Here is a 56,913-nt window from a genome sequence, read left to right as displayed (position 1 = left end):
CGCAGGGGTCAATGCGGCCGAGGTGCGCGAGACCGCGGTGGAATCCAGCCTGCGCCAGCTGCAGCAGCAATCGCGCGAACAGGCTGCACCTGCGCCCGCGCCGGCACAGCAGCAGGACGCGCCGGCGATGGGAGGGCGTTGATCGATGATCCGATCGCAGTTGACGCCGAGCGTTCCATTGATGCTGCTGCTGGCCTGCAGTGCCTGCGCGCCCGCTGGAGAGCGCGTCGCGCCGGTGGCGCCCACTGCCAGCTCGGCCGCGAAACCGGAGGCCCTGCCTGCGCAGACCCTTCCCACGGATCGCGGACTGCCCGCATTGCCGAAGGCTTCCGGCAGCGGCCATCCCGGCGGCCGCTACGCTACGCTGCCCGAACCTGCCAGGCAGGTGCTGGCGCAGTTGAAGTGCAACGTGGAGAGCGCCAGCAAGGTGCAGGTGCTCTCCATTCCCGCGCAGGATGGCCAGCAGGATTTGATGGTTACTGATCGCAGCGGGCCGCGTTTCCGCTATTGGATGCGGTCGTTCTCCGGCAGTGGCGGTACCACCGGCTATCTGGTGCAGCTGCAGGGCTGCCCGGCAACCACCACGGGCATGCGCGCCTACATCGCACAGGGAGCCGCACCGCTGCAGGATGTCACCGCATCCATCCTGGCGCAGGCCGGATTGCCCGATGCGGCGACCATGACGGCCTACCAGGACAAGGGCGCGGGCGATCTGTTCGCCTTCATCGGCGTGCTGGACAAAGTGCCAGTACTGCGCTGGGTGGCCGAAGCCGACCCCGAACAGCCACTGGCCGCCGATGCACGCAGCTTCGACCATGGCAATGCCATCCACGGCGGTTTCCTGCACTGGAACCAGGATCACTTCGAAGTGGCCAGGGCCGTTCCCGCCGCGCTATGGCCCTGCGATGACAGCCCCTTGCGGCCGTGCAAGGCCGACCCGTTCGTGACGGGGCGTTGAGGCATCGCGCACATAGAAGTCGGCAATGCGCGGAATGAACTGCTGCGGATTGGCACCGACAAGATTGGTCAGCACCACGACCGCCACGCCGCGCTCGGGATAGACCACGAAGGCCGAGCGTGCCCCGCCGATGCCGGCCACCTGCAGGTCGGGTGAGGCGTTCAGCACCGGCCAGCCGCCGGCCCAGGCACCGGCGCGACCGTCGGCCAGGCGCTCGACGGTCCACATGCGCTGCCGGGCCGGGTCCTGCAGCAGGCGGCCTTCGGTCAGCGCGACCAGCCAGCGCGCGGTGTCGTCGGCGGTGGTGAGGATGCCGCCACCGGCCCACAGCGAAGGCGGTATGTCATAGAACCAGTGCGACAGGCGCGACGGCGCATCCGCCGCGTCGGTGGCACGCGGGGCCAGGCTGTACATCGTCGCCACATCCGGAATCAGGTCATAGCTGTCGCCGAAGGTGGTGCGCGCCATGCGTGCACTGCTGAACTGGCCGGTGGCCAGGAAGCGCTCGTAGGGCATGCCGGATAGCTGCGCGATGATCCTGGCCAGCAGCACGTAGTTGGTCTGGTTGTAGGCAAAACGCTGCCCGGGGGCCGCTTCGACAGGGCGCGCGGTGACTGCCGCCCATGCCTGTGCCTCGGAACCACCGCCAAGCAGTCCGTTCGCATCGAGGATGTCCGGAAGGCCTGAGGTATGCGCCAGCAACTGGCGCACGCGTACGTCTTTCCACGCAGGTGGAAGATCATCCAGGTAGCGCGACGCCGGCGCGTCCAGATCCAGCTGCCCCCGCTGTGCCAACTGTGCGGCGGCCACGCCGGTGAACGCCTTGGTGGCCGAATTGAGCGGGAAGCGGGTGTCGCGCGTGGCAGGCACGCCATTCTCGACGTTGGCCAGGCCATAGGCCTCTGACAGCACGATCTGTCCCTGCTTGACCACGGCGATCTGCAAGCCGGGGATGCGCTGTTCCAGCATGACCTGGCGGATCAGGCGGCGGGTCTGGTCGTTGGCCGGGTCGTGGCTGGCAGAGATGGCAGCGAAGGGCAGTGCACTGATGAGCATGAGCAGCACTCGGAGCGTGGGACGGAACATGCGGCATTCCACTGGGACGTTGCGGATCGGATGCAGACGGCGCGTCAAAGGTTTAAGGGCGCGGTGGTGCCTACCGTTCGTCGGCCCATGACTTCCGGGGGGTTGACTACAGTTGTCGTCACGCAGACAGTGGCGACACGTGTAGTCAAGGGAGTGGTGTCATGCGTGGCAAGACGATCGGGGACCAGGAGCTGGCCCTGCTGCAGTACATCGATGAACATGCGCCGGCCACGGTCGGCGAGGTCGCCAGTGGCTATGGGGAGGCCCGTGGGCTGGCCCGCTCCACCGTGCTGACGATGATGGAGCGACTGCGGGCGAAGGGGTATCTTCAGCGCCAGCAGCAGGACGGTGTCTACCGCTACCAGGCCACGCGTGGCCCGCAGAGCGTGCTGCAGGGCGCGGTGGCGCAGTTCGTCGACAACACCCTGCAGGGCTCGGTGTCGCCGTTCGTGGCCTACCTGTCGCAGCGCCAGCAGGTCAGCGACAACGAGCTGGCCGAACTGGAAGCGCTGGTTGCCCAACTCCAATCGCGCCGCCACGAGGGCTGAGCCATGGACACCACGATGCTGATCCCGATGTTGGAACGGCTGGGCTGGACCAGCCTGCAGACCGTGCTGCTGGTGGCCCTGGTGTATGGCGTATGCCGCGCGCTGCCGTCGCTGTCGGCGGCGACCCGCTGCCGCCTGTGGTGGCTGGTCTCGCTGCAGGCTGTGCTCGGCCTGTTCTGGAGCCAGCCGTTGCAGCTGGCCTGGCTGCCGGCGCCGCAGGCGGTGGCGATGAGCGCGACCGATGTGGCCGCCGACATGGTCTACCCGCTGGCCCCGGAGGCCTCGGCACAGCTGTTGGCCGCAATGCCGATGCCCGCCGCGGATGTGCCGGCGGTGGCATGGTGGGCCGTCGCACTGGCCACGCTGTGGATGTCCGGCGTGCTGCTGATGGCCCTGCGTACCTTCGGTGAGTGGCGTCGCTGCCGCGCGCTGCTGGCAGCGGCCTATCCCTGCGAGGACGAGGCGCTGGTGCAGGCCCTGCAGCTGGCCTCCGATGCGCACGGCGTGCGTCCTGCGCCGCGGTTGTGGATGAGCACGCAGGTGGACGCACCGCAGCTGGTCGGGCCGTTCCGCCCGGTGCTGCTGCTGCCGGCGGGCGACAACGCCCTGCAGGGCGACGCGCTGGACCTGGCCCTGACCCACGAACTGCAGCACCTGCAGCGGCGTGACCTGCAATGGGGCCTGCTGCCTGCACTGGCCCAGCACCTGTTCTTCTTCCACCCGCTGCTGCGCCTGTCGGTGCGTGAATATGCACAGGCGCGCGAGGAAGCGGTGGATGCAGCGGTGGTTGGCCAGCACGGTGCCAGCCGCCAGGCCTATGGCCGTCTGCTGCTGCAGCTGGGCGTGGCACCGCAGCCGCATCTGGGCGTGGCCAGTGCCGCACCGGATACCACCAGCCTCAAGCGCCGCCTGCTCTCGCTGCAGTCGCGCCGGTCCTGCCCGCGCATCCTGGCGATGGCGTTGACTGCGGTGGTGCTGGTGGTGGGCGTGGCGCCGATGCGGCTGGTCGCAGCGCCGGTGCCGCCGGCACCGCCCGCGCCTCCTGCGGCGCCGAAGGTCGTGCCGCCGCCGCCGCCGAAGGCTCCGAAAGCGCCGCCCGCACCGCCTTCGTCCGCGCGCGTTCCGGCCGTGCCGGTGGCGCCCGCGCCGCCCGCCGAGCCGGCTGATGTCGAGGCGTTGTCAGGTCCGGACGATGCGGATGTGGCGGTCGACGTGGATGCGGATGTCGATGTCGATACCGGCATGCACAGTGAACACACGACCTCCCGCACCACTTCCATCACCACCTACGGCCGCCTGGACCTGGGCAAATCGCCGCCGGAGGCCTTCGTGCTGGTAGATGGCGATTCGACCTTCGCCAACGGCGGCATGGACGACGTGACGGTGGCCCGCAGACAGCTCGGCAAGGGCCCGGCGCTGTGGTTCCGCAAGGGCGACAAGCGCTACGTGGTGCGAGACCCGATGATGATCCAGAGCCTGCAGCGTGCCTACAGCGGCGCGGCGGATCTGGGCCGCCAGCAGAGCGAACTGGGCCGCCAACAGAGTGCGCTGGGTCGCCAGCAGGGCGAACTCGGCAGGCAGATGGGCGAGATGGGCCGCCTGCAGGGCGAGGAGGCGCGCCGCATGGCACTGGCCGCTGCCGAGGCTGCGCGCAGCGCGGTGGCCGCGCATGACATCAACCGCGAAGCGGCGGCAGAAGCGGCGAAGGCGGCGCGGAGCGCGACCAACGATGCGGCCATTGCACGTGAGGCTGCACGTGAGGCTGCTGCAGAGGCACGTCGTGCGATGCAGAAAGTGGACAACGAAACCGCGCGGGCCACCCACACCCGCGGCATGCAGCGCCTGGCCAGCCAGCAGTCTGAACTGGACAGCCGCCAGGCGGCGCTGGGCAGCCGGCAGGCTGCGTTGGGTGAGCGTCAGGCACGCGTGCATGAGCAGGCGTCGCGGCAGGCGCAGCAGGTGATCGCGCGCGCACTGGCCAGCGGTAAGGCCGAGCGACTCTGACTGGTAGTGCCGGCCGCTGGCCGGCAATGTGGGGTGCCGGCCAGTGGCCGGCACCCACTGGGTTGATCAACCGCAGCTGGCGCGCTCGATCCGGTTCTGACCGTCCACCTGCACCGTCACGCGGTCCTGGCGGAAGTCCATGGTTACCGCCATGCCCGGCTTGACCACGCGCGCGTTGCGGGCACCGCTGTCGGCGACCAGTTTCTTGATGGTGGCCTCGTCGGCGGTCTTGCCGGTGAAGGCTTCCAGCGCTTCCGGCCTGCATTCGTGGGCGGCATCGGCCACCGGTGCCGGTGCGGCATCGTGGGTGGTGCTGCTGCCGGCGTGGTTGCAGGCGGCCAGCGGCAGGATGGCGAGCAGGGCAAGCGGATTGAGGCGCATCGTCGGGCTCCAGGCGTGGATGGTGGCGGCAGTGTCACCGCTGCCACCGTCAGGGCATGTCAACGCGGCCCTTGGCCATTACTGCCCGACCAGCGCCAGTGTTTCGCGCTCGCGCTGCTCCTCGCGCACCAGTCGCTGCAGCAGCAGGGCCAGGGTGACCACGTCCTGATGGTTGTGGTCGGCCACCCGACGCAGGTTCACCGCATCGCCGCCGCGCAGGAAACGCAGCCATGCGCCCGGGGCTTCGGAGCCAGGCAGGTCATCCTCGCGCACCACGCGCAGCAGCTGGCGCTCAATGGTGGACAGCTTGCAGTTCTCCCACGTGCCGCGATAGCGGCGGCGGGTCGGGTAGAGCAGGTCGACGTGATCCAGCGCGCTGATCGGGCAACGCTGGCGGGCCAGCCGGTAGCGCGTCTTCAGCAGCGGCGCATCGTAGCTGCGCCCGTTGTAGCTGCAGAACACGGTGGACGGCTGCAGCCAGCGGGCGAAGGTGGCCAGCATCGCGTCCTCGGCGGCCATCGTCGACATCAGCAACTGGCGGATGCGCAGGCCTTCGCCACGCTGCGGGCACACATGCCAGTCGGCGGCGCCGATCATGAAGGCGCGGGTGCCAGTGCCGCCGGCCAGGCCGGTGGTCTCGGTATCGAAGAACAGCAGGTCGCGCGCGGCGACGTGCTCGTGCTCGCGCCTGGCGAAAGCCAGGGAAAGCGGTTCCGCGGGAATCGATTGCGGCTGCAGCGACTCGATCAGGAACAGTCCCGGCGCGATTTCCTCGCCGGGGAGCTGGCGATCCTGGGCACTGGCGCGTGCCGGTGCGGCTCCACCACGCGAGCGCAGGCCGAGCAGGCGGTGCAGGCTGCCCACTTCCGGTCGACGCAACGGTGCGGCGGCCGTCACAGGCGCGGCAGCGCCGGTCGGCTTGTGGCGGATTTCCTGTTCGACCCAGGCGAACACCGAGCGCTCCGCCGGTGGCTGCCGTGCATCGTTGGCGGCTACCGGGGCCGGCGCCGGGGGGGGCGGCTCGGGTGCCACCGGCGTGACTGCTTTCGGGTCGCCGGCCTGCTTCCGCAGCAGGCGCAGCTTGTCCAGGCTCAGGCTCACGGTGCCAGCAGCTCCATCGGCTCGCGCGTGGTCACCACCACGTCGCGCACGTGCTGGCAGGCTTCTGCGTCGAACAGGTCGAGCACGCGCAGCGCCAGCGCGCGCGGCGAGGTTTCATCTTCCTCCTGTGCAGCCAGCACCGGGCCGACACAGGCCGGGCAACCGGCCTTGCAGTCGCAACGCTGCACCAGTTCGCGCGCGCGCTGCACCAGCTCGGCCTGGCGCTGCCACAGCGGCTCGCTCAGGCCAACGCCGCCAGGAAAGTTGTCGTACAGATAAACGGTCGGCACGAACTCCTGCAGCAGCTCCACCGCGCCAGGGTCGCCTTCGCTGCCGCGCAGCTGGCCACGGCCGCTCTGGTCGGCGATCGCGAACCAGGCACCATCGCCGTTGCCGACTGACTTCTGCAGATCGCGCGCATCGGCCATCACCGCCACGGTGGCGACGATGTGCAGGGCATACGCGGCGCCAAGGAAGCCATCCAGCGCATCCTGCTTGCTGGCGAACGCGCGCAGCAGCAGCGCCTGCGGCAGCTGCCACCACACCGCAGTGGTGTGCAGTTCCTGGTCGGGCAGGTTAACCGGCCCATAGCCGATGTTCTCGTGGGTGTAATAGCGGATCTTCTTGTAGCCGGCCACGCGACGCACCACGTGCACTTCGCCATGGTGCGAATCGCCACGGCCGGCCACGCCACCGTCGAAACGGTCCAGCACCTTGAGCTTGGTGAAGTCGATGCTGTCGGTGTAGTAATCCACATGGGTGCGGGTGACATAGGCCTTGCGGCCGTCCCAGTCCAGCGTCTCCACCTGGTAGGGCGTGGACTGCACCATGTGGATGGCGCCTTCGTACAGGGTGAGTGCGGCGGCGGAATAATCGACCTCGGCGATGATCTGCTGGCGGCCGTCGCTGCGGTCGACCACCACGAAGTTGCCGTCGGCCACCGCGCGCAGGCTCACCGCGTTGGCCGGATAGCTGTCGGCGATCCATTCCCAGCGCTCGCCTTCGCGGTGGATGACTTCGGTTTCGGCCAGCGCTTCCAGGAACACTTCCGGATCGATCGGGCCGAAGCCATCGCCAACCCGGAACGGCAGTTCGAAGGCTGCGCAGCGGATGTGGTCGAACAGGATCAGCGGCTGGTCAGGTGCAATGCGTGCATGTTCGGGCGAGGCCTCGGCGAAGAAGTCCGGATGCCGCACCACGTACTGGTCCAGCGGCTGCGAGCTGGCCACCATCACCCCCAGCGCGGGCTGCTGGCGGCGACCGGCGCGGCCGAAGCGCTGCCAGGTGGCGGCCACGCTGCCGGGATAGCCATTGAGAATGACCACGTCCAGGCTGCCGATATCCACGCCCAGTTCCAGCGCCGACGTGCTGACGATGCCGTCGATGTTGCCGGCGCGCATCGCACGCTCGGTCTCGCGGCGCTCGGTGGGCAGGTAGCCGCCACGGTAGGCGCGGATGCGCGGCGGCTTGCGCGGGTCGTGGTCGAAGATGTCCTTCAGGTACTTGGTCAGCACTTCGACCATCAACCGGGTCTGCGCGAACACCAGGGTCTTCAGCCCGGACTTGATCGCGATGCGCGCGATGCGGTTGCTCTGCGAGCGTGCCGAGGCGCGCAGGCCCAGGTCCGGATTGATCACCGGCGGGTTCCACAGCAGTACCTGTTTCGGTCCGCTGGGCGCACCGGATTCGGTGATCGCGGTGACCGGTGCCTCGATCAACGCCTCGGCATGCGCCTGCGGATTGCCGATGGTGGCCGAGCACAGGATGAACTGCGGTTGCACGCCGTAGAACGCGCAGATGCGCTTGAGCCGGCGCAGCACGTTGGTGACGTGGCTGCCGAACACGCCGCGGTAGGTGTGTACTTCGTCGATGACGATGTAGCGCAGGTTCTCGAAGAACTGCGCCCACTTGGTGTGATGCGGCAGGATCGCCTGGTGCAGCATGTCCGGGTTGGACACCACGATGTCGCCATGCAGGCGGATCGCCTGGCGCGCATCACCCGGGGTATCGCCATCGAAGGTGAAGGCCTTGACGCCCAGATCGCCGGCACGGTTGAGTTCCAGCAGCTCGGCCACCTGGTCCTGTGCCAGCGCCTTGGTCGGGAACAGGTACAGCGCCTTGGCCTTGTCCTGCATCGCCGCGCTGACCACGGGCAGGGTGTAGCACAGCGACTTGCCGCTGGCGGTGGGGGTGACGATGGCCACGTGCTCACCAAGCTGGCTGGCCTCCCAGGCCTCGGCCTGGTGGCTGTAGAGCTGCTCGATGCCGCGTGCCTTCAGGGCCGCGGCCAGGGCCGGCGGTACCGCATCGGGAATGGGGGCGTAGCGGCCCTCGCGGCCGGGAATGGCAAAGCTGCCGGTGATGCGGTCCTGGTAGCGGCGCTGCAGGCGCGCGCTGAGCAGGGCGCCGTCACGGGCGGGCAGGCCATCGCGGGTGGCGAGCTTCTGCTCGGCATCGGCGGTGCGCTTGGCGAGTTCGTAAGCCATGGAAAGTGGAGCCGGGACGGATTGCGAGGGGTCACATGGCACCACATCCACGTCTCAGGATGTGAGACATCGCACACGGAGGGCGTGAACCGTTCAGTGCTCGCGTCCCGTGGCGCCGCCGCATCTCCCCTGGCTGAACAGCTGCCAGTGCAGCAACGAAATCTGAAGCCGGCATCCGTATCCTTGGGCGCTGGACGCAACCAACAGGGCGGATGGCTGTGGCACGACGTGTAACGCAGGGAGCACTCCTGGCCGGCATGCTGCTGGCCGGCATCGCGCAGGCGCAGCAGGCCGCGCCGGTGTCGGTGCCCGATCCTGCACCCGTTCCCCCTGCTGATGCCCCGGCGGCAACCACCGCGCCGATTTCCACCACCCTGCCGCAGGACAATGTCACCACCCTCGGCGAAGTGCGTGCGCTCAAGCCCGACGACGAGCCGCTGGACCTGTACCGCTTCAAGAATCCGGTGAAGTTCGGTGACAACCGCTTCAGCCGCGACTGGAGCGAACCGCCATCGCCGGAGCAGGTCAGCATGGGCGGCGGCTACATCATGATGGGCGTGGTCAAGGGCGTGCTGGCGGCGGGTCGGGGCCTGAACAAGCTCACCGGTGGCCCCGACCAGATCCAGTCCGCCATTGCCCGGCCACCGCCTGAGCTCAGTGCCGAACAGCGGCAGCGTGCGCTGCGGTTCTCCCAGCAGCAGGATGCCGGTGATGCACCGCCGGTGAAGTAGGCCGGTATATCCTGCCGGTTCCTCAACCGATAGCGCTGCCATGTTCCTGCGTTCGTTCTGCCTGCTGGCTGCATTGCTGCCCGCGTCCGCCTTTGCTGCCGGCATCGCCGGTGATGGCGCGTGCCGCAATGGCGCGTTCCCCTCCGAACAGAGCCGGTTCGCGCTGGCGCGGGTGGTCGACGCACCGCGCCTGTATCTGCTCGGCGACATGGACGGGTGCCCCGCCAAGGGCGAACCGGCCTGCCGCCAGCGCAGCTATGTGGTCAACGGCGATACGGTGGTGACCGGTCGCGACCTTGGCCGCTACCGCTGTGCGTTCTTCCCGAACAAGGTGGGTGGCAGCGCCGGCTGGGTGGACCGCAGCAAGCTGCAGCCGTTGCCGGTGGCCGTGCCAACGCTGCAGGACTGGGTGGGCCACTGGAAAGACGGCGACAACGGCCTGCGCATCACCGTGCAGGCTGGACAACTGCATGTGGATGGCGACGCCTACTGGCCTTCTGCCAACCCCACGCCGGAACAGCGCCCGTATGGCCCGAACATGGGCCAGGTGGAAGCGCGCGCGACGCCGCGTGGTGCTGATGTCGAGTTCGTCGAGGACACGTGCCGGGTGCGCGTGCACTCGCTGGGCGAGGTGCTGATCGTGGCCGACAACAGCGAATGCGGTGGCATGAACGTGCGCTTCAACGGCGTTTACCGGCGCGCGGGGAAACGCTGAAGGACGCATGACGGAGGGGGTCAGAGCCCTTTCGTGGGCGAAAGGGATCCGACCCCGGGTCAGCGCCGCCGCTCCAGCCACCACAGCAGCGAAGCGCACACCGTGAACGCCAGCCACCAGGGCCAGCGCGAGCCCGGCACGGGCTGCATCATCGCCGTGTTCGTCGGCCCGCTGACGGCCAGCGCCCGCGTGGTTGCATCGATCATCGCCTGCTGGTGCAGTGCAGGTGCGGCCTTCGGGTCGAACACATAGCGCCAGACCATGGTGTCGCCGTGCTGCAGGCGCTGCCAACCCGCCTCGCGCGGCCACCAGCCGGCGCAGCGCAGGGTCGACGTTGCGCCGTCGACGATCAGGGGCACGCTGTCTCCGCGCGCGTTGAAGACCTGCAGTGGCGCCTGCACGCCGCACAGCGCCTGCCGTTCGCCCGCCCAGCCGAGCGTCTGCGGCGACCACAGCGCATCACCGCTGCCCTGCGCACGCGCCAGCGTGGCGACTACGCTGCTCCAGAGTTCACCGTGGCGATCATCGCGCCCGGCCAGCACCCAGCGCCAGCTGTCGGTGATCGGCAGCAGGCCGATGCGACCCTTGCCGGCAGCGCGCCAGCCGCCGACGGCCTTGCCCGTCCCATCCCGCAGCAGGGCGTTGCTGCCTGGCGCCTGCAGCGCCAGTGCTTCCAGCGCGGGCAGGGGCGCACTGTGCGAGCTGCGGTCAGCCTCCTCGCCGTAGCCGGTTGGCAGCGTTCCGGCGGCGAGCGGGCCGCGTCGTGCGGCGAGGACCGCGCTGTCGCCATCGCCGGGAAGTTCGAGGGCGTGGCTGCTGCCATCGCCCTGCACCGGCAGGCCCAGATCCTGCAGGCGCTGGCGCGCGCCGGCTGCAGGTGCGCCTGCACTACGCAACAGAACGCCAAGGCCGTCGCGCAACGCCTGCCGCACGGCAGCCAGCTGGCCGGCACTCAATGCGGTCAGGCTGCGCTCGTCCAGCAGCAACAGATCGCTGCGCGCGAGTGACGCTGCATCCAGCGCGACCGCGCCATCCCCCACGCTGACACCTGCCCCGGTATCGGCCTGTACCTGCACGCGGATGCCGGTATCGGCGGCCCAGCGGCGCAGGTACTTCAGCTCCGGGCCCGGCGCACTGGCACGCACCAGCATGCGCAGCGGTGCCGCCGGCAGGGTCTGCTGCGGTACCGGCGCGCTGTCCACCACATGACCGTCGGCATCGAGCAGGCGCAGCTGGAACACGCTGCGGCCCTCGGCGCGGGCGATGCCGCTGAGCTGCACGTGACCGTCCTCGGCAACGTCCACGCGATCGACCACGCTGTCGGCGGGGTCAAGCAGTTCCGCCTTGGCCTTGGCGACGCCGCGCGCCTGTGCATGCACGTCGAAGCGTGCGCCGGGCGCGGTGTCGACGGGTGGCTGCAGCGCGATCCACCCGCGCGTCGGAGCTACCGGCTGCCAGCGCACGTCGCGTGGCAGTACCGCGTCGCGGTCACGCGCGACCAGGCCGGCACCGACCAGCGTCAGCGTGGAAGCCGGATGCTGGCGCAGCGCCGTGGCCAGGTCCGGCACGCGCTGGCCCCCAGGCACATCGGCAGCCTCCGGCAACAGCAGCCGTGGGCCTGCGCTGGCCGGCAGCGCGCCGGCCTTGTCGGCATCGATTCCCAGCACGACCAGGCCGACCGCGGGTTGCTGGCCGGTGGGCGGGACCAGGCAGAAGTACAGCAGCGTGGCAGCGATCAGCTGCAGCGCAATCACGATCCACTGGCGGCCACGACGCGCGGCATTGCCACGCAGCTGGCGCACGCTGGCGATGACCACGATCAGGGCGAGTGCCAGCGCAATCCACAGGTTCACAGCGGAGGCGTTCATGGCTGTGCCTCCAGCGCATCAAGGTACCGCTGCCCCATCGCATCGGCGGCACTGCGCCGCATCGCCTGCGGCAATGGACGCTGCAGCGCCCGCCACAGCTGCGCGCGCAGGCGCTGGCGGCAGTCGCGGCAACCGGGTTCGATGCGCAGCTGCTCGATGGCGGCAGCCAGATCGAGTGCGTCGGGCAGGTAGGCGGCATTGCGCTGCTGCCAGCTGGCGAGTGCGTCGAGGTCGGGCACGCTGGTGTCATCGCCGAGGCGCTGCCACGCTTCGACGATGGCCGGGTCGGGCGGCGTGCGTGCGGCCAGCGGCAGTTCACGGCTGGCCAGCCCAGCGCGATCGCCACCCAGACGGCGCCCTTCATCGATCGGCGGCAGCTCCGGCCCCACCCGCGCCAGATAGATGCGTTCGGCCTGCTGCACCTGCTTGATGAACCCCAGTGCCTTGTAGGCGAACGGCAGTGCCTGCTCCGGACGGCCCTGGCGCAGCTCGCCTTCGGCCGACCACATCTGGTCCAGCGCGGCCTTCAGCGTGGCGCGGGTCTGTGGGTCGAGCAGGGTCGCGGCCTCGGCATGGTCGTGGGTGTGGCCGTACTCCGACAGCACATCGGTGGCGCTGCCGAACACCGGTGGCGCATCGGCATTGGACGCCTTGCCGCCGTGGTCGTGGCCATGCGCGTCGTGCGCACCGGCCTCGGCGCCATGGTCGTGATCGTGTTCGTCGTCGTGGCTGTCTGCGGTCGGCGCATCGCTGGTGGGCAGGTCGCTGGTCGGCGGTGGCTTCGGTGCACCTTCGCTTTCTTCGCCCAGGAACTGGCCATAGCGCAGGCGCAGGATGCGCTGGTCGACACCGATCGCATCGCTGCGTTTCACGAAGTCCTCGGCGGCGAGGCTGCGTCGCTGCCGGATCAGCGCTTCGGCATCGATGATGATCTGCCGCTGGCTGCGGAAATAGGCCGGCAGGGTCTTCTTGATGCGGCCTTCCAGTTCGGCACCGAGTGCAACCTCGGCGCTGGGCAGGCGCAGGATCACGCTGCTGCTGCGCCCGGTCTGCGGTGTTGGCGCGTGGTTGTCGCGCACTTCCAGCTGGGCGATGACATCGTTGCCCGGTTGCGCGCCCAGCGCAGCCAGATCAAGCGTGTGGGCGAAACGCCGCGCGGTGGCTTCGCCGCTGCCGGCAAGCGTCACGCTGCGTTTCACGAAGGTGATGTTCTCACCGCTGCCCTGGGTGGTGGTGATCGACAGCGTTGCCTGCGCGGCTACGCCATAGTCGTCGGTGGCCTCGAAGCGCAACGACCACTGGCGTTGCCCGGGCGTGCCCAGCACCAGGCTGGCGGCCGGCTCCAGCACGCGTACGCCGGGCGCGCGGTCGGCGACCACGTCCAGACGATGCAGGTCGGTTCCGGCCAACGCCGGCTCGCTCACCACGCGGTACAGCACCGGCGTGCGCGCCACATCCTGTGCCTGCCACTGGCCATCGTGTTCGTTCAGCGGCAACCGGCGACCATCGTGGAACTGCAGCCATGCCTTGTCCGGTGCGCGATCGAAGCGCAACGACCACGACAGCCGGCTGTCGGCGGCGACCTTGGCATCCAGTGCGTTCTGGGTGAGCGTGGCTTGGCCGGTATAGGCCGGCGCGTCGATGCGCATGCGGGTGGACTGCAGGTGCAGTGGGCCCGCGGCAGCCGTGCTGCCAGGCGCCGCCGCACGGACCGGCGCGGAGCCGGGGCTGGAACGTGGCCAGCCGAATGCCAGCGCAACGATGGCCAGGCCTGCGATCCAGCACAGCGCCAATGCTCCACGCGGCCAGCGCGGACGCAGTTCCGGCATCGCGCGTTCCAGCGTGGCCAGCACATGCGCGCGCTGGCGCTGCTGCAGCGGATTGAGGGTAAGCGCATCGGCAAACAGCAGGTCGGCACTGTCCTCACTGGCGCCGCTGCCATCGAGCTGGCGCTGCAACCACTGCGGGTCTAGCTGGCGGGAGCGTGCCGTGGCGAGCGCTGCGCAGGCAAGCAGGCCGATGGTGCCGATCACGCAGGCGATATCGAAGCCCGCCAGGCGCAGCGCCAGCACCGTTGCGGCCAGCGCCCACGGCAGGCCCAGCAGCAGGGTGACGAGCGCACGGCGGCGGCGCGCGTGCTGCCAGGCGAGCTGCAGGGTGTTCATGCGGGCCCCCTGCGTCGATGACTGCTGGCCATCCAGCGTTCCAGCGCGAACAGCAGCACGATGGCCAGCAGCAACCACGGGGTGAGCTTGCGCAGCGGCGGCGTTGCCGCAGGCAGTGCTGCCTGGCGGGGGGCCTGGTCCCGGGCATCGCCGAGGCGTGGCAGCGGAGGCGGCTGCAGAGCCAGCAGCAGCGCGCGTGGCAACTGTGGATCGCGCAGCGCAGCGTTGCCTGAGGCATCCCAGTCGCCGGGCAGAGACAGCAGGACACCGTGGCCGATGCGTTGCTGCCACAGCAGCGGGGAGCCCTCGGTGTTGCGCAGCAGGATGCTGGCCTCGGCGGCAGGCTTGCCGGCAGTCACTACACGTCCACCGTCCTGCAGCCACGCCTGCCAGTTCGCCGGCAGTGCGCCAGTGCGGCTCCACACGCCGATCTCGCCGCGTTCGGGCAGCGCATCCGCCACCAGAGGCGCGAGCGGCGCCTGCCTGCCCCACGCGCGCTGCAGTGCATTCAACCAGTGCTGGACGGCGGCCGAAGCATCGCTGTGCACGCGCAGGCGCGGCAACGTTGCGGCACTCGGTTGCTCACTCACCGGTATCGGCTGCGGACGCCACTGCACCTCGCGCGACAGCTGCAGGCGTGCGCCGTCCAGGCCGGGCAGGGGATCGGGAACGTGCACGGTCAATGCGGTGCCCGCAGGCAGCTGTGCGTCCAGTTCGCGCAGCAGGCTGGGCAGGGAAGCCGTGGACGCGGGTGGCACTTGATCAATGGCCGGGAAGCCGGGCGCCAGCCAATGCCAGTTGCCCGCTTCGGCGGTGCCGCGTAGTGCGGTCGCGTCCAGCCCTGGGGCTACGACCGTCCACGCAGTGGGGGCTGGCGCAGGCCCGGTCAATGCAGGTCGTGCCAGCAGCAAGGCCAACGCGGCAAGCAACAGCAGGCGCACCAGCAGCAACGGCCAGTCATCGAAGCGGATGCGCTGGCGCGGCCGGATCTGTGCACGCAGCCAGCGCAGCGCGGCGAAATCCAGCGGTGTGTACGGATGGCGGCGGGCGAGGTGGATCAGCAGCGGCAGCAACCCTGCAGCGAGCGCGGCCAGGCCCAACGGGAACAGCAGGGTCATGCGCCGCCCCTGCGGCCAAACAGTGCCTGCAGTGGTTGGTCCAGCGGTTGGTCGAGCCAGCCAGTGGCACTGGCGATGCCGCTGGCCTGCAGGCGCGACTGCAATGCGTTGCGTGCGTCAGCGAAGCGTTGCAGGTAGTCGGTGCGGATCGCCGCGCCATCGCCCAGCAGTTCCTCGCCGGTCTCCGGATCGCGGAAGCGATGGCCTGCGTCGAAGGGAAAGTCACGCTCGTCGGCGGTTAGGATCTGCAGCAGTGCCACTTCGCGGCGTGCGCTGGCCAGTTGTTCCAGCAGCACAATGCCGGCCTCGTCAAAACCGTCGCCGATCGCCAGCAGCAGGTCGCCCGGGCGCACGCGCTCCCACAGCGGGCGCAGGCGATCGGCCACAGGCCAGCCGCCACGCGCCTGCAGCGCATGCAGTTGCAGGTGCACGCGATCACGCTGGCGTGCGCCGTTCGCTGCGGGCACCAACTGCAGTCCATCGCCATTGATCGCCAGCAGGCCGAAACGGTCGCCCTGCTGCAGGGCCAGTTCCACCACGCAGGCGGCCACACCGCGCATGTGGTCCAGGCGGGTGCGCTGCGGTGCCGCGCGATCGGCCTGGCCGGCCGAGGCGGTGGCATCAAGCAGCAGCCAGACCGTGATCGGGCTTTCGCGTTCGGATTCGCGCACGAAGAAGCGGTCCGAGCGTGCATACAGCTTCCAGTCGATCTGGCGCAGCTCATCGCCTGGTTCGTAGGCACGGTACTGGGCGAATTCGAGGCCGGCACCGCGGCTGCGGCTGGCGTGCTGGCCGATGCCACTGGCGCCACTGGCCAGGCGTGGCCGCACGCGGAGCGTGCGCAGGCGCGCACGCAGTTCCGGTGGCAAGGTCAGCGGGGTACCGGCGTTCACGCGTGGCTCAACCCGGGAACGGCACAGCCTGCAGCAGGGCGGCGACCACGTCGTCGGCACGCTTCTGCTCGGCCTCGGCGGCGAACGACAGCAGCAGGCGATGGCGCATCACCGGCGCGGCCAGCGCCTGCACATCCTCGCGGGTGGCGGCAAAGCGGCCCTGCAGCAATGCGCGCGCTTTTGCCGCCAGCACCAGCGACTGCCCGGCGCGCGGACCCGCGCCCCACTTCACCCACTGGTTGATCGCGGCGGGTGCGCCTTCGCCTGGGCGGCTGGCGCGCACCAGGCGGGTGATCCAGGCCAGCACATCCGGGCTGACATGCACTAGGCGTACGGCGGCCTGCAGCGCGATCACCGCCTCTGCATCCATCACCTTCGGCACCGCGTCGTTGGCGCCGCCGGTGGTCTGTTCCAGGATCTGCCGCTCCTCGTCCTCGCTGGGGTAATCCACCAGCACGTGCAGCAGGAAGCGGTCCAGCTGCGCTTCCGGCAGCGGGTAAGTACCCGCCTGCTCGATCGGGTTCTGTGTGGCCAGCACGAAGAACGGCGCCGGCAGTGCGTAGGTGGTGCCGGCGTAGCTGACCGTGCGTTCCTGCATCGCTTCCAGCAGTGCGGCCTGGGTCTTGGGCGGGGTGCGGTTGAGTTCGTCTGCCAACAGCAGGTGGGTGAAGATCGGGCCCTGCTGGAAACGGAAATGGCGATGGCCGGTGCCGTGGTCTTCCTCCAGCAGTTCGGTGCCGAGGATGTCGCTGGGCATCAGGTCGGGGGTGAACTGCACGCGCCGGAACTGCAGTTCCAGCGCCTGCCCGAGCGAGCGCACCAGCAGGGTTTTGCCGAGCCCGGGCGCGCCTTCCAGCAGGCAGTGGCCGCCGGCCAGCAGGCCGATCAGCAGCTGCTCGACCACGGTGTGCTGGCCCACCACGGCGCGTGCAAGCGCGGCGCGCAGCGCATCCAGGCGTGGCAACAGGGAATCGAGGTCGGGGGAAGTCATGGGCGTGCCGGTCCTATCAATTGTTCAACGCGTACATCACGATGTTGACGCCGAAGCGGGTGTTGTCTTCGGCCAGGAAACGCTTGTTGCGCCAGTCGTAGTCCCACTCGCAGCCGTAGTCCTTGTTGCTGTAGAGCAGCCCCAGGCGGCCATCGATCTCGATGCCCTTCAGGTAGTCGTGCACCAGGTCGTCGCCCCAGCCGTTGAGTTCGAAGCTGGTGGCCGGCGGGCCATCGGGGAAACGGAAGAAGCTGCGGTACAGCGGGTGGCTGTTGGGCAGCTTCTGCAGTGCCCTGGGACCAAACAGGCGGCCCATCTGTGCCTCGAACGAGGTGGCGAACAGCCCATCGATATCGTGGTTGCAGTCGTCGACGAAGACGAAGCCACCATTGCGCACATAGCGCACGAAGTTCTGCCGCTCGGCGGCATTGAACTCCACCAGCGTGTGGCCGGCCAGGTAGCAGAACGGCGCTTCCAGCATGCGCGGGTCGGCCAGTGCCACCACGTGCTCCTGCGGGTCCACGCGCAGCGAGGTGTAGTCGATCAGCGAGGTGATCAGGTTGGACGGCATGCGCGCGTCCACGTCCCAGTCACCGGAGTCGTACTGCAGGCGGGTGAACCAGAAGTCGTAGCGCGAACTGCGCGGGCCTGCCTCTGCCCAGGCCGGCAGCGCCGCCGCCGAAGCGGCAGCGGCCAACCAGCGCAGGCAGGCCCGGCGATCCATCAGACGGCGTCGGACAGCGAGGTGAAGGTGAAATCGCGCAGCTTCATCGGCGGGATCATCATCACGTAGCTGGACTCATCACCGGCCACACGCACCGGCTTGCCCAGCTCTTCGATGTTGTTGAGCATGATCACCGGCGACTCGTTGAAGCGGAAGTTCTTCACCGGGTGCTTGATCTGGCCGTTCTCGATGTAGAAGGTGCCGTCGCGGGTGAGGCCGGTCAGCAGCACCGTCTGCGGATCGACCATGCGGATGTACCAGGTACGCGTGACCAGGATGCCCTTCTGGGTGCCACGCACCAGCTCGGCGGTGCTTTTGTCGCCACCGCTCATCAGCAGGTTGCCCGGCGAGGCCTTGGCGGTCTTGCCCTGCTTCTGCGCCCAGAAGCGCGAGTAGTCCAGGTTGGCGATCTTGCCGTTCTCGATGATGGCCATGCGCTCGCGCGGCAGGCCTTCGTTGTCCCACGGCAGCACCGGTGCGTCCGGATGCCACGGATCGGCGATCATGGTCACGCGCGGGTCGTAGACCTGCTCGCCCAGCTTGTTGCCACCACCCTTCTTCGACAGGAAGCTGCGGCCTTCATCGGCCGAGCGCGCACTGAAGAAGTTCATCATGAAGCTGATCAGGCCTGCCGCTGCGGCCGGCTCCAGGATCACCGTGTACTTGCCCGGTTCCAGCGCCTTGGCTTCGGCCGACTCGGTGGCCTTGCGCATGGCGATGCGGATGTCCTGGTCGGCCTTGAAGTCGGCCGCATCCTTCAGGTTGCGGCCGACCCAGCCAGAGCCGCGGCCATCTTCAGTGCGCACAGTGCAGGTGTAATCGAAGTTGGTGGTGCGCTGGTAGGCGAAGTTGCCGTTGCTGTTGGCGGTGGCCTGGAAGCCCTGGCCATCCTCGAGGAAGCCGGCGGCGATCAGGCCGTGACCACGGCACGGGGCGATCGAATCGGCGGCGACCTTGGCACGGAACGCCGGATCGATGGCAGCAGTGGATTCGCTGAAGGTGGGGCTGGCGCGGTAGCTCTGCTTGCCGATGGCCGGCATGAACTCCGGGTTCTCCGGGGCCAGGCGGGCCAGGTCTTCGGCACGGCGCACCACGCGTTCCAGCGCGGCATCGTCGAACTCGTTGATCGAGGCGGTGCCGACGCGCTTGCCGAAGGCGACGGTGACTGCCAGTTCGGTGTTGTCGACGATGCCACTGGTGGAGACATTGTTCAGCGCGAAGCGGATGTTGCCGCTGATCGCGCCGGCCAGCACGGCGGTGCACTCGTCGGCCTTGGACAGGGCGATGACCTTGTCGAGGATGGCCTTGGCCTGGGCTTCGGTGAAGATACTCATGGTGTAAGGGCTCCTGACCGGTCAGCCGAGGCTGCGTGCGGTGTTGATGACGTTGATGCCGTTGAAGCGCGCGGTGGACGAGCCGTGCGAGACCGCCGAGACCTGTCCCGGCTGGCCCTTGCCGTCGAAGAACGAACCGCCCAGGCGGTAGTCGCGTTCGTCGGCCACGGCGGTGCAGGCGTTCCAGAACTCCGGCGTGCGGATCTGGTAAGCCACGTCTTCCAGCATGCGGGTGATCTGGCCGTTCTTGATCTCGTAGAACAGCTGGCCGCCGAACTGCGCGTTGTAGCGCTGCTGGTCGATCGAGAACGAGCCATCACCGATGATGTAGATGCCGTTCTCCACGTCCTTGATCAGGTCCGGCACGCTCAGCGGCGTCTTGCCCGGTGCCATCGACACGTTGGCCATGCGCTGGAACTGCACGCTGGACCACGAGTCGGCATAGCAGCAGCCGTCGGACTCGGTCTTGCCGAGGATGTGGGCCTGGTCGCGGATGGTCTGGTAGTCCACCAGCTTGCCGTTGCTGATCAGGTCCCAGCGCTTGCACTTCACGCCTTCATCGTCGTATGCCACCGCGCCGAGGCTGCCGGGCTGGGTCTTGTCGGCGAAGATGTTGACCAGCTCGCTGCCGTACTGGAAATGCTGTTCGCGCTTGTCCAGGGTGGCGAAGCTGGTGCCGGCGTAGTTGGCTTCGTAGCCGAGCACGCGGTCCAGTTCCAGCGGGTGGCCGATCGACTCGTGGATGGTCAGCCAGGTATGCGACGGATCGAGCACCAGATCGTACTTGCCCGGCTTCACCGACGGGGCCTTCAGCTTTTCCTGCGCCTGCCGGGCGGCGGCGATGGCGTCTTCCTTCATGTCGTAGGAAGAACTGTAGTTGACCACGCCATTCGGGCTGACCACCTTGCCGGCGGCGGCGCCGTCCAGGTACTCGTAGCCCAGGCCCATCGGCGAGGACAGGCCCGAACGGGTGCGGAACTTGCCGCTGCTCTTGTCGATGGCGGTGACCGTCATCGGCGCCCAGATGCGGTGCACGTCCTGGTCGATATAGGAACCATCGGTGGAAGCAAAGTACTTCTGCTCGTTGACCAGGAACAGCATCGAGTTGACGAAGCTGGCACCAGCGCCCATTGCGGCAGCGTTGACGTCCAGCAGCAGGCCGACCTTGTCCTTGATCGGCACCTCCATCGCATTCTTGCGGATCGGCGTGCGCCAGCTCACTTCACCCACGCCCGGCGCCTTGGCCAGCTGCACCGGTGCGGTCTGCACGCCGGCATTGGCCTTGGCGATGGCCGCCGCCTGCTGCGCGGCCCTGGCCACGTCGGCGGTACCCAGTGCGTTGGTGGCGGCGAAGCCCCAGGCGCCGTTGACGATCACGCGGATGCCCACGCCGGTGGACTCGGTGTTCACCACGTTCTGTACCTTGTCCTCGCGGGTGATCACGAACTGCCGCAGGTAGCGGCCGATGCGCACGTCGCAGTAGGTGGCACCGGCGCTGCGCGCCGCCTGCAGCGCCGCGTCGGCCAGGCGCTTCTTCAATGCCGGGTCGAGGCTGGACTGCAGCTGCTCGGCGGCGATCACCTTGCCGAAGAAGGAGGGCACGATCAGCCCGCCCGCGGTAAGCCCGGTCAGGGCCAGGAAGTCACGTCTTTGCAAGGCTGCTCTCCATGTCGAAGGATGGGTGGCTCAAGCGCCGAGACTGCGCGCGGTGTTGATGATGTTGATGCCGTTGAAGCGGGTGGTGGACGAACCGTGCGAGACCGCCGAGACCTGGCCGGGCTGGCCCTTGCCGTCGAAGAACGAACCGCCCAGGCGGAAATCGCGTTCATCGCAGATGGCCGTGCAGGCATTCCAGAATTCCGGCGTGCGGATCTGGTAGGCCGCATCCTCGACCATGCCGGCGATCTTTCCGTCCTTGATCTGGTAGTACAGCTGGCCACCGAACTGCGCGTTGTAGCGCTGCTGGTCGATCGAGTACGACCCCCGGCCGTGGATGTAGATACCGTTCTCCACGTCCTTGATCATGTCCTCGACGCTGAGCGGCTGCTTGCCCGGCGCCAGCGAGACATTGGCCATGCGCTGGAACTGCACGCTGGACCAGGAATCGGCGTAGCTGCAGCCATGCGATGCATCGCGGCCGAGGATATGGGCTTCATCGCGGGTGGCCTGGTAATCGACCAGGATGCCGTCGCGCACCAGGTCCCAGCGCTGGGTCTTGACGCCCTCGTCGTCGTAGCCGACCGCACCGAGGCTGCCCGGCTGGGTCTTGTCGGCGAAGAAGGTGACGATGTCGCTGCCCCAGCGGAAACCCGCATCGCGCTTGTCCAGCGTGGCGAAGCTGGTGCCGGCGTAGTTGGCTTCGTAGCCGAGCACGCGGTCCAGCTCCAGCGGGTGGCCGACGTTCTCGTGGATGGTCAGGAACAGGTTGGACGGGTCCAGCACCAGGTCGTACTTGCCGGGCTTCACCGACGGCGCCTTCAGTTTCTCGCGCGCGTGGCGGGCGGCCGCAATGGCGTCCTCGACCGGGTCGTAGGAATCGCGGTAGGCGGTGATGCCACCGGGCAGGTGCACCTTGCCGCGCGCATCGCCATCGAGGAACTCATAGCCCATGCCCATCGGCGAGGACAGGCCGGCGCGGGTGCGGAACCTGCCGCTGGCCTTGTCGATGGCGGTGGCGGTGAACGGCAGCCAGATGCGATGGATGTCCTGGTCGATGAACGAGCCATCGCTGGAGGCGAAGTACTTCTGTTCGTTGACCAGGAACAGGGTGGAATTGATGTAGTCGGCGCCCGCATCCAGCGCGGCGGCATTGAGGGCCAGCAGCAGTTCGACCTTGTCCTGGATCGGCACCGCCATCGCGTTCCTGCGGACCGGGGTCTGCCAGCGCACCTCCCCGACCGGCGGCGTCGGCGCCAGCTGCACCGGCCGGGTCTGGATGCTGGCGTTGGCGCGGGCGATCGCGGCGGCCTGCTCCACCGCCGCGCGGACCGCGGCCTCGGTCTGCTGGTGGGTGGCGGCGAAGCCCCAGGCCCCGTTGACGATCACCCGCACGCCCACGCCGGACGATTCGCGGTTGGTCACATTGCCGACCTGATGCTCGCGGGTGATGACCGACTGGTTGAGGTAGCGGCCGATGCGCACATCGCAGTAGCTGGCCTTGGCCGTGCGTGCGGTGGCCAGCGCCACGTCCGCCAGGCGCCTGCGCTGGAGGGTGTCGACCGGGGCGAGCAGTTGCTCGGCGGCGATGGCACGGTAATGCGGCAGCAGCAGGCCCGCCAGGCCCAGACCGGAAAAAGCCAGGAACTCACGTCGTTGCACAGCGTTTCTCTCTCTCGCTTGCGTGCGGCCGGCAACGGGCCGAGCCGATCACGTCAACCACTCGACTTTCGCCAGCGCGGGGCATCCGGGCAAGTGACTGCAGTCATGGTTGGGGGTGTTTCGGCAGGGCTTGCAGCCCTGCACCTGCTCAGAGCCGGAGCAACAGCCACAGCAACAGCGGGCTTGCTGAGGGATGGCGGGGCGGTGTGGGTGGGCAGGACACGCCGTTAACCCCCCTCCGGGGTCCGGCCCAGCCGCTGGCGGCTGTGCGTTCGGGCGCTTGCGAAGCAGTGCTTCGCAAGCAAAGCGCCCTCACCCATGGGGGCTCGATGGCGCCATCCATGGCGCCAACGGTCCTGCCCACCCACACCGCCCCGCCTCTGACAGATTCCGTGCGCTGCTGGTAGGTGTCGACCTTGGTCGACACATCTGTCAGATATCGAATGAAATTCGGGGTCAGATCCGTTTTCCTGCGGAAAACGGATCTGACCCCAAGAGCCGTTCCAACAGACCGCAGGAAACTGTCGAAGGCGGGGTGGGTCCGGTGGCAGGGGCGTGAGCGCCATGGATGGCGCGACCGAGCCTCCATGGACGGATTTACGGCGTCCCCTGCCACCGGATCCACCCCGCCATCCCTCAGGAAGCCCGCTGTTGCTGTTGCTTTGGCTGTTGCCGTTGCTGTGGCTTGAAGCAGGTGCAGGGCGCAGCCCTGCTCGGAACACCCCCCTCGTGCACAATGGGCCGACCCCGCCTGGACACCGTCCTGATGTCGAGCAAGCCGCATTCAGAAGCCTGCGAGCGCAACCGCGAACCGATCGCCGCCGCACTCGACCCGTGGATGGGCGACCGCCATCGGGTGCTGGAAATCGGCAGCGGCACCGGCCAGCACGCGGCCTTCTTCGCCGAGCGTTGGCCCTGGCTGCGCTGGCAGCCCAGCGACCATCCGGACCATCTGCCCGGCATCGAGGCCTGGCGCGCGGAAGCGGCGCTTCTGAACCTGCTGCCGCCGGTGGCGCTGCAGGTGGAACTGCCACCGGCGCCTGGGCTCAGCCTGCCACAGGGCAGCACGTTCGACGCCGCGTTCAGCGCAAACACGCTGCACATCATGAGTTGGGCGCACGTGCAGGCGTTGTTCGCCGCGCTGCCATCGGTGCTGCGTCGCGGCGCGCTGCTGGCGGCGTACGGCCCGTTCAACTACGGCGGCCGCTACAGCAGCGACAGCAACGCGCAGTTCGATGCCTGGCTGAAGGCGCGCGACCCGCGCAGCGGCATCCGCGATAGCGAAGCGGTGCAGGCGCTGGCCGCCGACCACGGATTCACCCGCCTGGGGGATGTGGCGATGCCGGCCAACAACCGCCTGCTGCTGTGGCGGTTGGGGTAAACCATCGGTAGTGCCGGCCGCTGGCCGGCAACCGATTGCCGGGATGAATGCCGGCCAGCGGCCGGCACTCCCTTCAGGCCACCTGCACGATATGCAGCGCCTTCGGATTGCGCCACTGCGCCAGCAGGGCCGCTTCGCGCGCCTTGGCCTGCTCGAAATGCGCTTCCTTGACGTGGCCGAAGCCGCGGATGTGCTCGGGGATGCTGGCAATCTCCACCGCCAGGGCCAGGCGGTCGTCATCCAGGCCGTCCAGCAGTACCTGCACGGTGGCCTCGTAATCGCCGATCAGCTTGCGCTCCATGCGGCGTTCCGCGGTGCGCCCGAATACGTCGAAGCGGCCGCCACGCAGGAACTTCAGCCTGGCCAGCAGGCCGAAGGCCTTGAACATCCACGGGCCGTATTCCTTCTTCAGCAACCGGCCCTGCTCATCCTTCTTGGCGAACAGCGGCGGCGCCAGGTGGAAGCGCAGCTGGTAATCGCCCTCGAACTGCTGCTGCAGGCGGCGCTGGAAGTCGCCGCTGGTGTACAGGCGGGCCACTTCGTACTCGTCCTTGTAGGCCATCAGCTTGAACAGGTAGCGGGCCACGGTCTCGGTCAGCGCAGTGGAGCCGCCGATGCGCTCGGCTTCGGCGGTGCGCACGCGCTCGACCAGGCGGCGGTAACGGTTGGCGTAGGCAGTGTCCTGGTACTCGACCAGGAACGCGGCGCGGCGCTCGATCATTTCATCCAGCGAGCGCGACAGGCGGGCGTCATCCAGCGGCAGGAACGCCACGTCGCCACCGTGCGAGGGCAGGCCGCGCAGTTCGCGTTCGTCGCCGGTGTTGCGCGGTGCCGCAGTGGCACCCCATTCATTGCCCTCCCACTCGCCTGGCGGCAGCGGATGCAGCGGGCCCGGGGTGGATTCGGCATCGGTGTGGCGGTTGCGCACCAGGCCGGCGGCCTGCTGCACGGCCTGCGGATCGACCACGGCCAGGCGGCCCCACGCAAAGGCCTGCTGGTTCATCGCCACGGCGGCGCCATTGAGCTCGATGGCGCGCATCAGTGAGTCGAACGACAGCGGCACCAGGCCCTGCTGCCAGGCGTAGCCGAGGATGAACAGGTTGGCGGCGATGGCATCGCCCAGCAGCGCGGTGGCCAGCTGGGTGGCATCGAGCAGCAGTGGTTCCTGGCCGCCCAGTGCCACGCGCACGCCGGCGATGATGTCGGCGGCGGGGAACTGCATGTCCGGGCGCGTGGTGAAGGTGCCCGGCATCGCTTCGTAGGTGTTCAGCACCACCTGCGAACGGCCGGCACGCACCTTCGAAAGCGCCCAGTAATCGTTGACCACCACCATGTCGCAGCCCAGCACCAGGTCGGCCTCACCGGCGGCGATACGCACGGCGTGGATGTCTTCAGGGCGACGGGCAATGCGGATATGCGTGGTCACCGCGCCGCCCTTCTGCGCCAGGCCGGTCTGGTCGAGCACGGTCGCGCCCTTGCCTTCCAGGTGGCCGGCCATGCCCAGCAGCGCGCCGATGGTCACCACGCCGGTACCGCCGACGCCGGTGATCAGGATGTTCCAGGGCTGTTCCAAGCTGTCGCGAAGGGTCGGTGCCGGCAGGTTGTCCAGCAGCGTGGACGCATCGCGCTTGCTGCCCTTGCGCGGCTGGCCACCGTGCACGGTGACGAAGCTCGGGCAGAAGCCGTTCACGCAGGAATAGTCCTTGTTGCAGTTGGACTGGTCGATCTCGCGCTTGCGCCCGAACTCGGTTTCCTTCGGCAGCACCGACACGCAGAAGCTCTTCTTGCCACAGTCGCCGCAGCCTTCGCAGACCAGCGAATTGATCAGCACCCGCTTCTGCGGGTCTTCCAGCTTGCCGCGCTTGCGGCGGCGGCGCTTCTCGGTGGCGCAGGTCTGTTCGTAGATCAGGATCGAAACACCCTTCACTTCGCGCAGGCGCTTCTGCACTTCGTCCAGCTCGCTGCGGTCATGGAACTCGACGTCGCTGGGGAAGTGCTCGCGCTGGCCGGTCCACTTGCCGATGTTGTCCGACAGCACCACGATGGTGTGGATGCCTTCGGCGCGCATCTGCTTTGCGATGTCCGGCACGCTCAGCGGACCGTCCACCGGCTGGCCGCCGGTCATCGCCACCGCATCGTTGTAGAGGATCTTGTAGGTGATGTTGACGCCGGCAGCGACCGCCTGGCGGATCGCCAGCGAACCGCTGTGGAAGTAGGTGCCGTCGCCGAGGTTCTGGAACACGTGCGGGGTATCGGTAAACGGCGCCTGCCCGGCCCAGGTCACGCCTTCGCCGCCCATGTGGGTGAAGGTATCGGTGCTGCGGTCCATCCAGGTCACCATGTAATGGCAACCGATGCCGGCCAGCGCACGCGAGCCTTCCGGCACGTTGGTGGACGTGTTGTGCGGGCAGCCGGAGCAGTAGTGCGGCACGCGCGGAAAACTGGCGCGCGGCAACGCAAGTTCGGCTTCCTTCTCCTGCATCCACTGCAGGCGCTGCTCGATCGATGCGTTGTTGAAGAACTTCTGGATGCGGCGACCGATCACGCCGGCGATGGTGGCCGGGGTAAGTTCACCGGTGGACGGCAGGATCCACTCACCGCTCTCGTCGTACTTGCCGACGATGGACGGGCGCTGGCCCCAGCTGGCCGGCCAGTTGAAGAACTGTTCCTTCATCTGGCGCTCGATGAAGGCACGCTTCTCCTCCACCACGATGATGTCTTCCAGGCCCTGCGCGAAGCGCGCGATGCCCTGCGGCTCCAGCGGCCAGGTCATGCCGACCTTGTACACGCGGATGCCGATGTCGGCGCAGGCGGCTTCGTCCAGGCCCAGGTATTCCAGCGCCTGCAGCACGTCCAGGTAGCTCTTGCCGGTGGTGACGATGCCCAGCCGCGCGCGCGGCGCATCCATCACCACCTTGTCGATGCCATTGGCGCGGGCGAACGCCTGTGCGGCCTTCACCGCATAGCGGTGCAGGCGCATTTCCTGGTCCAGCGGCGGGTCCGGCCAGCGGATGTTGAGGCCGCCCGTAGGCATTTCGAAGTCTTCCGGCAGCACGATGCGGCGCGCCATCGGGTCGACCTCGACCGAGGCCGACGATTCCACCGTCTCGGCGATCGTCTTGAAGCCGACCCAGCGGCCGGTATAGCGGCTCATCGCCCAGCCCAGCAGGCCCATGTCCAGGATGTCCTGCACGCCGGCCGGATTCAGCACCGGCATCATCGCGCTGACGAACTCGTCCTCGCTGCCATGCGGCAGGGTTGAACTGCGGCAGGCGTGATCATCGGCGGCCAGCGCCAGCACGCCGCCATGGCGCGAGGTGCCGGCGGCATTGGCGTGCTTGAACACGTCGCCGCAGCGGTCCACGCCTGGGCCCTTGCCGTACCACATGCCGAACACGCCCTGCACGTTGGCGCCGGGGAACAGGTTGGTCTGCTGGGTGCCCCACACCATGGTGGCGCCCAGGTCCTCGTTCAGGCCGGGGGTGAACTTCACCTTGGCCGCGTCCAGGTGCTTGCGCGCGCGCCACAGCTCCAGGTCAAAGCCGCCCAGCGGGCTGCCACGGTAGCCACTGACGAAACCGGCGCTGTCGATGCCTTCGTGCGCGTCGCGCAGCCGCTGCATCAACGGCAGTTTCACCAGCGCCTGCACGCCACTCAGGTAGATCCGCCCCTCGTTGCGGGTGTACTTGTGGTCGAGCGTGTAGTCACGGTCGATCAGGTCGGCGGAAGAGGGCGAAGTGAGTTGCGCGGTACTGGTCATGGCTGGCCCGGTCAGGATCGGCTGGCACCGGCCGCGTGCAGGCACGCGGCGGGAAAGGCGCGAATTGTAGCAGCGAGGCCCGACCGGCCCGGCACTCGCGCCGGCGGCCATGCTGGGGTTAGGATCGGGGAGAGAGAGGGAGGCTGCGGTTGCGGCCTGGGGAGAAGGGATGTCAGTTGCAGGAAAGATCCTGGGCAGCATGTTGCTGGTCTCGGGAACGGCCCCCGTGTGGGCCGCGCCGGCGGTGCCGGCACCACAGGAGTTCTACTTCGACAGCGATGCGGCCGCCGTGCCCATGATCGTGGTCCAGTCCGACGGGGATGAGCTGGTGGCGCAGCTGCTCAAACAGCGCGAGCGCGGCCGGCGTACCGTGGAGGCCACCGTGCAGCTGGCGTCGGTGGCCATTGCGCAGGGCCGCACCGAGCTGGGTGAACAGCTGTATCGCGAAGCACTGAAGGATGCGCCGGTGCAGGGCAGCCTGGGCCGTAGCGTGCGCTGGAATTACGGCTGGGACCTGCTGCGTCAGGGCCAGCCCGAAGCCGCCCTGGAGCAATGGCAGGCCGCTGCCGGTGGTTCGCTGAGCAAGCCGGGCTGGCTGCCACCCACCTATGCGCTGGCGCTGTGGCGGGCCGGGCAGAAGCAGGAGGCGGTGCAGTGGTATGCCGCAGCGGTGCGTACCGAGCCGACGCAATGGAGCGACAGCAGCCGTTTTGCGCAGTTGTTGCCGTTGTGGCGTGACGACGAGCGCGCCTCGCTGGCGGAAGTGCAGCAGGCCTGGGCGGCCGCGCCGCCGGCCTGGCCCTGAGGGAGGGGGGGGCCGGGTTGCACCCGGCACCCGCAGAGGCAACGGCTGGAGCAACTGCAGCAGCCGAAGCAACAGCGGGCTTCCTGCGGGATGGCGGGGCACTGTGGGTTTGCGGGGCCGCCGTAAACCCATCCATGGGGGCTTGGTCGCCGCATCCATGCGGCTCACACCCCGCAAACCCACAGTGCCCCGCCTTCGACAGGTTCCGGCGGCTGTTGGTAGGTGTCGACCTTGGTCGACACGGTAGGTCCACGCCATGCGTGGATGAAATCTGCCAGGGATAGAAATCGAACTGGGGTCAGATCCGTTTTCCTCTGGAAAACGGATCTGACCCCAGGGCCTCAAGAGCAGCCAGCCAACCGCTTTTGCTTTTGCTTCTGCTCTTTTTCTTTCTTCCACGTGGCTGATCGCCAACCGCAGCTGTTGCTTTCAGCAACCAGCCACGAGGGGCTGCGCCGTTCGCCGGAACCCCTCAATCGTCCGCGGAAACCGTCCGCCCCGACGCCCATGCCCGCAGTGCCTCTACCTGCTCGGCCATCAGCACCGACAGCGGCCGCGTCGCACGGATCTCGTTCATCAGCAGCTCGGTATCCAACGGCCGGCCTTCGGCGTGCGCCGCATACAGCCCGGCCACGATCGCCTGCTCGATCTCGGCGCCGGAGAAACCATTGGCCGCGGCCGCCAGCGCCGGCAGCGCGAAGTCGTCGCCGTTGAGCTGGCGTCGCCCCAGGTGCAGCCGCAGCAGCTCCACACGCACCTCAGGCGTGGGCAGGTCGACGAAGAAGATCTCGTCAAAGCGGCCCTTGCGCAGCAGTTCGGCCGGCAACTCGTGTACCTGGTTGGCGGTGGCGACGATGAAGACCGGCGCCTTGCGTTCGGCCATCCAGGTCAGCAGGTAGCCGAGCACGCGGCGCGATACGCCACCGTCCTCGCCACCGCTGGCCAGGCCCTTCTCGATCTCGTCCATCCACAACACGCAGGGCGCCAGCTGCTCGGCCGAGGCCAGCGCCTGGCGCAGGTTGGCCTCGGTCTCGCCGTGGTACTTGTTGTACAGCGCGCCCACGTCCAGGCGCAGCAGCGGTACGCCGAAGCCGGCGGCGGTGGCCTTGGCCAGCATCGATTTGCCGCAGCCCTGCACGCCCAGCAGCAACATGCCGCGCGGCGGGTCCAGGCCGGCCGGTGCCGAGCCGGCGATGAAGGCCACCCGGCGCTGGCTGATCCAGCGCTTGAGCCGGTTGGCACCGGCCACGTCGCCGAAGCGCGCGCTGTCATGCTCGAAGAACAGGTGGCCGCTGCGGTTGAGCAGCTCGAACTTCAGCCGTGCCAGCTGCGGCAGGTCGTCGTCGCGCAGCGCGCCATCGGCGTAGATCAGCTGGCGGGCGATGCGGCGGGCATCGACCAGGCTCAGGCCCTGCAGGTTCTTCAGGATCTTCTTCACCGCCTCGCTGTCGACCTCGACACGGCGGCCGCCGTGTTCGCGCGCATAGGCGTCGGCCTCCTCGCGCAGCATCTTCAGCAGGGCGTTGGCATCGGGCAGGCGCGGGTTGAAGCGCACCGCCAGGGCCTCCAGCTCGGCCGGCAGCTCGACCTTGGCGCCGATCAGCACCAGCACATGCGGCTCGCTATGGCGGCGCTGGATCAGGTCGCGCAGCGCGCGCTGGTGGCTGGCATACCCCAGGTAGGGGTGGAAATCGAGCAGCAGGTAGACACCCCGCTGATCGGCCTGGCGGATCATCTGCAGGGCGGCGCTGGCATCGGGCGGGCCGACCGGCGGGTCCTCGCGGTCCAGGTCGATGCGACGCAGGCCCTCGGTGATGGACCAGCGGTGCAGGGCCCGCCACACGTGCATCAGCGTCTGCCGGAACAGCTCGACGATGCGGGCCTCATCCTGGGTCTCGATCACGATCAGGGGGGTATTGGCGCGGATCAGTGCGCTCAGGTCCTGCAGTTCGCTCATGCCGGTTCGATCCTTCGGGGGCGCCACGATAGCAAAGGCGATGGCCACTGGTTCAGCACGGTGCTACCTCCCGTCACCACCGCCGGTGTACGCTCGGGGCACGTACCCGGAAGCGAGGCTGGCATGAAGACGATCCTGGTGGCCGGTTCCAAGGGCGGGGTGGGCAAGACCACCGTCGCCACCCACCTGGCCGCGTACGCGGCATTGCAGGGCAAGGCCACGGTGATCGCCGATGCCGACCCGCAGGGCTCCAGCACCCGCTGGGCACAACGGCGTGCAGGGCTGGAAAGCGCGGTGCTCCCCATCGATGTGTATCGGAAGAAGCAGTGGGCGCAGAAGCTGCCTGACGGTACCGATACCGTCATCATCGATGCACCGGCCGGTGCGCTGGCCGACGATATCCCCCATTTCCTGGACGCGGCCGACGCCGTGGTGGTGCCGGTGCTGCCCTCGGCGCTGGATATCGAAGCCATCGTCGGCTTCCTCAACAGCCTGGCCCAGAACCCGCGCGTGCACAGCCGCAAGCTGCCGGTGGGGCTGGTCCTCAACCGCACCAAACCCTGGACCCAGACTTCGCAGCAGGCGCTGCAGATGCTGGCCGAATGGCCATACCCGGTGGTCGCGCAGCTGCGTGACAGCCAGAGCTACGTGGTCATGACCGGCCTGGGCCGCAGCCTGTTCGACTATCGCTCCGCCCAGGTGCGCGAACACCAGGCCGACTGGGAGCCGCTGCTGTCCTGGCTCAAGCTTTGATGCCTGCCTCACTTCTCCTGCTGCATCCTCTTCTCCATGGAAACCCGCGATGCGTGAACTGATCCTGCTGCGCCATGCCCATGCCGAACCCGCCGTTTCCGGCCAGGCCGACCTCGACCGGCCGCTGTCGCCGGTGGGGCTCGCCGAGGCCGAAGCCGCCGGCAAGTGGTTGAAGGAAAACAACCTGCTGCCCGACTGCGTGCTGTGCTCGCCGTCGCGACGTACCCGCGAGACCCTGGAAGCGGTGATGACGGCCATCGGCTATGTCGAAAAGCGCCTGGAAGACCGGATCTACGAAGCCACCCCGGGCACCCTGGCGGCGCTGGTGGACGAGCGTCGTGACCTGGACCGGGTGCTGATCGTCGGCCACAACCCGGGCCTGGAGCAGCTGGTGGCCCTGATGACCGACGGCACCAGCAGTGACTATCGCGGCATGCCGCCGGGCGGCGTGGCCGTGCTTGGCTTCCCGCGCGAGGCCTCGATCGAACCCGGCGTGGCCAGCCTGAACGCGTTCTGGTGGCCGTGATCCGATGAGCCTGGCGCGGCGCAGCCGCTTCCTGCTGCCCGCGTTGCTGGCGCTCGGCCCGGCCTGGGCCGCGGCGCCCCCACCGACCCCGTTGCCGCCCGTGTCCGCCGAGGCGCCACGGGTATTGCGCCTGGATACCCAGCGCTCGCGGATCGGCTTCGAGGTGCGCACCCGATTCGGCCAGCGCATCGAAGGCGTGTTCCCGCACTTCGAGGGGCGTATCGAGATCCTGTCCGACGGCCGTCACCAGGTGCACCTGAAGATGTTCACCCGCTCGGTGGAGATCCCCGGCAAGGCGCGCTATACCGGCTGGATGCGCGGCGAGGAGTTCTTCGATGCCGGGCGCCATCCGGTGGTCGAGTTCGACTCGCTGCCCTACTGGCCGGAGACCGTGGAGCAGGGCGGCGCCATCAACGGCCGGCTGACCCTGCGCGGCATCAGCCACCCCGAGTCATTGCAGGTCGAGAAGGCGGAGTGCGCCCGACCCGGCTATGATTGCGACGTCGTCAGCCGCGGTACCGTGCAGCGAGGCCGGTACGGAATGGACAGCTGGCAGCTAGCCTTGAGTGACCGAGTGACCTTCGTATTGCGTGCGCGCCTGAGCGAGGCGCCGAAACCGTGAACCTCCTGCTGCGCGTCCTGGCGCTGGCAACCGTGTTGCTGGGCAGCGGTTGTGCATCGCTCTCGCATGCCGAGCGTGACCGTGCCGAAGCGATTGCCGTGCAGGCGCGCTCGACCGACGTCGACTGCCAGCGCGCCGACCGCTGCGCGCAGGACTCGCCGTTGCGTGCGCTGGCGGGCCGGGCGTTCACCGAATCCACCCCGGAACAGCCACGCCACTACGCCACCCTGCTCGACGAGGGCGAGGGTGCCCTGGTCGCGCGCCTGAACCTGCTGCGCAGCGCCACCCGCAGCATCGACCTGCAGACCTACATCTTCGACAAGGACGACAGTGCCCGGCTGGTCATCGACGAGCTGCTGGCCGCGTCGCGGCGCGGGGTGAAGGTGCGGGTGCTGATCGACCAGCTCTCGGCGATCTCCGACCTGCAGATCCTCGGCGCCCTGTCCGGCGCGCACCAGAACTTCCAGCTGCGGGTCTACAACCCGACCTTCGGCAAGGCCCGGCTGAACTACTTCGACTATGCCGGCAGCGTGCTGTGCTGCTTCCGCCGCTTCAACCAGCGCATGCACAACAAGCTGCTGGTGATCGACGATGCGATCGGCGTGGTCGGCGGCCGCAACTACCAGGACGACTATTACGACTGGGACCGCGAGTACAACTTCCGCGACCGCGACGTGCTGATCGCCGGCCCGGAGGCGCGGGCGATGGCGGCCAACTTCGATGCCTTCTGGCGCGCCAGGCGCAGCGTGCCGGCCGAGCGCCTGAACGATGTCGGCCGCACCCTGCTGCGCGAGGGCGTGCCGACCCTGCCGCCGGCCAGCTTCCGCCGCCCCGAGCGGGTGGAGCGGGTCAGTGCCGAAGCCAATGACATGGACTTCGTCAGCCGTTCCTTCGTCGATACCGCGTTGCCGGTGGCCTCGGTGAGCTATGTCGCCGACCTGCCGCGCAAGCACCGGCGCGAGAAGGCCGATGCGCCACTGGCCGGACAGCACGTGACCGAGCCGCAGCTGGATGCGCTGATCGCCGGCGCGCAGAAGGAAGTGATCCTGCAGACGCCGTACCTGGTGCTGTCCAAACCGGCGCAGAAGCTGTTCCGCGAGCTGCGCAAGCGACCGCAGCCGCCGCGCGTGGTGGTGTCCAGCAACAGCCTGGCGGCGACCGACAACCCGATCGTCTATGCGCTGTCGTACAAGTACAAGCGGCGCAACATGCGCGAACTGGGCTTCAACATCTTCGAATACAAGCCGTTCCCGCTGGATGCACCGGTCGATTACCGCAACCTGCTGCCCGACCCGATCGCCGCGCCGGAAGGCGACGACGACGGCGGGCGCAACCCGCTGATCGGCGGCAGTGCTGCCGGCAGCAATGCCGGCGACCGTCGCGATCGCGATGAGCATCCGGCACCCACCGGCAAGCAGGGGCCGGTGAACCATCCGCGCACCGGCAGTGCCTACCAGAACGCGCGCGAGCGCCGCCGTGCGGCCGGCAGCGAGGTCGAGACCCGCCTGCTGCGCACCGAGACCCGGCCCTCGTTCCTGGGCAGCAAGGCGGTCAACAAGCCGTTGCCGGTCACCCGCAAGGGCGCGCGCATGGGCCTGCATGCCAAGTCGCTGGTGGTCGATCGCCGCATCGGCGTGGTCGGCACCCACAACTTCGACCCGCGCAGCGAGAACTACAACACCGAAGGCGCGGTGATCATCGATGACCCGGCCTTCGCCGAGCAGCTGGCCGAGAGCATCCTGCGCGACACCCACCCGCAGAACTCGTGGACGGTGGCGCCGCGGGCCAAGCCGCCGGTGCTGTCCGGGCTCAACTACAGCGTCGGCAAGGCCTCCGAAGCACTGCCGATCCTCGACTTCTGGCCGTGGCGCTATGCCACCGACTACGAGTTCAAGCCCGGCCCGGACTGCCCGCAGCCGTTGCCCCGGCAGGACCCGGGCTTCCACCGCTGCTATGTCGCCGTGGGTGATTTCCCCGAGGTCAATGTCGGCCCGAAGTGGCTGCTGGTACGCATGCTGACCGCATTCGGCGCCGGCCTCGTTCCCATCCTCTGAAGGTGCCCGCATGACCCAGGTGTTCCGCGAAGCCGTTTCCCTCGAGCAGCTCAATACGCTCAGCCGCAACACCGCGATCGCGTCGCTGGGCATCGTCTTCAGCGCGGCCGGTGACGACTGGCTGCAGGCCACCATGCCGGTGGACGAGCGCACCCGCCAGCCCTACGGCATCCTGCATGGCGGCGCGTCGGTGGTGCTGGCCGAGACCCTGGGCAGCAGCGCCGGCAACCTGTGTGTGGATACGGCCAAGCAGATCTGCGTGGGGCTGGAAATCAACGCCAACCACGTGCGTGCGGTGCGTTCGGGCACGGTCACCGGCACCGCCCGCGCGCTGCACGTGGGCCGCAGCACCCAGCTGTGGGAGATCCGCATCGAGGACGAGCAGGGCCGGCTGGTGTGCATCTCGCGGCTGACCCTGGCGGTGGTGGCGGCCGGCCACGGCTGAGCCCCGGACGGGCGGTGACGGCAGCGGAACCCAGCGTTCCCTGCCGATTGCCCCGGTCGATGGGTGTTATGGCCTAAATCGGCTGGCAGCGATGACGGCCCTCCGGTATCGTGCGCGGATGACTTCCCCCACTCCGGCCCCCCGCGGCGGCGTGGCGCGTGTGTGCCGTTACCTGTACCGCGTACCGCTGCTGTTGGTCCACATCATCGTGTTCCTGCCGCTCATCCTGATCGGCATGCTTCGGCCGTGGGGCGAACTGCGCGTGGGCGAGGCGACCCTGGGGGCCAAAGTGGTCAACTGGTGGCAGGGGGGGCTGATGTGGATCTTCGGCTTCCGCCTGGTGCAGATCGGCAGGCCGCTGCCCGGCGCCGTGCTGTTCGTCGCCAACCACGTCAGCTGGGTCGACATCTGCATCCTGCACAGCCAGCGCATGATGGGCTTCGTCGCCAAGCGCGAGATCGCCAGCTGGCCACTGGTCGGGTGGCTGGCCGCGCGCGGGCAGACCATCTTCCACCAGCGCGGCAACACCGAATCGCTCGGTGGCGTGATGCAGGTGATGGCTGATCGCCTGCGCGAAGGCAAGGCAGTGGGCGTGTTCCCCGAAGGGCGTACCCGCGGTGGCCACGAAGTGGGCCCGTTCCATGCCCGCATCTTCCAGGCGGCGGTTGAGACCGGCGTGCCGGTGCAGCCGGTGGCTCTGGTGTATGGGCTCAAGGGCGACGCGCAGACCATTGTCGCGTTCGGCCCCGGCGAGAGTTTCTTCGCCAATTTCCTGCGCCTGCTCGGTGAGCCGGCGCGGCGTGCGGAAGTGCATTTCCTGGCACCGATCGGTGCGCAGGACCTGGAAGGCCGTCGGCGCATCGCGGAGACGTCGCGCGCGCGCATCGTGGCGGCCATGAGCACGCAGTGAGGGTGCGGTGGCCCTGATCCCGCCACCCGTCCTGGACGCCGGCACGCCGACGCTGCACGCGGCTGACTACCAGCCACCGCGCTGGCTGCGCAATCCGCACCTGCAGTCGATGCTCAGCTCCAGCCGCATGCGCCTGCAGCGCGGCCTGCTGCTGCTGGCCGCGACCGGCGCGATCAGCGAGGAACTGATCCTCGACGGCGGCGACGGCGTGCGCCTGCAGGGCTGGCACAGCCATGTCGAAGGCCGCGAACCCAAGGGCATGGCCCTGCTGCTGCATGGCTGGGAAGGCAGTGCCGAATCCAGCTACATGCGCATGGCGGCCGCGCGCATGCTCGAACAGGGCTTCGACGTGGTGCGGCTGAATTTCCGCGACCACGGCAATACCCATCACCTCAACCCCGGCATCTTCCACTCCAACCTGATCGACGAAGTGGTGCATGCCGCAGGCGATATCGCCCAGCGCTGGCCGCAGCTGCCGCTGGTGGCCGCCGGCTACTCGCTGGGCGGCAACTTCGTGCTGCGCCTGGCCCTGCGTGCGCCGGCGGCCGGCGTGCCGCTGCTGCGCGTCGCCTCGGTATGCCCGGTGCTGGACCCGGCGCTGACCATGGAGAGCATCGAGAACGGCCCGGCAATGTACGACTGGTACTTCCGGCGCAAGTGGGCCGGTTCGTTGCGGCGCAAGCGCGACCTGTTCCCCGAACTGAGCGACTGCGACGACCGCGTGCTGAAGCTGGACATCCGCGCGTTGACCGCCTGGCTGGTCGAGCGCCACACCAGTTTCGGCTCGTTGCAGGCCTATTTCGACGGCTACTCGATTGCCGGCGATCGCCTGTCCTCGCTGCAGGTGCCGGCCGACATCCTGATGGCACAGGACGACCCGGTGATCCCGTACGCGACCTTCAGCGACTGGCAGCTGCCGCGCAACGCGCACCTGGAAACCGCCTGCTGGGGCGGCCACTGTGGCTTCCTGGAAAACTGGCGCGGTGACGGCTTCTCCGAGCGCTGGGTGGCGCAGCGCCTGCAGCGCGTGCTGCAAGGCTGAACCGGCACGGGCGCGCAGGCCGCTACAATGCGGGTTTGCCCTTGAACCGGACCGCCATGCAAGACCAGATCATCCAAGCGTTGCGCCAGAACGAGGCCGACCAGGCCGTGCAGCTGGCCCAGGCGTGGACCCGTGATGAACCCGGCCAGGCCGAGGCCCACCGCTGGCTGGCGCTTGCGCTGCAGCAGCAGGGCAAGGCCGAGGACGCGATGGAGGCCCTGCAGCAGGCGCTGCAGCTGGCCCCGGACAATGCCCAGCTGCACCTGCAGCACGCCGGCCTGCTGCTGGCCCTGCGCCAGTTCGACGGCGCTGGCGAAGCACTGACGCGCACCACCGGGCTGGACCCGAACGCTTTCGCTGCCTACCTGATGCAGGCCCACCTGGCGATCGGCCGCAACGATTTCGATGAAGCGCAGCGCCTGTCCACCCTGGCCTCGCGTGTCGAACCGGACCACCCGGAACTGCTGACCATCGACGGCATGATCGCGCTGCGCCGCGATGATGCCGATCGCGCGCTGACGCTGCTGTCGGCCGCCAACCAGGCCCAGCCCAACGACATTCGCGTGCTCTACGCACTGGGCTTCGCCTACCTGGGCAAGAACATGCTGGCCTTCGCCGAGCAGGCGTTCCGCCGCGTGCTGGAACTGAACCCGACCATCGCCTCGCTGCATGGCCTGGTGGTGCAGCTGGCCATGCGCCAGGGCAACCTGGACGCTGCCGCCGAAGCGATGCAGATCGCGCTGCAGCAGCAGGGCCTGGATACGCCATCGATGCGCCGCCTGGCCGGCGAACTGGCACTGCGCAGCGGCCAGCCGCTGCAGGCGCTGGAGCACCTGCTGCCGTTGCTGGAATCGCTGCCTGACGACCGCGACGTACTGCAGTTGCTGCTGATGTCCTGGCAGCGCCTGGGCCGCGAAGACGAGGCCCGCGCACGCCTGGATGCCGCCCTGGAGCAGCACCCGCAGCTGCACGACCTGTGGCTGGCACGCCTGGCGGTGGAAGAGGTCGGCAGTGCCACCGCCGCCGCCACGGTCGAGCGCTGGATGGACGCGATGCCGGGCCACCTGCCGGCGCTGGAAGCGCGCCTGCGCCTGCACGACATGGTGGGCGAACACGCCCAGGCCGAAGCGATCGCCGAGCGCATCGTCAACCTCGAACCGGGCCGCGTCAGCGGCGAAACCCGCCTGGTCGAAGGCCTGCTGCAGCGCGATCCGGCCGCCGCGGTCGCCCGCGTGCAGGCGCTGATCGACATGGCACCGGAAGGCCACCGCGCCGACCTGCGCACCTGGCTGGGTGAGATCCAGGATCGCGCCGGGCAGCACGAAGACGCGCTGCAGACCTGGCTGGCACTGCAGGCCGACCAGGCACCGCAGCGCCTGCCGCTGCCGCCGCAGGCCAAGGCGCCGCCGAGCTGGCCGGACAAGGGCGAGATCGACGGTGATGCCACTTCCGCGCCGATCTTCCTGTGGGGCGCGCCGGGTTCGGGCGTGGAGCGCGTGGCGACCGGCCTGGCCGCCGCCAGCCCGGTGCTGCGCAGCGACCGCTATACCTCCAACGCACCCGACGACGCGTTCCAGAACTACCACACGCTGCAGGACCTTGCCTCGGGCGTGCTGACCCCGGAGCGGCTGGTGCAGCGCTGGCGCGAACAGCTGCCGTCGCGCGGCGTGCAGGACGACGCGATCATCGACTGGCTGCTGTGGTGGGACAACGCGCTGCTGTGGGCGCTGCGCCCGCAGCTGCCGCAGGGCCGCCTGCTGGTGGTGCTGCGCGATCCGCGCGACATGCTGCTGGACTGGGTGGCCTACGGTGCCGCCGCACCGCTGGCAATGACCTCGCTGGCCGAAGCCAGCGAATGGCTGGCGCGCGCGCTGGCCCAGGTCGCCGCCCTGCACGAGGACGATCTGTACCCGCAGGTGCTGCTGCGCATCGACCAGATCGGCAACGATCCGCAGGCGATGGCCGAACTGCTGGGCCGCCTGTTCGAGCGGCCGATGCCGCCAGCCGCGCAACTGGGTGCGCCGCGCTTCCCGCCGGGCCACTGGCGCAACTACCGCGACGTGATGAGCGCCGCCTTCGCCAAGCTCACCCCGATCGCGGTGCGCCTGGGTTATCCGGAAGAGTGAGGACACGCCGATGCAACTGAGCAGCCACAGCCTGACCAACGGTGCACCGATCGACCGCGAATTCGCCGCCGGCGATGCCGCGGGCTTCGCACCGGACCGCAATCCGCACCTGGCCTGGAGCGATGTGCCGGAGGGCACCCGTTCGTTCCTGCTGGTGTGTGTCGATCCGGACGTGCCGACCGTGCCGGAGACGGTCGGCCGCACCGACATGAGCGTGCCGCGCGACCAGCCGCGCTGTGATTTCGTGCATTGGGTAATGGCCGACATTCCGGCCTCGGTGCGCGAGATCGCCGCAGGCAGCTGCAGCGACGGCTTCGTGGTGAAGGGCAAGTCCAAACCGGCCGGCCCGGCCGGCAGCCGCCAGGGCCTGAACGACTTCACCGGCTGGTTCGCAGGCAATCCGGACATGGCCGGTGACTACCTGGGCTATGACGGCCCGTACCCGCCGTTCAACGACGAACGCCTGCACCACTACTTCTTCCGCGTGTTCGCGCTGGACGTGGCATCGCTGCAGCTGCCGGCACGCTTCACCGCCGCCGACGCCTACCGCGCCATGCACGGCCACGTGCTCGCCGAAGCGGCACTGCACGGCACCTACACGTTGAACCCGGCGCTGGGCTGAGAGCCCTTGTAGGGCCGGGGCATGCCCGGCTTTGCTTTCTGCAGAGTCGAGCCATGCTCGACTTTGCCTTGTAGAGCCGAGCCCATGCTCGGCTGCTTCTGCTACGCAATGGACCTGCAGTAAACAGCAAACCCTGCCAGGAACGCATCCGCTTCGGCGCGATGCACTTCCGACTGAAGCACCTCGAAGATCTCCTCCGGTTCCAGGCCCAGCACCGGTACACGCAGGAACAGCGTTGTACTGAACGCGGCACTGACCGTGGACAGCACCGCGCGAAGTGCCTGCAGCATGTCCTCGCCACGATGGGACGCATGCACTAACGCAATGGGCCGACCGACGATCTGGTCGCCGGATACGAGCCAGTCGATCGCATTCTTCAATCCGCCGGGAATGCCACGCACGTATTCAGGGCTGCACACCAGCACACCGTCGCTGCGGGCGATGGCCGCCTTGAAGCGCGTCACGCTGCAGGGTTCATCGGTGCCTTCCAGATCGGGGGAGAACACCGGAAGTTCGCCGACCCCGGCGTAGACCTCGATCTCCATGCCGGGCGGCGCGATGGCTTTCAGGGCCACCAGCAGAGCGGTGTTGGTCGACTGCCGGCGCGCGCTGCCGGATATGGCGAGAATCTTCATCGTGGCAAGGCTGGCACGTGGGGCTGCGTCGACGCTACAGAACGTAGAAGGGCGACCTCGTGGCCGCCCTTCTGTTTATTTACTTCTTCTCGATGGCCGACTCGACCACCATGTCCAGCACGTACGCCTGCGACGGCGCATCGGCCGGCGGGTTCTTCACTTCGTAGCGCTTCACGCGCACCACGTTGCGCACGCCGTCTTCGTGGGTGTAGCCCTCGATGGTGCCGTAGAAGTTCTCGAACTTGCCCGGCTCACCCTGCTTCAGGCCCTTGTCGTCGAACTTCACTTCGCGCACCTGCAGGCACTGGTAGTCCGGGATCAGCGGGTGCGAGCACTTCTGCGTCTTGGCGGCCACTTCCAGGAACACGGTTTCGCCGGCGCCGCCGTAGCGGGTTTCAGCGGTCGGCTCCGGGTTGAACACCAGCACGTCGCCCTTGGCGTTGGTCAGCGTCAGCTTGCCATCGGCATCCTGCTCGGCCTTCAGCTCGCCCTGCAGGCGGCTCGACACGGCTTCGTCCAGCGCCATCAGCGCCTTGTCGGTGCAGGCCATCATGGTCGAGGCCATCGCGCTGACCGTCAGCTTGCCGTCGGCCAGGGTGTAGCCGCCGCCCATGCGGTTGCAGGTGTTGCTGACCGACAGTCGGCCATCTGCGAAGTCCAGGGTGACCGGCTTGTCTTCGCGGGCGAACAGCGCGTCGATGCGCTTGCCGTCGGCGCCGGTGGCCTGCTGCAGCAGCCAGTGCTGGCTCTGCAGGCGCTGCGCATCCAGGTGCGCCAGCGTCTGCTGGTCTGCTGCCTTGGCCGCGGCCGGGGCCACGTCGTCGCCGCCGGTGCCGGCCGGGGCCGGGGTCTGGCTGCAGGCGGCCATCAGGGCCAGCGGGAGGAGCAGGGTGAGCTTGCGGTTCATGGTGATTCTCCTTGGGGAACCGTGGGGGAAACGGGGTGGGGCCGGCAACGGGGTTACCGTACCCCGGCGCTGTTCAGCTGCCGGAGGGCAACCACAGCAGCAGCGCCGCGCCCAGTGCGATGCGGTAGATCGCGAAGGCGGTGAACCTGTGCGACTTGATGTAGCCCATCAGCCACTTCACTACGACGAAGCCGGTGATGGCCGCGGCAAGGAAGGCCACGCCCACGTCGGCCCAGTCCTCACTGCCCAGCTGCCCGGCCTTGGCCATTTCCAGGAAGGTGTAGGCGCTGGCGGCGAACATGGTGGGAATGCCGACCAGGAACACGAACTCGGCGGCGGCGGCGCGGCGGCTCAGGCCCAGCAGCATGGCCAGGAAGATCGCCGAGGCCGAGCGCGAGGTGCCGGGGAACACGCCGGCCACTACCTGTGCCAGGCCCACGCCGATCGCCACCGTCCAGGTCACCTGGTCGCGGTCGGGCAGGCGCGCGGTGTAGGCCTCCACCAGCAGCATCCAGACACCACCGATGATCAATGCCCAGGCCACCGGGCTGACCGTCTCCGGCAGCGACCAGCCGGCCTTGCGCACCACCAGGCCGACCACGGCGGTGACCAGGAAGGCGGCGCCCAGCTTGAACACGTACTCACGGTTCTCGCGCTGGTTGAAGCCGGTGGCCAGCTGCAGCAGGCGCTGGCGGAACACCAGCACCACGGCCACGATCGCGCCGGCCTGGATGACGATGTTGAAGAAGTCCGAGCGGGCACCCAGCCAGTGCTGGGCGATGAGCAGGTGGCCGGTGCTGGAGATCGGCAGGAATTCGGTCAAGCCTTCGAGGATGCCCAGCAGCAGGGCGGAGAGCAGGTCGGACATGGACGGTGCGTGACGCGCGGCGGAAGGAAGAAGGTCGAGAGGATAGACGATCCCTGCCGCACCAAACGGGTGCGTCTGGTGGTGGGTGCACCCGTTTGGTGCGCACCGTTCTGCACCGCCACGGAGCGCCCTTTTTGAAATCAATGACTTGCGGCCAGCGAAAAGTTGGCACGGTCGTTGCTCTACCTCAGCAGGCATTCATCCCCATCCGAGGTCGTACCGATGTCCGTGGAAAACGTTGAGAAGCTGATCAAGGACAACCAGATCGAGTTCGTCGATCTGCGTTTCGTGGATATGCGTGGCGTCGAGCAGCACGTCACCTTCCCGGTCAGCATTGTCGAACCGTCGCTGTTCGAAGAAGGCAAGATGTTCGACGGCAGCTCGATCGCCGGCTGGAAGGGCATCAACGAATCGGACATGGTCCTGCTGCCCGACACCACCAGCGCCTACGTCGACCCGTTCTACGCAGATCCGACCATCGTGATCAGCTGCGACATCCTCGATCCGGCCACCATGCAGCCGTACGGCCGCTGCCCGCGCGGCATCGCCAAGCGCGCCGAGGCCTACCTGAAGTCCTCCGGCATCGCCGAAACCGCGTTCTTCGGCCCGGAGCCGGAGTTCTTCATCTTCGACTCGGTCCGTTTCGCCAATGAAATGGGCAACACCTTCTTCAAGGTCGATTCCGAAGAAGCCGCCTGGAACAGCGGCGCCAAGTACGACGGCGCCAACAGCGGCTACCGTCCGGGCGTGAAGGGCGGCTACTTCCCCGTGCCGCCGACCGACACCCTGCACGACCTGCGCGCCGAGATGTGCAAGACCCTGGAACAGGTCGGCATCGAAGTGGAAGTGCAGCACCACGAAGTGGCCACCGCCGGCCAGTGCGAGATCGGCACCAAGTTCAGCACCCTGGTGCAGAAGGCCGATGAACTGCTGCGCATGAAGTACGTGATCAAGAACGTCGCGCACCGCAACGGCAAGACCGTCACCTTCATGCCCAAGCCGATCGTGGGCGACAACGGCAGCGGCATGCACGTGCATCAGTCGCTGTCCAAGGGCGGCACCAACCTGTTCTCCGGTGACGGCTACGGTGGCCTGAGCCAGCTGGCGCTGTGGTACATCGGCGGCATCTTCAAGCACGCCAAGGCCATCAATGCCTTCGCCAACTCGGGCACCAACAGCTACAAGCGCCTGGTGCCGGGCTTCGAGGCGCCGGTGATGCTGGCCTACTCGGCCCGCAACCGTTCGGCCTCGTGCCGCATTCCGTGGGTGTCCAACCCGAAGGCGCGCCGCATCGAAATGCGCTTCCCGGACCCGATCCAGTCCGGCTACCTGACCTTCACCGCACTGATGATGGCCGGCCTGGACGGCATCAAGAACCAGATCGACCCGGGTGCACCGAGCGACAAGGACCTGTACGACCTGCCGCCGGAGGAAGAGAAGCTGATCCCGCAGGTCTGCTCCTCGCTGGACCAGGCGCTGGAAGCGCTGGACAAGGACCGCGAGTTCCTGAAGGCCGGCGGCGTGATGAGCGATGACTTCATCGACGGCTACATCGCGCTGAAGATGCAGGAAGTGACCAAGTTCCGCGCGGCCACCCACCCGCTGGAATACCAGCTGTACTACGCCAGCTGACCGGAGGCGATGGCGGTGGGTTCCCCCTCCCACCCGCCGCCATCGCTTCCGTTTTCGCGGCTGGGGAGCCGCGGTCAGATCGGGGTCGGATCCCATTCGTTTACGAATGGGCGCTGATCCCTATCCAGGGGCAAGAGAGAGACCGGATACGCGACCAGGGCCGCCCTCCCTCCCGCGTCGGTCGTGCAAGGAGAGAGGCACGGCCGTCCCGGCCCTGTACGTGTCCGGTGCAACAGCCACGGTCATCATCCTGATGACCCGTGGTTGCCTGATGCCAACGCGCGCTGGCGCGCTGGCCCCATCCACCCTCGGGACATGCGCATGAAACTGATCTCCGCCATCATCCGACCGTTCAAGCTCGACGAGGTCCGCGAGGCCCTGTCCGATGCAGGCGTGTCGGGCATCACCGTGACCGAAGTGAAAGGTTTCGGTCGCCAGAAGGGCCACACCGAGCTGTATCGCGGCGCCGAGTACGTCGTCGATTTCCTGCCCAAGATCAAGATCGAAACGGTGGTCACCGACGAGCGTGCCGACGCGGTGATCGAAGCGATCCAGTCGTCGGCAGGCACCGGCAAGATCGGTGACGGCAAGATTTTCGTCACCGCCGTCGAACAGGTCATCCGCATCCGCACCGGCGAAATCGGTGCCGACGCGCTGTAACCCCCTTCCGGAGATTCCCCCCATGAAGATGCGCCTTCTCACCGGGTGGCAAGCCCGGTTCCATCTGGTGTGCCTGTTGATGCTGCTCAGCGCACTGGCCGCCGGTGCCTGGCCGGGCAGCGCCCATGCCCAGGCCCAGGTATCGCCGTTGCCGAGCGAAAGCGTGGCGGTCGAGCCGCTGCACGATGCGGCCGCCACCGCCGCGGCGCCGGCCGTGGCCGAAGCGGCCGCCGCCTATGATCGTGGCGACGTCGCCTGGATGCTCACCTCGACCCTGCTGGTGCTGTTGATGGTGGTACCGGGCCTGGCCCTGTTCTACGGCGGCCTGGTGCGTTCGAAGAATGTGCTGTCGGTGCTCAGCCAGATCCTGGTGGTGTTCTCGCTGGTGCTGCTGCTGTGGGTGGCCTATGGCTACAGCGCGGTGTTCAGCGCCGGCAATCCGTTCTTCGGCTCGTTCACCGAATTCGCCTTCCTCAAGGGCTTCACCCCGGAGTCGGTGGGCAACACGCCGATCAAGGGCCTGCCGGACTATCTGTTCGTCGCGTTCCAGTCGACCTTTGCCGGCATCACCACCGCGCTGATCGTCGGTGCCTTCGCCGAGCGCATCAAGTTCCGCGCGGTGCTGCTGTTCTCGGCGCTGTGGTTCACCCTCAGCTACATCCCGATGGCACATATCGTCTGGGGTGGCGGCTACCTGGGTGAGCTGGGTGCCATCGACTTCGCCGGCGGTACCGTGGTCCACATCAACGCGGGCGTCGCCGGCCTGGTCGGCGCGTGGTTCGTCGGCAAGCGCCTGGGCTATGGCCAGACCGCGCTGAAGCCGCACAATGTGCCGTTTACCTACATCGGCGCGATGCTGCTGTGGGTGGGCTGGTTCGGCTTCAACGCCGGCTCGGCAGCAGCGGCCGACACCGTGGCCTCGCTGGCCTTCCTCAACACCGTGCTGGCCACCGCCGCTGCCGTGCTTGGCTGGACCCTGGTGGAGGCGATCGGCAAGGGCAAGCCGTCGGCGCTGGGCGCTGCGTCGGGTGCGGTGGCCGGTCTGGTCGGCATCACCCCGGCCTGTGGCACCGTCGGGCCGCTTGGCGCGATCGTGATCGGTTTTGTCGCCGGCGTGGTCTGCGTGTGGGGCGTGACCGGCCTGAAGCGCCTGCTGAAGGTGGACGACACCGCCGACGTGTTCGGTGTGCATGGTGTCGGCGGCATCGTCGGCGCGATCCTCACCGGCGTGTTCAGTGCGCAGTCGCTGGGCGGCACAAAGGCCGATCTGGATATCGCCCATCAGGTCTGGGTGCAGGTGGTCAGCGTCGGCCTGACCGTGGTGTGGTCGGCGGTGATGACCGCGGTCATCCTGCTGGTGGTCAAGGTCGTGGTCGGCCTGCGCGTGACCGAAGAAGCAGAGCGCACCGGCCTGGATGTGACTTCGCACGGCGAGTCCGCCTACGAGGCCTGACGTGGCGGCGCACTGACGTGGTGGGTGCCGACCGTTGGTCGGCACAGCGGGTAGCCCATCCACGCATGGCGTGGCTCTAACGTTCCTGCTTCAATGGCTGTCTGTAGGCGCGCGTGTTCGCCTCCAACGACCTCGATGGACTACAGAACGGAGTAGGCGTGATTCAGGCGACTTCCGCAGCAGTGATGGAAGACATCGAATGGTATGTCTACCTGCTGACCCTGGACGACTACAGTCCGCATGCGCTGGTGCGTAGTGTGGCCGGCGCAGGAGATCGAGAACACTGGAGCTTTGCTGTGGAGTTCACCTATCGCTGCCTTTCCTCCGGTCTGTGGCGACTCTCCTACGGCCTGCCTCCGGAGCTGGGGCTTTCCAGCATCGATCGTCGATCCGAGCACCAGCAATCTGATCAACATCATGGTGCCTGGAGCACATGCATTGGATCCGGGCTTTGTGATCCGACAGGTGCTTCCGGATGGATTCGGTGGATTCTCAGTCTCAACCAGAGGCTGGGGTACGGGTTCGCGTCCAATGTTCAACTCGAATTGATGGGCCAAGTGTGGAGTTCCAATACGCGCGATACTGGTGGCGAAGTTGGCAAGTTGCGGTGGCCTTGGAGTACTTTTCCCTCAAGGCAGAAATGCATGAGCTACCGGGGCTCTGATGGAAAGATGGTGGAGATCTGCCAGTGAGTGAGCGTGAGTTGGGGGCAAAGATTGTGTCTGTGATTGCCAGCTCCGTGCTTGGAGCGGCTCTATTCATAGGCATTCCGCTGAGTTCTCGGATAGGCAGCTTTTCGCAGGCTGCAATTTTCACATCGCTGGTTTGCGCCATAGCCGCTGTGTCGGGCCTCATCTTCGGTGTGCCCGGGGTTATGCTTGTGGACAAGTTTCTTCCGCGGTTCAAAGCTCGTTATGTTGTAGCTGCACCAATCTGTGCCTTGTTGGCGTGGCTCGCGTTCGAGGGTGCCTTCTCTCCTGGCGCTTGGATAAAGGTCTGGACCAGTCCTTCCTTTTGGTTTGGGTGGGCTCCCAGGCGCGCTGGCATCATGCTTTTCATCGGGTTGGCCGTGGGTGCCTTCTACATGTTGATCTGGCCGCGGATTGGACGAATGATGAAGGTCAACACGGCCTTGTGACTGAGGGCGATGGAATCGGGTGTCTGTGCGCAGCAAGGTGGCGGCGGCAAATAGCCAGGCATACAGCGGCGCGGGGAAGTAGGGGGCATCGATGAGTACAACCGTGCACTGAACGCAGTGACGACGGCGCTGGTGGGCGGTGTGGCGGGACAGGGCGCTGGCCAGGCCGCGTCCAATGCACTGGCGCCCTATGCCGCTCACTTCATCGGCAGCACGCTTGACCCGAACCACGGCAGCGACCCCAATGCGACTCTGCAACTGCTGTCGCATGCGGTGTTGGGTGCGCTGCTGGCGGAAGCCGATGGTGGCAGTGCGGGAACCGGAGCCGTGTCCGCGGCCGGCGGCGAGTTGGCCGCGAAGGTACTGACTAATACATTTACCGGCGGAGACCCCTCCAAGCTGAGCCCGGAGCAGAAAGAGATGGTGCTGGCGTTGTCGCAGGCAATTGGCGCACTGGCGGGCGGGCTGTCGGAGCAAAAGAAGGTCACGAAATGAGTGCTAGTGATGTGAAAGATGCTGGAAGAATTTCCGTTCAGGCTGCATATGTATTGATGTGCGTGTTCCTTCAGAAGTATATGGAGAGGGGGGAGGGGCAGGACACTCTTGTTGATCTGTTATCTTCGGGAGGGTCATTTCTATGGGCGAATGGCTTGCCCAACGATCCGGCAATGTGGGATGACTGGTGTGATGCATTTGCAGAGGTTGTCACCGTGGGGAGTGCTCTTAGTTCTGAATTTTGTAGCGCACAAATTAATTCGTCGGGCGAGTACTTGGCGTTGCTGGATGCGTTCTCGGTAATGATGGTATTCCTTGAGTCGATTTTTGACCGATCTGGTGAGGATCTTCCGCTGTTCGAAGTTGTTGTTCGCCTTATGTCGCCTCTAGGTGATTCCGGTTGTCTTGATGATTCCTCTGTCTGGGCTGAGTGGGTGGAGTCGGTTAGGAAGGTGAGGGCATAGGGTTCTGGGCGGTTGCTTGTTCAATGGAGGTTGGGGTTAAACGGCCGCCTCGATGAAGTTGCTCGGCTTGACGGTGTTGCCAGTCTGTATGTCACCGGTCGAAGCAGTGGTGACGCGCCAAGGTAGATTTCTTCGCAATGCGGGCGCGGAGGGATTGACCAGATCGGCCACTGGCGGGATCTGAGGGGCCGTTGATGAATCATTTTGTTTAAGTTGTTATGACGGTTGTTCCCTGGGTTCACGTGTCCACGGTGTTGGAATCGATTCGGCGGCATGGCTGGGTCCGTTTCGAGGATTGAAGGTAGGTGATGAGGAACTTGGGCGTTTGGCTATTCGAATTGGAGTTTGAGATTTGGGCATGAGGTGGGGGCGTCATTGAGTTTTTGCATGACAGCTCCCCAGTTCTCCAGCGATCCGGACGAAGCGAAGAACCACGGCTGCAGTCATGGTTACAATCCGCCCATGATCAGCCCCCGCCTTCTGGCTTCCACACTGCTGGCCCTGGCCCTTTCGGCCTGCACCGCCACCGCGCCTGTGCAGCACAACCCGCTCGCCACCTGGGTCCCATCACCCAACCAGAACGCGCGCACCCCGGTCATCATCGTCATCCACCACACTGAGCAGAAATCGGTGCAGCAGAGCCTGCATACGTTGCGCACGGCCAACAGCGGTGGGCCGGTCAGTGCGCACTACCTGATCGGCGCCGATGGCCATCGTTACCAGCTGGTGGCTGATGAGCGCCGTGCCTGGCACGCCGGCGCCGGGCGCTGGGGCACCATCACCGATCTCAATTCGGCTTCGATCGGTATCGAGCTCGACAACGATGGCCGCAGCCCGTTCAGTGCGGCACAGATCGAATCGCTGATCGTGCTGCTGCGCGATCTCACCACGCGCCTGAACATCCCGCCGCGCCAGGTGATCGGCCATGCCGACCTGGCGCCGACGCGCAAGCAGGATCCGAGCCGCTTCTTCCCATGGCAGCAGTTGGCCGAGGCCGGTTTCGGCGTGTGGCCGCGCGCGGCCGACGGCGCGGCACCGGAAGGTTTCGACGCGTGGAATGCCCTGGCCCGCTTCGGCTATCCGCTGGACAACCGCGAAGCCACCGTCGCCGCCTTCCACCGCCGTTTCCGTGGCCGCGACGACCTGCCGAAGACGCTGGATGCCGAGGACGCCCGCATCCTGCACTCGCTGCTGCTGCAGACGCCGTGACTCCGCGCATGAACGCTTGGCCCCGCGCTGGGTTGCCGCCCAGCGGCCGGCCCGCCACCATGGCGGCATGATCGATTCCGCCACCTTCTTCAAGCGCAAGCACTGGACCCTGCTGGCAGCGGCCGTGCTCGCCGGTTGCGCCACCACCGCTCCCCGCACGGGCTCCGAAGCGCCCACGCCGACCTCGCCGCCGGCGGCCACCTACGCCAAGGTCGGCTGGAAAGCCCTGCCAGCGGTCTCGGACAGCGATCTGCAGGCCGGCTTCGTGGCTTGGCGCAGCAGCTGCGCCCGCCTGAAAAACGACGCTGTCTGGGCCAAGCCCTGCGCCACCGCCGCAGCGGTGTCAGACAAGAACCCGGCCGCGATCCGCCAGTTCCTGCAGCGCGACCTCGATGCCTATGCGCTGCGTGCCGGTGGCCATCAGGCCGACGGATTGATCACCGGCTACTACGAGCCGATCTACCCCGGCAGCCTGACCCGCACCGACAAGGCGACGGTGCCGGTCTACGGCACGCCGGATGATCTGGTGGTGGTGCAGCTGGACAGCCTCTACCCGGAACTGAAGGGCAAGCGCCTGCGCGGGCGCGTCGAAGGCAAGGTGCTCAAGCCCTATGACGACGCCGGCACCATCGCGGCCAAGGGCGCCAAGGCGCCGGTGCTGGCCTGGCTGACCGATCCGATGGACCTGCAGTTGCTGCAGATCCAGGGGTCCGGCCGCGTGCGCCTGGCCGATGGCAAGCAGGTACGGCTGGCCTATGCGGAACAGAACGGCCACCCCTACCGTGCCATCGGTCGTTGGCTGGTGGATCAGGGCCAGCTGAAGAAGGAAGACGTCACCATGGACGCGATCCGCGCCTGGGCCCGGGCCAATCCCGCGCGCGTGCCGGAACTGCTGCGCAGCAATCCCAGCTACGTGTTCTTCGTGCGCAATCCGGACAGCCCGGAAGGCCCCCGCGGTTCACTGAACGTGCCGCTCACCGCGGGCTACAGCGTGGCGGTGGACCGTACCGTGGTGCCGCTGGGCAGCCTGCTGTGGCTGTCGACCACGCGCCCCGATGGCACGCCCGTGGTACGCCCGGTGGCTGCGCAGGACACCGGCGGCGCCATCGCCGGCGAGGTGCGCGCGGACCTGTACTGGGGCAGTGGCGATGCCGCCGGCAAGCTGGCCGGCGACATGAAGCAGAAGGGCAACATCTGGATGCTGTGGCCGAAGGGCGTGCCCCTGCCGAACTGAACCAGCAGGGGGCGGATCCCTTTCCAAAGGAAAGGGCTCTGGCCCCGGATGCCTGATAATGGCGCCATTCCGAACTTTCCGGCCGCGCCTGCGGCCAGGACCCCTGCAATGACCTACGCAAAGCACAACGCAAAACCCGGCGCGAAATCCGCCGCAAAGAAGTACTACAAGCACTGGGCCGAATCGGGCCTGGGCAAGGGCAACGTGCTGATGGAAGCGCGCGGCGACAAGATCGTGCGGCAGGTGGAAATCTACGGCACCAAGATGGTCTGGGCCGACGAGCACGCCCACAGCGATGACCGTTTCCTGCTGGCCGACCAGCCGGTGTCGTTCCTGGATTTCGACGAGGACGACGAAATCTCCGCGCGTGAATTCGAAGCCGCCTGGAAGAAGGCACGGGAAGCCACCGGCTACCCGGTGTAATCCCCCCGGCTCCCGCCCTTGTAGCGCCGAGCCTTGCTCGACGCTGCAAAAAGCGGGCATGTGAAATGTTATATGATTACATTTCACCGTAACCGCCCCTTCCCATGAAGACTCCCACCCTTGTGGCCGCCTTGGCGGCCGCACCGTTCGCCCCTGAAGCTCTCGCACAGTCCGCCGATGCCGCGCTCACCCTCGGCAAGGTGCAGGTGCACCAGCACGGCGAAGGCCAGCTCAGTGCGCACCAGGTGCTGACTTCGGTGGACGTGCTCGGCGCGGACCAGATCGAAAACCGCAACGTCTCGCACAGCTGGGAACTGCTCGGGCAGATGCCCGGCATCCAGCTCACCGAAACCCGGCAGGGTGCCGAATCGGGCAAGGTCAGCTTCCGCGCCTTCAACGGCGAGGGCTACCTCAATGCCATCAAGACCCTCATCGACGGCATCCCCAGCAACGTCAACAGCGGCAACCAGCGCTTCATCGACATGCTGTTCCCGCTGGACATCAGCTACATCGAAGTGGTGCGTGGTACCAACGATCCGCGCTATGGCCTGCACAACATCGGCGGCAACGTGAACTTCGGTACGCGCCAGGGCGGCAGCTACACCGATGCGCGCCTGGCCTACGGCAGCTACAACACCCGTGATGCGCAGCTGGCGATTGGCCGCGAAGCCAATGGCTTCGCGCAGAACTACTTTGTCGGCACCCAGGCCAGCGATGGTTATCGCGACCACGACACCTCCAGGAAGTACTCGCTGGGCGGCAAGTGGTTCTTCGGCACGCTGGACGAAGGGCTGCGCGTGGGCCTGACCGCGCGCGCCTATCACCATGAAGCCGACGAACCGGGCTTCATGACCGCTGAGGAACTGCGCACGCACCGCCGTGGCAGCGAGCTGCGCAACGGCAACGACGGCGATGACCGCGACATGCGCCAGATCGCCGCGCACGTCGACCTGAAGCTGTCCGACGCACTCACCTTCGGCACGCGGCTCTACTACAACCGCTATGAAGACGACCGCCGCGTGACCTTCAGCGACCTGCCCACCGGCAACCTGCCGCGCCAGCGCCGCGTGTGGGATGAACGCCAGACTGGCCTGCTCAGCACGCTGACCTGGCAGGCCAGCTCCACGCTTACTGTCGAGGGCGGCCTGAACTACGAGCAGCAGGACAACGGCTATATCCGCGAGCGCTATGCCTACGCCGAACCGACCGATTACAGCCAGCCGCCGGCGCGCGTGCAGAACGACGACCGCCACAGCTTCGACAACTGGGGCGCCTACGTGCAGGCGATCTACCAGCCCGCCGAGGCGTGGAAGATCGTGCCGGCCTATCGTATCGATCGCTTCAGTGGCAGCACGCACCTGATGAACGGCATCACCGCCCGGCTGCAGGATTACGGCAGCATCGGCCAGCCCAAGCTGAGCATCATCCACAGCCTGGGCCAGACCACCCACGTCTACGCCAACTGGGGCCGCACCTTCCAGGTGCTGACCGGGTCCACCGCACCGGCCTACCTCACCCCGGGGCAGGTGCCGATGCAGCCGTCCACCAATACGGGCATGGAGCTGGGCCTGAAGTTCCAGCCGTTCCAGGGCGCCCAGGCGCGCCTGGCGGTGTGGCAGCAGGACGCGGAAAACGAGGTATCCAACATGCCTGCCACCGGCACCACGGTCACCCTGGGCAAGACCCGCCGGCGCGGCGTGGATGCGCAGTTGAGCCTGCAACTGGGCGATGACTGGACGGTATGGGCGTCGCACGCCTACCAGGAAGCGAAGATCACCCGCGACGACCGCGATGCCGGCATTTCCCTGCACGGCCGCGAAGTGGCCGCCACCCCGCGCCACATCAGCAATCTGGGTGTGGACTACCGCGCCAGCGACGCGCTGCGCCTCGGCCTGCAGGCACGCGCGCAGGGCGACTACTACCTTGAGGAGCGCAACGTGGCCGGCAAGTTCGGTGGCTTCGCCGTGCTCGACCTCAGTGCTGCCTATCAGCTCACCCCGCGTTTCAGCGTGGACCTGCAACTGAAGAACGTCACCGGCCGCGAGTACGCCTACGCCTGGTACGACAGCTTCTTCTGGGACAGCGCCCGCCCGATGTTCTCGCCGGCGCCGGGCCGCAGCGTGTTCGTTGGCCTCAACATGAAGCTGTAACCGGCCCTGCATCTGGTAGTGGTCGAGCTTGCTCGACCTGCAGCAGGGGTCAGAGCCCTTTCCGCCAGGAAAGGGCTCTGACCCCGAACCCCGCGTTTTGCACTACATTGGTGCAATGTCCGACCCCGCACCCCCGCCGTCCCTTGATGCCCTGGGCACGCCGCTGGCCTGGGCCGGGGCCGATGGCTGCATTGCCGGCTGCAATCCGGCCTTCGCCCGCTGGCTGGGCGTCAGCGTCCGGCGCCTGCTGGGTCGGCCATTGGCCGCACTGGAAGTGCAGGGCGAGGCACTTGCCCATTTCCTGGCCCGCGATGAGCGCGACAGCCTGCGCCTGAACCGGCTAGCGCTGGCGGTGCCCGGCGAGGCGCCGCGCTTCGCCGAGGGCTGGATGAGCCGCCGCGACGATGGTGGCTGGCTGCTGGAGGCGCATCCGGTCGATGAATTCCCCGGGCTGGACCCAACCCAGGCGCTGCCCAGCGCGCTCAGCGCGGCGCTGAAGGGCCTGGCCCACGAGCTGCGCAACCCGCTGGCCGGGCTGAAGGGCGCGGCCCAGCTGCTGGCCCGCCGCGCGGCGCAGCGCGACGCCAGCGAACGTGAGCTGATCGAACTGATCGGCTCGGAGATCGAGCGCCTCAACGGCCTTCTCGACCAGCTGCTGTCGCCGGCCCCGGCCGCGCCGCATGCGGAACTGAACATCCATGCCGCGCTGGAACGTGTGCTGCGCCTGGCCGAGAACGAGGCCGGCTGGGCGGTACGCCTGCAGCGCGACTACGACCCCAGCATTCCCGAATTCCACGGCGACGCCGACCGCCTCACCCAGGCGGTGTGGAACCTGGTGCGCAACGCGATCCAGGCCGGTGCCGGCAGCATCACCCTGCGCACCCGCGTGGAGCATGGGGTGCGCATCGCCGAGCAGTTGCACACGTTGGCCTTGCGCCTGGAAATCGCCGACGACGGCCGTGGCGTGCCCGAGGAGCTGGCCGAACACCTGTTCCTGCCGCTGGTCAGTGGCCGTGCCGAAGGCACCGGGCTGGGCCTGGCACTGGCCCAGCAGGTCGCGCGCGAGCATCGCGGCACGCTCACCTACCGTTCGCGTCCGGGCCATACCGTGTTCACCCTGCTGTTGCCGATCGGCAACGGCGCCGCTCCTGCCGAGGAGGCCCCGCGCGATGTCTGAGTCCCCCACCACCGCACAGCGCATCTGGGTGGTCGACGATGATCGTGCGGTGCGCTTCGTACTGTGCACCGCGCTGCGCGAGGCGGGGTACCAGGTCGTTGATTTCGACAGTGCCGCTCCCGCCCTGCAGGCGTTGAGCGCGGGCCCGCCACCGGCGCTGCTGTTCACCGATGTGCGCATGCCCGGCGACGATGGCCTGGTACTGCTGGACAAGCTCAAGGCCGCGTTGCCGCAGCTGCCGGTGGTGGTGATGTCGGCCTATACCGATGTCGCCAGCACCGCCGGTGCGTTCCGCGGGGGCGCGCATGAATTCCTGTCCAAGCCGTTCGACCTGGACGATGCCGTGGCGCTGGCGCAGCGTGTGCTGCCGGCCGTGGCGCCCGCGCTGGCCGCCCCCAGCCCCGCCGCCGAAACGCCCGGCGACCAGCCGCCGCAACTGGTGGGCGATACCCCCCCGATGCGTGCGCTGTTCCGCGCCATCGGTCGCCTGGCGCAGGCACCGCTGGCGGTGCTGATCACCGGCGAGACCGGCACCGGCAAGGAGCTGGTGGCCAATGCGCTGCACCGCGAATCGCCGCGTGCGCAGGGCCCGTTCGTCGCGCTCAATACCGCCGCGATCCCGGCCGAACTGCTGGAGAGCGAGCTGTTCGGCCACGAAGCTGGCGCCTTCACCGGTGCGCAGCGCCGTCATGTCGGCCGCTTCGAGCAGGCCAACGGCGGCACGCTGTTCCTGGATGAGATCGGCGACATGCCGTTGCCGCTGCAGACCCGCCTGCTGCGTGTGCTGGCGCAGGGTGAGTTCTTCCGCGTCGGTGGCCGCGAGCTGATCCGCGTCGATGTGCGCGTGGTGGCCGCCACCCACCAGGATCTGGAAGGCCTGGTCGCGCAGGGCAAGTTCCGCGCCGATCTGCTGCATCGCCTGGACGTGGTGCGCCTGCAGTTGCCGCCGCTGCGCGAGCGCCGCGAGGACATCGCGCAACTGGCCAGCACGTTCCTGGCCGCCGCCGCACGCAGGCTGGATACGCCGCCGAAGCGCCTCACCGCCGCGGCTCTGCAGGCGCTGCGCGAACACGACTGGCCGGGCAACGTGCGCGAACTGGAGAACGTGTGCTGGCGGATGGCCGCGCTGGCCGCCGCCGACACCATCGGCGTGGCCGATGTCGATACCGCGCTGAACCGCGCGCGTGGCCGCCGCAACAGCGCCAGCGCAGCCGATCCGGGCCAATGGGAAGCGCTGCTGGCCGAATGGGCGCGCCGTCAGCTGGCCGAAGGCGTGGAAGGGCTGCACGCGCAGGTGCGCGAGCGGGTCGACCATGCCCTGCTGGAGGCAGCGTTGCAGATCACCCACGGTCGCCGCGCCGAAGCCGCTGCCCGCCTCGGCCTCGGCCGCAATACCCTTACCCGCAAGCTGGGCGCCGGGCGCCGTCGCGGGGGCCATTGAACGGTCCCTGCACGCGATCCTCGCGCCCGCTTGCCGAACCGTTGATCGTTCATGGACGATGCAATGCTTAGTGTCACCTGCAAGGAGTCTTCGATGCGTCTGTCCTTTGCCATCCTGCCGTTGTCCGCCGCCGTGCTGCTGTCTGCCTGTGGCAGCGCGCCGAAGAAGGCCGAGCCCACCCCGCCGCCGCCCACCGTGGTCAGCGCAGCGAAGCAGGGTGAGGCCAATCTGTCGCCGGCCTCGGCCAGCATCGTCAGTGGCCGCATCGCACTGATGGTGGAGCCCGGCGGTATCCACGTCACCGGCCTGATCGGTGGCCTGCAGCCGATGCAGCAGGCCGGTTTCCACATCCACGAGCGCGGCGACTGCAGCGCGGTGGATGCCAGCAGTGCCGGCAACCACTTCAACCCCGGTGGCGCCGCGCATGGCCGCGCCGGCACCGGCAAGCACCACCTGGGCGACATGGACAACCTGCGTGCCGATGCCCAGGGCCGCGCCAACGTCGATATCCACCTCAAGGGCGTTACCCTTGGCGGAGGCGCCGCCACCGATATCGCCGGACGTGCACTGGTCGTGCATGCCAACGCCGACGACTATCGCAGCCAGCCCGCCGGCAATGCCGGCGTCCGCATCGCCTGTGGCGTGATCCGGGTCGTCCGCTGATCACTGCAGGCAACATCCAGGGAGAGATTCCAATGCGTCTGATCCACACTTCGCTGTTTGCGGCCATCGCCGCGCTGGGCCTGGCGGCCTGTAACCAGCAGCCCGCCGCGCCGCAGGCGGAAACCCCGCCGGCCGCCCCGGCCGAGGGCGCCACCAGCGAACCGGCCGCTACGCCAGCCCCGGCGGCTGCACCGGCTGCCGATGCCTCGGCCACCGCCGAACTGGCACCGACCCAGGGCAACGAAACCAAGGGCAGCGTCACCTTCAAGGTGGTCGACGGCAAGGTCCACGTGACCGGCCAGATCACCGGCCTGAAGCCGGGCAGCGAGCACGGCTTCCACATCCACGAGAAGGGCGACTGCAGCGCCCCGGACGGTATGAGCGCCGGTGGCCACTTCAACCCGGGCAAGCAGGATCACGGCAACGTCGCCACCGATCCGCACCACGGCGGCGACATGCCCAACATCAAGGCCGACGACAAGGGCGTGGCCACCATCGACGGCCCGGTGTCGAGCAATGTCAACATCGGCAAGGGTGATGACTTCGACATCATCGGCCGCGGCCTGATCGTCCACGCCGATGCGGACGACTACAAGACCCAGCCGACCGGCAACGCCGGCGCACGCCTGGCGTGTGCGGTGATCCAGAAGGCCCCGTAAGAATCAAGGAACGCCAGCGCAAGCCGGCGTTCTTCATTATCGGTAGTGCCGGCCGCTGGCCGGCAATCGCAGATCCGGACGTTGCCGGCCAGCGGCCGGCACTACCCGTCTTCAGCGCGCCAGCAGTTCGTGCGCGTCCTGGCCGGCACTCGCAGTGCACGAACAGCACTGCGGCCATTTCTGCTGGAGACGGAAAACGCCGGCGCAAGCCGGCGTTCTTCATTATCGGTAGTGCCGGCCGCTGGCCGGCAATCGCAGATCCGGACGTTGCCGGCCAGCGG

49 protein-coding genes (1 of these 49 only partly in view) are annotated in these 56,913 nt (G+C 67.8%); 31 read left to right on the top strand and 18 right to left on the bottom strand.

The annotated features are described in order from the left end of the window. Together AC5P7I_RS16305 and AC5P7I_RS16300 are read left to right on the top strand one after the other, a co-directional pair. On the top strand, positions 1-142 hold the final stretch of the coding sequence (locus AC5P7I_RS16305; protein WP_164077875.1) for an XVIPCD domain-containing protein. The gene continues 1,274 nt to the left of window position 1, outside the view; the window shows 142 of its 1,416 coding nt (coding positions 1,275-1,416); its start codon lies off the left edge, out of view; the stop codon is at positions 140-142. A 3-nt stretch (positions 143-145) separates the two neighbouring features. Next, on the top strand, positions 146-958 hold the full coding sequence (locus tag AC5P7I_RS16300) for a hypothetical protein (RefSeq protein ID WP_241884650.1): 813 nt from the start codon (positions 146-148) through the stop codon (positions 956-958). On the opposite strand, the gene AC5P7I_RS16295 is transcribed toward AC5P7I_RS16300, so the two are convergent. Further along, on the bottom strand, positions 893-2,014 hold the full coding sequence (locus AC5P7I_RS16295) for a serine hydrolase domain-containing protein (protein ID WP_262087907.1): 1,122 nt from the start codon (positions 2,012-2,014) through the stop codon (positions 893-895). The two genes, AC5P7I_RS16300 and AC5P7I_RS16295, sit on opposite strands and share 66 nt — an antisense overlap. 191 nt (positions 2,015-2,205) lie before the next feature. Here AC5P7I_RS16295 and AC5P7I_RS16290 point away from each other — a divergent pair, with 191 nt between their 5' ends. Both AC5P7I_RS16290 and AC5P7I_RS16285 read left to right on the top strand, forming a co-directional pair. Next, a complete protein-coding gene (locus AC5P7I_RS16290) occupies positions 2,206-2,592 on the top strand; it encodes a BlaI/MecI/CopY family transcriptional regulator (RefSeq protein WP_014645465.1) in 387 nt (128 codons plus the stop codon). A gap of 3 nt (positions 2,593-2,595) precedes the next feature. Next, complete coding sequence (locus tag AC5P7I_RS16285; protein ID WP_262087908.1) at positions 2,596-4,596, top strand: M56 family metallopeptidase; 2,001 nt, start codon at positions 2,596-2,598, stop codon at positions 4,594-4,596. Positions 4,597-4,662: 66 nt separating this feature from the next. Here the strand turns inward: AC5P7I_RS16285 and AC5P7I_RS16280 are convergent, their stop codons facing one another. The 3 genes from AC5P7I_RS16280 to AC5P7I_RS16270 form a co-directional block, all read right to left on the bottom strand. Beyond that, a complete protein-coding gene (locus tag AC5P7I_RS16280; RefSeq protein ID WP_046427725.1) occupies positions 4,663-4,977 on the bottom strand; it encodes an I78 family peptidase inhibitor in 315 nt (104 codons plus the stop codon). Positions 4,978-5,055: 78 nt separating this feature from the next. After that, positions 5,056-6,078: a ribonuclease H-like domain-containing protein gene (locus AC5P7I_RS16275; protein WP_014645467.1), complete on the bottom strand. Its 1,023-nt coding sequence runs from the start codon at positions 6,076-6,078 to the stop codon at positions 5,056-5,058. Next, positions 6,075-8,564 (bottom strand): DEAD/DEAH box helicase, encoded by a 2,490-nt coding sequence (locus AC5P7I_RS16270; RefSeq protein ID WP_046427727.1) that lies wholly within the window; start codon positions 8,562-8,564, stop codon positions 6,075-6,077. Before AC5P7I_RS16270 ends, AC5P7I_RS16275 begins: the two co-directional genes overlap by 4 nt. A 212-nt stretch (positions 8,565-8,776) precedes the next feature. Between AC5P7I_RS16270 and AC5P7I_RS16265 the strand changes: the two genes are divergently transcribed. Both AC5P7I_RS16265 and AC5P7I_RS16260 read left to right on the top strand, forming a co-directional pair. Continuing rightward, on the top strand, positions 8,777-9,295 hold the full coding sequence (locus AC5P7I_RS16265; protein WP_262087909.1) for a hypothetical protein: 519 nt from the start codon (positions 8,777-8,779) through the stop codon (positions 9,293-9,295). A 40-nt stretch (positions 9,296-9,335) separates the two neighbouring features. Then, the gene (locus tag AC5P7I_RS16260; protein ID WP_075075912.1) at positions 9,336-10,010 is read left to right on the top strand and encodes a hypothetical protein; all 675 of its coding nucleotides are present in this window, start codon (positions 9,336-9,338) and stop codon (positions 10,008-10,010) included. Between the two features lie 59 nt (positions 10,011-10,069). On the opposite strand, the gene AC5P7I_RS16255 is transcribed toward AC5P7I_RS16260, so the two are convergent. Genes AC5P7I_RS16255 through AC5P7I_RS16215 form a run of 9 tightly spaced genes read right to left on the bottom strand, consistent with a single transcriptional unit; the run spans position 10,070 to position 22,421 of the window. Next, positions 10,070-11,878: a hypothetical protein gene (locus AC5P7I_RS16255; RefSeq protein ID WP_075075911.1), complete on the bottom strand. Its 1,809-nt coding sequence runs from the start codon at positions 11,876-11,878 to the stop codon at positions 10,070-10,072. Continuing rightward, positions 11,875-14,043: a hypothetical protein gene (locus tag AC5P7I_RS16250; protein ID WP_075075910.1), complete on the bottom strand. Its 2,169-nt coding sequence runs from the start codon at positions 14,041-14,043 to the stop codon at positions 11,875-11,877. The genes AC5P7I_RS16255 and AC5P7I_RS16250 overlap by 4 nt, the downstream gene beginning before the upstream one ends. Then, complete coding sequence (locus AC5P7I_RS16245) at positions 14,040-15,161, bottom strand: BatA domain-containing protein (protein ID WP_075075909.1); 1,122 nt, start codon at positions 15,159-15,161, stop codon at positions 14,040-14,042. Before AC5P7I_RS16245 ends, AC5P7I_RS16250 begins: the two co-directional genes overlap by 4 nt. Further along, on the bottom strand, positions 15,158-16,054 hold the full coding sequence (locus tag AC5P7I_RS16240; RefSeq protein ID WP_032957604.1) for a DUF58 domain-containing protein: 897 nt from the start codon (positions 16,052-16,054) through the stop codon (positions 15,158-15,160). Before AC5P7I_RS16240 ends, AC5P7I_RS16245 begins: the two co-directional genes overlap by 4 nt. Positions 16,055-16,061: 7 nt before the next feature. Next, positions 16,062-17,045, bottom strand: a complete 984-nt coding sequence (locus AC5P7I_RS16235) for an AAA family ATPase (protein ID WP_075075908.1) — start codon at positions 17,043-17,045, stop codon at positions 16,062-16,064. 16 nt (positions 17,046-17,061) lie between these two features. Further along, positions 17,062-17,769: a DUF4159 domain-containing protein gene (locus AC5P7I_RS16230; protein ID WP_075075907.1), complete on the bottom strand. Its 708-nt coding sequence runs from the start codon at positions 17,767-17,769 to the stop codon at positions 17,062-17,064. After that, positions 17,769-19,103 carry a TldD/PmbA family protein gene (locus tag AC5P7I_RS16225; RefSeq protein ID WP_014645476.1) on the bottom strand — a complete coding sequence of 445 codons (1,335 nt, stop codon included), beginning with the start codon at positions 19,101-19,103 and terminating at the stop codon, positions 17,769-17,771. Before AC5P7I_RS16225 ends, AC5P7I_RS16230 begins: the two co-directional genes overlap by 1 nt. Before the next feature lie 21 nt (positions 19,104-19,124). Next, positions 19,125-20,759, bottom strand: a complete 1,635-nt coding sequence (locus tag AC5P7I_RS16220) for a TldD/PmbA family protein (protein ID WP_014645477.1) — start codon at positions 20,757-20,759, stop codon at positions 19,125-19,127. 30 nt (positions 20,760-20,789) lie between these two features. Further along, complete coding sequence (locus tag AC5P7I_RS16215; protein ID WP_075075906.1) at positions 20,790-22,421, bottom strand: TldD/PmbA family protein; 1,632 nt, start codon at positions 22,419-22,421, stop codon at positions 20,790-20,792. A 766-nt stretch (positions 22,422-23,187) separates the two neighbouring features. On the opposite strand from AC5P7I_RS16215, the gene AC5P7I_RS16210 reads away from it, so the two are divergent. Beyond that, positions 23,188-23,802 carry a DUF938 domain-containing protein gene (locus AC5P7I_RS16210; protein ID WP_032961616.1) on the top strand — a complete coding sequence of 205 codons (615 nt, stop codon included), beginning with the start codon at positions 23,188-23,190 and terminating at the stop codon, positions 23,800-23,802. A gap of 73 nt (positions 23,803-23,875) precedes the next feature. Here the strand turns inward: AC5P7I_RS16210 and AC5P7I_RS16205 are convergent, their stop codons facing one another. Beyond that, positions 23,876-27,562 carry an indolepyruvate ferredoxin oxidoreductase family protein gene (locus AC5P7I_RS16205; RefSeq protein ID WP_014645480.1) on the bottom strand — a complete coding sequence of 1,229 codons (3,687 nt, stop codon included), beginning with the start codon at positions 27,560-27,562 and terminating at the stop codon, positions 23,876-23,878. A gap of 169 nt (positions 27,563-27,731) precedes the next feature. Here AC5P7I_RS16205 and AC5P7I_RS16200 point away from each other — a divergent pair, with 169 nt between their 5' ends. After that, on the top strand, positions 27,732-28,367 hold the full coding sequence (locus AC5P7I_RS16200; RefSeq protein ID WP_262087910.1) for a tetratricopeptide repeat protein: 636 nt from the start codon (positions 27,732-27,734) through the stop codon (positions 28,365-28,367). Positions 28,368-28,839: 472 nt separating this feature from the next. On the opposite strand, the gene AC5P7I_RS16195 is transcribed toward AC5P7I_RS16200, so the two are convergent. Next, positions 28,840-30,324 carry an AAA family ATPase gene (locus AC5P7I_RS16195; protein ID WP_014645482.1) on the bottom strand — a complete coding sequence of 495 codons (1,485 nt, stop codon included), beginning with the start codon at positions 30,322-30,324 and terminating at the stop codon, positions 28,840-28,842. A 123-nt stretch (positions 30,325-30,447) separates the two neighbouring features. Here AC5P7I_RS16195 and AC5P7I_RS16190 point away from each other — a divergent pair, with 123 nt between their 5' ends. The 9 genes from AC5P7I_RS16190 (at position 30,448) to AC5P7I_RS16150 (ending at position 39,424) form a co-directional block, all read left to right on the top strand. Next, the gene (locus AC5P7I_RS16190; protein WP_005420986.1) at positions 30,448-31,077 is read left to right on the top strand and encodes a nucleotide-binding protein; all 630 of its coding nucleotides are present in this window, start codon (positions 30,448-30,450) and stop codon (positions 31,075-31,077) included. Between the two features lie 49 nt (positions 31,078-31,126). Next, positions 31,127-31,603, top strand: coding sequence for a SixA phosphatase family protein (locus AC5P7I_RS16185; protein WP_014035499.1), 477 nt, complete (start codon positions 31,127-31,129; stop codon positions 31,601-31,603). A gap of 4 nt (positions 31,604-31,607) precedes the next feature. Further along, positions 31,608-32,225 carry a YceI family protein gene (locus tag AC5P7I_RS16180; protein ID WP_014645483.1) on the top strand — a complete coding sequence of 206 codons (618 nt, stop codon included), beginning with the start codon at positions 31,608-31,610 and terminating at the stop codon, positions 32,223-32,225. After that, a complete protein-coding gene (locus tag AC5P7I_RS16175) occupies positions 32,222-34,279 on the top strand; it encodes a phospholipase D family protein (protein ID WP_262087911.1) in 2,058 nt (685 codons plus the stop codon). Before AC5P7I_RS16180 ends, AC5P7I_RS16175 begins: the two co-directional genes overlap by 4 nt. A gap of 10 nt (positions 34,280-34,289) precedes the next feature. Beyond that, a complete protein-coding gene (locus AC5P7I_RS16170) occupies positions 34,290-34,724 on the top strand; it encodes a hotdog fold thioesterase (RefSeq protein ID WP_014035502.1) in 435 nt (144 codons plus the stop codon). A 118-nt stretch (positions 34,725-34,842) separates the two neighbouring features. Then, positions 34,843-35,634, top strand: a complete 792-nt coding sequence (locus AC5P7I_RS16165; protein WP_032961622.1) for a lysophospholipid acyltransferase family protein — start codon at positions 34,843-34,845, stop codon at positions 35,632-35,634. Positions 35,635-35,686: 52 nt separating this feature from the next. Further along, complete coding sequence (locus tag AC5P7I_RS16160) at positions 35,687-36,676, top strand: YheT family hydrolase (RefSeq protein ID WP_046427777.1); 990 nt, start codon at positions 35,687-35,689, stop codon at positions 36,674-36,676. Positions 36,677-36,732: 56 nt separating this feature from the next. Then, positions 36,733-38,802: a tetratricopeptide repeat protein gene (locus AC5P7I_RS16155; RefSeq protein WP_032961627.1), complete on the top strand. Its 2,070-nt coding sequence runs from the start codon at positions 36,733-36,735 to the stop codon at positions 38,800-38,802. Between the two features lie 10 nt (positions 38,803-38,812). Further along, positions 38,813-39,424, top strand: a complete 612-nt coding sequence (locus AC5P7I_RS16150; RefSeq protein ID WP_032961630.1) for a YbhB/YbcL family Raf kinase inhibitor-like protein — start codon at positions 38,813-38,815, stop codon at positions 39,422-39,424. 101 nt (positions 39,425-39,525) lie between these two features. On the opposite strand, the gene AC5P7I_RS16145 is transcribed toward AC5P7I_RS16150, so the two are convergent. From AC5P7I_RS16145 to AC5P7I_RS16135, 3 genes are all read right to left on the bottom strand, one after another. Continuing rightward, positions 39,526-40,059: an NADPH-dependent FMN reductase gene (locus tag AC5P7I_RS16145; protein WP_014645488.1), complete on the bottom strand. Its 534-nt coding sequence runs from the start codon at positions 40,057-40,059 to the stop codon at positions 39,526-39,528. Positions 40,060-40,138: 79 nt separating this feature from the next. Continuing rightward, positions 40,139-40,966 (bottom strand): META and DUF4377 domain-containing protein, encoded by an 828-nt coding sequence (locus tag AC5P7I_RS16140; protein ID WP_049420290.1) that lies wholly within the window; start codon positions 40,964-40,966, stop codon positions 40,139-40,141. Positions 40,967-41,039: 73 nt separating this feature from the next. Then, positions 41,040-41,834, bottom strand: a complete 795-nt coding sequence (locus AC5P7I_RS16135; protein WP_014645490.1) for an undecaprenyl-diphosphate phosphatase — start codon at positions 41,832-41,834, stop codon at positions 41,040-41,042. A 222-nt stretch (positions 41,835-42,056) separates the two neighbouring features. Here AC5P7I_RS16135 and glnA point away from each other — a divergent pair, with 222 nt between their 5' ends. The 14 genes from glnA to AC5P7I_RS16065 all read left to right on the top strand — a co-directional run bounded on the left by glnA (position 42,057) and on the right by AC5P7I_RS16065 (position 56,632). Beyond that, complete coding sequence (gene glnA, locus AC5P7I_RS16130; RefSeq protein WP_014645491.1) at positions 42,057-43,466, top strand: type I glutamate--ammonia ligase; 1,410 nt, start codon at positions 42,057-42,059, stop codon at positions 43,464-43,466. Between the two features lie 321 nt (positions 43,467-43,787). Then, positions 43,788-44,126 carry a P-II family nitrogen regulator gene (locus AC5P7I_RS16125; RefSeq protein WP_004134334.1) on the top strand — a complete coding sequence of 113 codons (339 nt, stop codon included), beginning with the start codon at positions 43,788-43,790 and terminating at the stop codon, positions 44,124-44,126. A gap of 22 nt (positions 44,127-44,148) precedes the next feature. Next, on the top strand, positions 44,149-45,579 hold the full coding sequence (gene amt / locus AC5P7I_RS16120) for an ammonium transporter (RefSeq protein WP_014645492.1): 1,431 nt from the start codon (positions 44,149-44,151) through the stop codon (positions 45,577-45,579). 113 nt (positions 45,580-45,692) lie between these two features. Beyond that, on the top strand, positions 45,693-46,271 hold the full coding sequence (locus AC5P7I_RS16115; RefSeq protein ID WP_262219484.1) for a hypothetical protein: 579 nt from the start codon (positions 45,693-45,695) through the stop codon (positions 46,269-46,271). 563 nt (positions 46,272-46,834) lie between these two features. Continuing rightward, the gene (locus AC5P7I_RS16110; RefSeq protein WP_262087913.1) at positions 46,835-47,212 is read left to right on the top strand and encodes a VENN motif pre-toxin domain-containing protein; all 378 of its coding nucleotides are present in this window, start codon (positions 46,835-46,837) and stop codon (positions 47,210-47,212) included. After that, positions 47,209-47,676 carry a hypothetical protein gene (locus AC5P7I_RS16105; RefSeq protein WP_262087914.1) on the top strand — a complete coding sequence of 156 codons (468 nt, stop codon included), beginning with the start codon at positions 47,209-47,211 and terminating at the stop codon, positions 47,674-47,676. The genes AC5P7I_RS16110 and AC5P7I_RS16105 overlap by 4 nt, the downstream gene beginning before the upstream one ends. Before the next feature lie 462 nt (positions 47,677-48,138). Beyond that, positions 48,139-48,885: an N-acetylmuramoyl-L-alanine amidase gene (locus AC5P7I_RS16100; protein ID WP_100450931.1), complete on the top strand. Its 747-nt coding sequence runs from the start codon at positions 48,139-48,141 to the stop codon at positions 48,883-48,885. Positions 48,886-48,952: 67 nt separating this feature from the next. After that, positions 48,953-50,119 (top strand): murein transglycosylase A, encoded by a 1,167-nt coding sequence (gene mltA, locus AC5P7I_RS16095; protein ID WP_032959393.1) that lies wholly within the window; start codon positions 48,953-48,955, stop codon positions 50,117-50,119. Between the two features lie 108 nt (positions 50,120-50,227). Further along, positions 50,228-50,542: a hypothetical protein gene (locus AC5P7I_RS16090; protein WP_005411860.1), complete on the top strand. Its 315-nt coding sequence runs from the start codon at positions 50,228-50,230 to the stop codon at positions 50,540-50,542. 104 nt (positions 50,543-50,646) lie between these two features. Further along, complete coding sequence (locus AC5P7I_RS16085; protein ID WP_075075899.1) at positions 50,647-52,692, top strand: TonB-dependent receptor; 2,046 nt, start codon at positions 50,647-50,649, stop codon at positions 52,690-52,692. A 115-nt stretch (positions 52,693-52,807) separates the two neighbouring features. Next, on the top strand, positions 52,808-53,869 hold the full coding sequence (locus AC5P7I_RS16080; RefSeq protein ID WP_032959394.1) for a two-component system sensor histidine kinase NtrB: 1,062 nt from the start codon (positions 52,808-52,810) through the stop codon (positions 53,867-53,869). Beyond that, positions 53,862-55,310, top strand: a complete 1,449-nt coding sequence (ntrC, locus tag AC5P7I_RS16075; protein WP_014645497.1) for a nitrogen regulation protein NR(I) — start codon at positions 53,862-53,864, stop codon at positions 55,308-55,310. Before AC5P7I_RS16080 ends, ntrC begins: the two co-directional genes overlap by 8 nt. Before the next feature lie 93 nt (positions 55,311-55,403). Then, on the top strand, positions 55,404-55,973 hold the full coding sequence (locus AC5P7I_RS16070) for a superoxide dismutase family protein (protein ID WP_075075898.1): 570 nt from the start codon (positions 55,404-55,406) through the stop codon (positions 55,971-55,973). Between the two features lie 32 nt (positions 55,974-56,005). Further along, positions 56,006-56,632: a superoxide dismutase family protein gene (locus AC5P7I_RS16065; protein WP_169411688.1), complete on the top strand. Its 627-nt coding sequence runs from the start codon at positions 56,006-56,008 to the stop codon at positions 56,630-56,632. Positions 56,633-56,913: the final 281 nt, after the last annotated feature.

This window comes from Stenotrophomonas sp. YJH_SMC_138 (assembly GCF_059369855.1).
This window is presented reverse-complemented; position numbering and strand designations above follow the sequence as displayed.

Excerpts from the sequence above, each read along its gene's own strand:
- AC5P7I_RS16300 (WP_241884650.1), top strand. The coding sequence starts at position 146 with ATGATCCGATCGCAGTTGACGCCGAGCGTTCCATTGATGCTGCTGCTG.
- AC5P7I_RS16295 (WP_262087907.1), bottom strand. The coding sequence starts at position 2,014 with ATGCTCATCAGTGCACTGCCCTTCGCTGCCATCTCTGCCAGCCACGAC.
- AC5P7I_RS16290 (WP_014645465.1), top strand. The coding sequence starts at position 2,206 with ATGCGTGGCAAGACGATCGGGGACCAGGAGCTGGCCCTGCTGCAGTAC.
- AC5P7I_RS16285 (WP_262087908.1), top strand. The coding sequence starts at position 2,596 with ATGGACACCACGATGCTGATCCCGATGTTGGAACGGCTGGGCTGGACC.
- AC5P7I_RS16280 (WP_046427725.1), bottom strand. The coding sequence starts at position 4,977 with ATGCGCCTCAATCCGCTTGCCCTGCTCGCCATCCTGCCGCTGGCCGCC.
- AC5P7I_RS16270 (WP_046427727.1), bottom strand. The coding sequence starts at position 8,564 with ATGGCTTACGAACTCGCCAAGCGCACCGCCGATGCCGAGCAGAAGCTC.
- AC5P7I_RS16265 (WP_262087909.1), top strand. The coding sequence starts at position 8,777 with ATGGCTGTGGCACGACGTGTAACGCAGGGAGCACTCCTGGCCGGCATG.
- AC5P7I_RS16260 (WP_075075912.1), top strand. The coding sequence starts at position 9,336 with ATGTTCCTGCGTTCGTTCTGCCTGCTGGCTGCATTGCTGCCCGCGTCC.
- AC5P7I_RS16255 (WP_075075911.1), bottom strand. The coding sequence starts at position 11,878 with ATGAACGCCTCCGCTGTGAACCTGTGGATTGCGCTGGCACTCGCCCTG.
- AC5P7I_RS16250 (WP_075075910.1), bottom strand. The coding sequence starts at position 14,043 with ATGAACACCCTGCAGCTCGCCTGGCAGCACGCGCGCCGCCGCCGTGCG.
- AC5P7I_RS16245 (WP_075075909.1), bottom strand. The coding sequence starts at position 15,161 with ATGACCCTGCTGTTCCCGTTGGGCCTGGCCGCGCTCGCTGCAGGGTTG.
- AC5P7I_RS16235 (WP_075075908.1), bottom strand. The coding sequence starts at position 17,045 with ATGACTTCCCCCGACCTCGATTCCCTGTTGCCACGCCTGGATGCGCTG.
- AC5P7I_RS16230 (WP_075075907.1), bottom strand. The coding sequence starts at position 17,769 with ATGGATCGCCGGGCCTGCCTGCGCTGGTTGGCCGCTGCCGCTTCGGCG.
- AC5P7I_RS16225 (WP_014645476.1), bottom strand. The coding sequence starts at position 19,103 with ATGAGTATCTTCACCGAAGCCCAGGCCAAGGCCATCCTCGACAAGGTC.
- AC5P7I_RS16210 (WP_032961616.1), top strand. The coding sequence starts at position 23,188 with ATGTCGAGCAAGCCGCATTCAGAAGCCTGCGAGCGCAACCGCGAACCG.
- AC5P7I_RS16205 (WP_014645480.1), bottom strand. The coding sequence starts at position 27,562 with ATGACCAGTACCGCGCAACTCACTTCGCCCTCTTCCGCCGACCTGATC.
- AC5P7I_RS16200 (WP_262087910.1), top strand. The coding sequence starts at position 27,732 with ATGTCAGTTGCAGGAAAGATCCTGGGCAGCATGTTGCTGGTCTCGGGA.
- AC5P7I_RS16195 (WP_014645482.1), bottom strand. The coding sequence starts at position 30,324 with ATGAGCGAACTGCAGGACCTGAGCGCACTGATCCGCGCCAATACCCCC.
- AC5P7I_RS16190 (WP_005420986.1), top strand. The coding sequence starts at position 30,448 with ATGAAGACGATCCTGGTGGCCGGTTCCAAGGGCGGGGTGGGCAAGACC.
- AC5P7I_RS16185 (WP_014035499.1), top strand. The coding sequence starts at position 31,127 with ATGCGTGAACTGATCCTGCTGCGCCATGCCCATGCCGAACCCGCCGTT.
- AC5P7I_RS16180 (WP_014645483.1), top strand. The coding sequence starts at position 31,608 with ATGAGCCTGGCGCGGCGCAGCCGCTTCCTGCTGCCCGCGTTGCTGGCG.
- AC5P7I_RS16170 (WP_014035502.1), top strand. The coding sequence starts at position 34,290 with ATGACCCAGGTGTTCCGCGAAGCCGTTTCCCTCGAGCAGCTCAATACG.
- AC5P7I_RS16165 (WP_032961622.1), top strand. The coding sequence starts at position 34,843 with ATGACTTCCCCCACTCCGGCCCCCCGCGGCGGCGTGGCGCGTGTGTGC.
- AC5P7I_RS16155 (WP_032961627.1), top strand. The coding sequence starts at position 36,733 with ATGCAAGACCAGATCATCCAAGCGTTGCGCCAGAACGAGGCCGACCAG.
- AC5P7I_RS16150 (WP_032961630.1), top strand. The coding sequence starts at position 38,813 with ATGCAACTGAGCAGCCACAGCCTGACCAACGGTGCACCGATCGACCGC.
- AC5P7I_RS16145 (WP_014645488.1), bottom strand. The coding sequence starts at position 40,059 with ATGAAGATTCTCGCCATATCCGGCAGCGCGCGCCGGCAGTCGACCAAC.
- AC5P7I_RS16140 (WP_049420290.1), bottom strand. The coding sequence starts at position 40,966 with ATGAACCGCAAGCTCACCCTGCTCCTCCCGCTGGCCCTGATGGCCGCC.
- AC5P7I_RS16135 (WP_014645490.1), bottom strand. The coding sequence starts at position 41,834 with ATGTCCGACCTGCTCTCCGCCCTGCTGCTGGGCATCCTCGAAGGCTTG.
- glnA (WP_014645491.1), top strand. The coding sequence starts at position 42,057 with ATGTCCGTGGAAAACGTTGAGAAGCTGATCAAGGACAACCAGATCGAG.
- AC5P7I_RS16125 (WP_004134334.1), top strand. The coding sequence starts at position 43,788 with ATGAAACTGATCTCCGCCATCATCCGACCGTTCAAGCTCGACGAGGTC.
- amt (WP_014645492.1), top strand. The coding sequence starts at position 44,149 with ATGAAGATGCGCCTTCTCACCGGGTGGCAAGCCCGGTTCCATCTGGTG.
- AC5P7I_RS16105 (WP_262087914.1), top strand. The coding sequence starts at position 47,209 with ATGAGTGCTAGTGATGTGAAAGATGCTGGAAGAATTTCCGTTCAGGCT.
- AC5P7I_RS16100 (WP_100450931.1), top strand. The coding sequence starts at position 48,139 with ATGATCAGCCCCCGCCTTCTGGCTTCCACACTGCTGGCCCTGGCCCTT.
- mltA (WP_032959393.1), top strand. The coding sequence starts at position 48,953 with ATGATCGATTCCGCCACCTTCTTCAAGCGCAAGCACTGGACCCTGCTG.
- AC5P7I_RS16090 (WP_005411860.1), top strand. The coding sequence starts at position 50,228 with ATGACCTACGCAAAGCACAACGCAAAACCCGGCGCGAAATCCGCCGCA.
- AC5P7I_RS16085 (WP_075075899.1), top strand. The coding sequence starts at position 50,647 with ATGAAGACTCCCACCCTTGTGGCCGCCTTGGCGGCCGCACCGTTCGCC.
- AC5P7I_RS16080 (WP_032959394.1), top strand. The coding sequence starts at position 52,808 with ATGTCCGACCCCGCACCCCCGCCGTCCCTTGATGCCCTGGGCACGCCG.
- ntrC (WP_014645497.1), top strand. The coding sequence starts at position 53,862 with ATGTCTGAGTCCCCCACCACCGCACAGCGCATCTGGGTGGTCGACGAT.
- AC5P7I_RS16070 (WP_075075898.1), top strand. The coding sequence starts at position 55,404 with ATGCGTCTGTCCTTTGCCATCCTGCCGTTGTCCGCCGCCGTGCTGCTG.
- AC5P7I_RS16065 (WP_169411688.1), top strand. The coding sequence starts at position 56,006 with ATGCGTCTGATCCACACTTCGCTGTTTGCGGCCATCGCCGCGCTGGGC.